This window comes from Streptomyces sp. NH27 (genome assembly GCF_056859195.1).
The window spans coordinates 1-56,201 of sequence record NZ_JACEGK010000003.1 but is presented as its reverse complement, the minus strand read 5'-3'; the positions used below and the strand labels follow the sequence as shown (position 1 = coordinate 56,201).

The window sequence follows — 56,201 nt, the reverse complement described above, 5'->3', positions numbered from 1 at the left end:
CCACGGGACCGGCGGTAACGATCTCGATGTTCAGGTCGAGGTCGACCACGTCGGTGGCCGGGCCGGCCGCCGTGGTCGCGATGGCCTGGATGTTCATGGCAAGTCCTCCATCGGGTAGGGATGTTGCTCATGTCGGTGGTGCTATGGTCCTGGGCCGCCGTGGTCGTCGGCTCGGCGCCGCTCTTGCGGCGTCGGGCCGGACCAGCGGCTTCGGTCCATCCCCGGCACGCGATAGCAATCGCCGCGTGCCGGGAGTCTCAAGGGCTGCCCGGGCCCGGTCGCGGGGGTCCTCCGGGCCCGGGCAGGCCGGCCCCGGCCGGCTCATCCGCCGCGGCGAACGGTTCGCTGGCGGAGGTGCCGGGAGCGCGGTGCAGTACGGCGCCCCGGGCCGTGGCCTCCAGACCGCCGCCCTCGCGGCGCAGCCAGACGGGACCGTCGGTGCGCTTGCCGGTCAACGGATCGCCGACGTGGGTGACGATGGCGACGATCTCTCCCTCGCCCTCGAAGGGGCGGTGCCCCTGCTCGTCCGGTTCCAGGTCGGCGGCATCGACCAGGACGCGAACGCCGCGGCGGATCCATTCCGGCGGATCCTGGTACGTCGGCGTCTTGATCACGGCGCACCGCCCGTGTCCGGGGCGAACCCGCCTGGCGGCATGGCCGCTTCATCGGGAGTGAGGCCGTCGTCCGCTTCCTCCGCGCAGGGGACGAGGTGGATGCGCAGTGCCGGCCATTCGTCCCCGCCGCCCGCCGGGCACAGGTGGTAGGACTTCGTGCCGGTGTCCTCCGGCACGGCCACCACGACGCCCGCGCGTCCGGCGGCCGAGTCGTTGACGAGGTCACCGCGCTGCGGAGTCCACACAGTGCTGTTGCCGACCAACGCCGGGTGGGGGGCCACCTGCTCGTCTGTGCGTTGTCCCGTCATGCAACCGACAGTAGGGGCGCGGTTACCGGTGAATATGAATCAGGGGAATACGGCCTGGTCATCGAGGTGGAAACGGTTGGACATGCTCCGCAGCTTCTCGCGTGTTGTCACCCGTTCGGCGTAGACGATCTTACGGAGGGTGGCACGGGCGATGGGGTGATTGCGCACGAGCTGAGGGGCAAGGCGCTCGGCTTTTTCAAGCTCCGTGAGCGCCTGGTCGCGGTTACCGTCCCACAGCCATGCCCGTGCCAGATCCATGTGGTGGTGGCCCTGGCGGGACTTGGGCAGCGGCTCGAGGTGGGCCGGGTCGGCGCGCCGATTGAGATCGAGTGCCTTGGTCTGGTCGCCCACTTCGAGGGCGATGCTGATCCGGTGGATCTGGACGTTGCCGCTGGAGAAGGTCAGGGAGTGGCGGTCGTAGACGGGCGGCCCGGTCACCGCGTCCATCCGGGCGCTCGCCGCTCGGGCGTGCCCGAGCCGGCTCTCGGCCTCGTCCGCGTTCCCGCCGCGTGCGCAGGAGACGGCGGCCCGCAGTTGAAGGCTGCCCCACACGCGCAGAGCCAGCGGGTCGCCGCGGTCGTAGTCACTCTGCACACTGCGCAGGGCCTTGTCGGACAGGGCAACGGAGTCGTCCCAGTCGGCCGTTGCCCACATGTCCCACACCCGCATCCAGTCGGCCACCGCGGGCATGAGCGGGTCGCCGGACAGATGTGCGGACCAGGCCGCCCGCTCACCCGCCATGGCAATGAGTTCCGGATGCCCGAGCGAGTGGGCTGCGGTGTGGGCGAACTTGCAGCACACCGCGTAGACCGCGAAGGCTTCCTCCCGCTCGTGCCCCGTCGACGCCTCGGCCAGGGCCCGCGACTCGCGGAACAGGTCGGGCAAGGCTTTGAGGATCGCGATATTCGCCGCCGCGTCCCGCAGGCGGTGCAGGCGCTTCATGTCCCGCCACAGTGCGGCGGATGGGCGCGGGGTGCCGTCGAAGACCGGCGTGAGGTCGTAGCGGCGCAATTCCCGCATGATGGACGCGGCGGCGGCCTGCCACTGGTTCTCGCCGACGGCACCGACGTAGGGCCGCTCCAGCAGGACGTTCGGGTGGCAGTGGAGCGAGGCCGCGATCTGGTTGATCAGCCCTGCCCGGTCGAGCTCGATCTTGCCTGCCTCGACCTTGGACACCCAGCCCTGAGTCCTGCCGACCGCCGCTCCAAGATCAGCCTGCGGCATCCCAAGGCCCAGCCTCTGCCGCTTGATCCTGCGGCCGATCGCCTCCTGCTCCTCGATCTCGTGCGGCATTCTCGACCCCAACCCTGTCCCTGGAACTCAGCCTCTATCGGAACGGTACCCGGGACGGTACGCAGCATGGGCGCCAACGGTCATCGTCACGCTCTGCCCGGGGTCCGAACTCCTTCTGCCCGCCCACCTGAATCGATGCTTCCCATCGCGGGCTATGCGGCCGAGTTTTCTTCCTCGACGGCCGCATACAGGTGCTCGCCGTGCGCCCAGCGTTTGAGCTCGGCCCGGCCCACGAGCGTGATTCCGTGGCGCCGGGCAAATTCCGCACCGGGCCTGGTGAACCCGTTGAGAGCAACGATCACCGCCACGTCCGCGCGGTGCTCGGGAACTGCGGTGCCGTTGAACCTCTGGACCGCCTCGGACCCGACGGACCCGCTGTACTGCTTGCACTGCAAAACGATCTTGCGGCCATCGTCGTCCCAGGCCACGACGTCCACGCCGAGGTCTCCGGAGCCGCCGACCCGGCGGGCGCGCGCGAACCCGTCGCGCGCGAGCAGATCGGCGCACGCCTGCTCGAAGCCGTCCGCGGTCATCGCGGCAAGCTGCTTCATCCTGAAGGTCAGCGCCCTGGGCGCCGAGCTGGCCGGCTCGTCGTCGTACGTCTCATCCCCGGCGTCGACAGAGTCGACGTAGACGGTGCGGTCGGAGAAGACCACGAAGCACAACAGAACCAGAGTGCCCAGGATGATGAGCGAGCCCCACCAGGGGTGCCCGATCAGCCAGCCCCACACGTCCACGCTGAACCAGCCCCTTACGTCCACGCTCACCCAGTGCCAGGCGTCCTTGGTCAGCCACTGCCAGGCGACCTTGGCGATGGCCACGGCGAGGATGAGCCAGAGGATGAACTTCAGTACCGGGTCCAGCGACCCGTCCTCGTCGAACAACGTTCCCCCTCCTGTGACCTGGCAGCCTGACGAGGCTGCCTCCCGGAGATGGGTGTATCAGCGGCCACCGACAAAAACTGATGGATCATCACGATGATCGGCCCGCAGCGACGACAAACCGGCCAGAGGGGCACCACCACCCTCGCGCGCGGCGGGATCTTCTCCGTGCGGCACTGTGACCTTGAGGTTTCTCACCTCATGCGGCACCAGCCCCCGCCACTCGCACGGTGGGGCCGACGCCGACTCGCTGCCCACCAGAGGCGGACTACCTGCGTCAACGCCCTGGGGACTGCCGCGGGGAAGGGGCACGCAGTTGGCGAGAAAAGCGGCTCTGCGGATCGTCAGACCGCGAGGCGGCAGCAGCCGGACCAGACCGGTCCCTCGGACGGCGCCTCCTGCGCCCGGCTCGACCGCGAATGACAGCCGGCCGTTCCGGTCCCGGATGTTTCGTGAACTGCCCGCGCGTCATGGGCCCGACCGCTACCGTCCAGAACGGCATCCCCGAGACGGCAGGAGCACGGCGTTGGAGAACTTCTTCGTCCCCAGCAAGATATGGAAGGGCGGAGGCCCCTTCCCGCACGTCCTGGTCCTGCTGAGTGAGTACCCGGAGTTCCGCGAGTACGCTCGCGCCCACCGCGACCTGCTCGCCGAGTACAGCGAACAGCTCGGCGTGAACCCCGAGGAGTGGCTGCACTCCACGGTCCAGGGCATCCATCACGCGATCGACGACGGCCAACTGGAAAAGTTGCGGGGCACCCTGCGCGAAGAGGTGGCCAGCATGGAACCGTTCCAGGTTCAGCTCGGACCGGTCTGGCCCGGCATCACCGCGGTCACGGTCGCGGTCTACCCGGAGGACGGGATGGCTGAGCTCAACGGCCGTGTCCGTACGGCGATGGAGAAGGTCCCCGGCATCACTTTGAGGGCCCCTGAGCTGCGGTTTTGGGCACATTCGTCGCTAGCGTACGCGCGTGAAGACTTCCCTGACCGAAAGCTCAACCGGGCGCTGCGCGCGCTGCGGCCCCCACGGGTGGATATCACCATCGACCGCGTCCACCTCGTCAACCAGTACCAACGCCCCGACCTCGGCTATTACACGTGGGACGTGCTCGAAGAAGTCCAACTCGGCTAGATCTCGGGGGTCTTGTCGACATCCGGGCGGGCTCGGGTCGCGGATCGAGCGGCAACCGCGGCGGCGTACGTCATCCAGTCCCCGCCGCTCGCGCGCTGCCAGGCGACAGCCACCCCCACGTGCACGCCGAGCATCTTTGCCAACTGCCCCGCGGGAAGCTCCTGGGCGAGCGCGAATAGTGCCGTGCTGCGGCCTTGGCGCGACTTGACGCCCGCCCGGTGAAGCCGTCGCAGCAGTTGCGACTCGTGGATCGGTCGGCCTACCGAGCGGCCCGGGAAGAGCCAGTCGCCCTCGTGTCGGATCAGGGTGTCGGTGCCCCGTGAGGCGACCAGGTCGAGTATGAAGCGGTCCAGGGGCGCCGGTAGCTGGATGGGTTGGTCGCCCAGGTGGAGCAGGACGTGGTCGTCTTCCTGTGTGACGCGGTCGGTGGTCAGGCGGTGGATGCTGCTGGCGGTCTGCGCGTACAGCATTACGAGGAGACCGGCGACGCGGTCCGCCGTGGCGACGGACTCGTCGTTCAGCAGCTGGCGGGCGACGGCCCACCGCTCGTCCTGGTCGTGCGGGCCGGCGGGGCCCGTCCAGCGGATCGCCGGGGCCTTGATGCCCGCTGGCGCGTACCTGCGGCGCACCGCCCACCGGACGAAAGCAGAGCACTTCTTCGGGTGCAAGGGCTTGGTACCGAGGTAGCTCTCGATGTCCGCCTGCGTGCAGACGCTCAGCGACTTGCCCCGGCCTTCCAGCCAGCGCAGCAGGCCGTCGGCCCCGACCAGGTGCCCTCGGACATTCAAGATCTGCTGCTCGCTGGCGGGCTTGTCCTTGAGCCGCCCGCGCAGCCGCCGCATCAGATGCCACAGGATGAACCCGCGCAGCGCCCGCGGGTGCTCGCCCGGAGCGTATCCGTCGAGTGTCTCTTTCACCTCACGCTCGAGACGTGCCAAGCCTTCGTCGCGGAACTCCAGGGCGCCGACTGAGACCAGCATGGAGCGGAAGTGATCGAGCGTTTTGCTCGGCGGCATGGCGTCGAGCGCAGCGTGACTGATCTGGGGGTGCTCGCGCACCACCGCGGTGATGGTGGACTGCACGTTCGCCTTCCGCAACCAGGTGATCGCGTAGATCGGACGGTCGACCTGGACCAGGCGCTCACGAAGCCGGTCGAGCTCGGGCGCGATGGTGCCGTCATCGGCCGCGAAGACTTTGCGCAGACGGGCGTCGAGACTGCACCGGGTACAGGGCGCGGTCGTCAGCTGCCACGTCGTGTTGCAGATGCGGTATCGCTTCCAGAAGCCCGGGTCGGGGTTGACGCAGCGGGCGCACAGCGGCGCCTTGAGCGTCCCGCCGCGGACGAGACCGCCGTCACCGCACCCGGAGCAGACGATCCAGTGCCCCTTGCACAGGTCGCAGAGCGGCTTTCCGGTGGCGCGGGAGATGGTGCCCCGGCCGGTGCGTCCGCAGATGCCGCACACCCGCTCGGTCCGCGGGCGGCACTGCAAACAGACCGGGCCGGCCGCGGTCCGTCCGTACACACGGCGCCGATTGCCGCATCCGGCGCAGACCTCCAGGTTCCTCGGGTCACTGGCCCAGCAGGGCTGGCAGAAGGGGTCGCCGTTCTCATCGCGATGGCAGATCGGCTTCTGCTTGCCGCAGCGAGAGCAGAGCGCGGCCCTCGCCTGCGCGGCGCAGGAGTCGCATACCCGCACCGCTCCAAGCGGCGACTCCAGCGGCTTGGCGCGACCGCAGCCAGGACACGGCGGTGCGACCACCGACGTGGCACCGGCCGCGCGTAGCTCCTCGATGAACCGCAGGACGCCCGGAATCGGGGCCGAGGCACCTTCACCGGTGAGGAGCTCGGGACGTTCGAGAACAAGGGCAGCGATCTGGCGACGGCCGACGGGACGCTGGTGCGCATGCTCCAGGGCCCCGACTACCGCCGCAGCGGTCACCTCCGGGGCAATCCCGATCACCTCTTCGGCCAGCAGCGTCGTCACGTCGTCGACGACGAAGCACGCCCGGCAGAAGGGACGGCCGTCCCGGTCCCGCGCGTGCACACCCCTCTCCTGCCGGCACTTCGTGCAGGCCGCGAGACTCGGAGGGGACACGCAACGCGAACACCCCCACGTGCGCCTCGCGAAGGCCAGGGTGCGAGGCTCTCGCCCGCACACGCCACAGACTGGGGCGGCGAGTTGTTCCGCGCCGGCTTCCTTCAGGGCGAGCAGCAGCTTGCCGACCATGATGGCCGCAGGCGACCTCCCGGTGCGCAGCACGTCGGGGGTCTCGGCCAGTTCGGCTACAAGCCGGCGCTGTCGAGCGCGTTGCCGGACGACGTCGGCCGTCACCGCGCGGACGACTTCACGGCCGAGTGAGGTCTCCACCTGGCACAGCACATCCACGAGCGCGTCCAACGGCTCCGGCTCCGCTTCCGCGCCCCGATCGTGCGCGGCGGCTGTCGTCACTGATCACTCCTGATGATCCTGGCCCGCTTGGGCCGCAGCTTCCCCAGATCCGTCGACGACGCCTCGGCCGAACTTCCGCCCGCCGCCGCCTTCTTCGGACGGGCTCCGGCTCCCGCCGCCCTGACGGGCTCGATGAGGTCATCCATGCGGCAGTCCAAGATGTCCAGCAGGGCCATGAGGATCTTGAGGCTGAGGCGCTCCGGGCGTTCCACGACCAGGCGGTAGATCTGACTTGAGGAGAGCTGGATCCCGCGCTGCTCCAAGGGCTCCGTGAGGTCGGTCGTGGAGAACATCCCGCGGTCGGCCATGACCTTGCGCAGGTGCCACTGGTAGTCGAGCTTGGCGGTCATCGCGGTATCCCTCTTCTCGTCACACCCCGGCAAAGGCCGGAGCCAGGGCATTCTGCAGAGAAGTGTTCATGAAGTCGTTACTGACGTGCGTGTAGATGGCCAGGGAGCTGTCACACTCGTGGCCGACCTGCTGCTGAATGAACATCCGGTCCACCCCGTCCTCAGTCTGGTGTGTGACGTGGCTGTGCCTCAGCGAGTGCGGGGTCAGCGCTCTCGGCAGCCCCAGGGCATCGCGGTACTCCTCGAACCGGTCGTTGATCGAGTCCGGTCTGAGCCGGCCGCCGCGCTCGGTGACCCACAGTGCGGGGTGCTCCGGGAAGCCGAAGCGAGGTCGTACGTTCACGACGTAGTCCTCGACCGACTCGACGGCCCAGTCCATGACGGACAACACGTTCCGCCGGCGCGGGGGCTGCCCCTTCTTCGCCTTGCCGTAGCGGACGTTGAGCGTCCCGTACCGGCCGAACTGCGGCGCCTTCGGGTTCCTGCCGAAGACCACCAGGTCCAGCTTCGACGTCTCGGTCCGGCGAAGCCCCCACCCGTAGATGACCTTGAACAAGGTGGCGTCCCGGTAGGCGGCCAGCGAGCCCTTGCGCCCGCTGCGCTGCGCCCGTTCGACCTGGTCGTCCGCGAAGTCGAGGAACATCTGAAGTTCCTCGCGCGTGAACGGGCGGGCCTCGGGATCGCCTTCGTAGCTCTGAAGGTGCGGGATGGTGTTCCACTCGTGGGCGATCGCCACGGGGTACGTCCCGAACTGCTCCTCGCAGGCCAGCGCCCAGTCGTAGCGGGGATCGATGAGGTACTCGGAGAACAGCCGCACCGTGCCCTGGTAGCCGCGCACCGTCGATGGCGCGAGGCCCTTCTCCGAAGTCAGGTTGGCCGACCACTCGTCCATGTGGGCCGGTGTCCAGAGCCACGGGTATTCGTTCCTGTACGTCTGGAAGGCGCGGACCAATTTCTCGCGCGGCTCATACGTGCCCTTCTTGAGGTTGCGGGCCTGCTGCTGCGACCTCCAGCCGTTCAGCATCGCTTCCCACACCGTGTCCTCGGGCCGAAAGCGCAGCAGCCCGGAGACGAGCTCCAGATTGGCCGATCCGGCCAACTCCGTACCCGGTCGTCGCATCATGGCGCGATCCCTTCTGACGCGTAAATCATGCATCAGGAGGGATTGCTTTGCCAAACGTGCAGGTCGGGACGGGTAGTTGGGGTCGAGTATGAGTAGGATCGTAGGGATCGCCTATCAGGCGACCAGTGCGAACGCTCCCATCTGATGCAATTCCCGAGGCTTGCCGTACGCCAGGATCGCGTGCGGCCAGAACCGGGGGTCGGCCGGCCGCATCGGGATGCCGGCCTTGTCGCCCGCGGCGCGGATGCGCCGGTTGAGGTCGGCCATGCGGTCCTCGGGGTACATCGAGACGTGGACGGAGGAGCGCCCGACGTAGCTGGGTCCGAGCTGGACGGTGAAGGGCACGGCGTCCGCCAGCACCTCCCGGGCGGCCGCGGCGAGTTCCTCAACCTGGGCCTCGGTGGCCGGCTGGTGGAAACCCTGGACCGTGCTGTGCAGCCATTCCAGGGGGACGATCCCGAGGCGTTCGCGGTACCGGTCAAGGACGCCCTGGTGCGCGGCGGCGAACGCTCGGGCCTCGGGGTACTGCTCCAGCAAGATCAGTATGTGGGGGAAGGGTGCGCTGCCTGCCCAGATCCGCTCGCTGTGGAACCAACTCCGCATTGCGCCCCCTGCCTTGATGGAATACGCCGTGTAGCCGATCGCGTACGGCCGAGACTACTGTCGTCCCGTCAACTCGATGGGTGCTTTCGCACGATGGCAGGTCCGCGCAGGTGCCGGCCGGCACCGCGGGGGAGGGGTTCGTATGGCCGCGGTCATGGATCAGGTACGTCAGTGGCAGCACGAAGCCGGGCCTGGGCCCGCGACGTGGCAGGCGGCATGGGAGCGGGTGATCTCCTTGGTAGAACCGCTGTGGCGCGATTGGACCGGTGTCGGTTCCGGCGAGGAATACGGCGAGGCCGCCAGCGCACTGGCCGTGGCGATCTACATCACCGCCTCCGAGCAGGGCATCCCGGTCGGGGAGGTCACGCGCGCCGACGTCGAGCTGCTCGTCGACCGTCCTCCTGCTCAGAGCGAGTGGTCCGTGCGGTACCCCAAGGACCTGCCTGAGCGGTGGGGTGCCCGGCTGGCCGGGCTCGGCCATGACCTGGAGGCGCAGGACGACCCGGTCGCGGTCCAGTGGCGGCGGCTGTGCAAGGACTATCCCGAGCCTCCGATGTCGTTCATCGACGCCGGCGATGCCTCCGGGCACCGGGTCGGCCACGCCGTCATCCTCGGCATCCTCCAGATCCTCGCGCCGGCCTATGAGGACCGGCTCCGGTTCTGACCCCGGCCGAGGTGCCCGCGAGCAGTCACCCGCGGCTGGGGCGAAAGTCGCCGCCGGCCGGCGGATAGGTGGGGACGACGGCCCGGATGATCACGCCCAGGGTCGCCCAGTCGCATAGGGGGCTGGCCACGGACGAGAGCAGATCGGCGACCCGGTGGAACTCCGGGACTTCTGACCTGTCGGTGGCGCCGGCAGCGCAGTGGAGCGCCTTGAGGTCATCGAACTCGACCTGCGAGAGCTCTACGGCGACGGCGCTGTGCAGGGAGGCCACAGGCGCGGATTCTGCACGGTGGCCCAGTAGCAGCATCCGGTCCGTCCCCACCGCTATTCCGAGGCCGGCGGCAACCGCGGCGAGATCCTGCTGCCCTGCGTCCTGGTGCTCGACGGAGGTCTGAGGGACACGGTCGACGCCGGGTAGGTACTGGGGGAACCTCGTCGGGTGGGTGGACAGGTAGGCGGCGGGGGATTTCCGGTCGCGCAGCAGCAGCACCTCGCTGTCCGTCCACTGCGGCTGGCGGGCCCACACCACCAGGCTGACCCGACCGGTGCGGCCGTGCGGCCGGTGACCCTTTCGGTGGTGACGCGCTGATCGGGGTGCCGGATACGGGCCCGCAGCGACCACCAGTCAGCGTTTTGGGGATATTCCGGGTGCTGGGTGGTCCAGTCGACGGTGGCGCCGTCCACGACACTCCTGGCGTGGAAGAGGGCGTTGCTCCAGCGCTCGAAGCCGGAATTCTGGAACACGCTCAGGGGCACCTGCCGCATGCCGCCGGTGCGTTCGTGGGTGGGCGGGATGCGGCCCAGCGCCGTGGAGGAGGCCGCCCGCGCGGAGGGCACCAGCGGCACTGCGTGCCGCGCGGACCAGTCCAGCATGTGGGCGTCGGGGTTGACGGCGTGCAGGATGAGCCGTTCGGCGCCGGGGGGCGAAGCGTTGTCGGGCAGCCCGAACTTCGGGGGCAGGGCGGTGCCCGAGGGGCAGTCGGCGATGATCTCGTCGGCCCACCTGTACGCGTCGCGCAGCCACCCGGACTGCGGGTCGGCAGGCCGCCCGTCGGCGTGCTGCGTCACGAGGACGACGAGCCGCCCGACGACCTGCGTCCACCCCTCCTGCAGAGCGGACAGGACCTGTTGGTGCCATTCCGGGTCCGCGCTCGCACCGGCAACCAGCACGCAGGCGACCCACGAGGTGGGCACCCGCTGGCCCGCGTAGGCGACGACGAAGCGCGGGTCCCACTCCGGCAGCACCTCCACGTCACCGGACGCGACATCGACCACATCCCCCTTGCGGTCCTCGAACCGGACCGAGAACGACACGGGCGGTTCGGCGCAGGCGTGCCGCTCCTCGTCGACGCTCCAGACCACCGAGCACACCCAGCCGCTGCGGCCCTGGTGCACCCCGCTGGTCACCGCGACCGGCGCGCCAAGCCCCGGAGTGCCGCTGGCCGGCAGGAGAACCTGGCGGTCGACGACCTTCGCCAGGTTCTCGACGGCGTGCTCGAACGCCGTCTTGCCTGAGGCGACGTAACCGCGGTTCACGCCGGCCCGGTCGTAGGCGTCGAGTTCTTCGGACGTCAGCGTGTCCGCGTACAGCGTCCCGTGCGGCGCCTGGAGCGCCGCCCACAGCCGCCACAGCCGGCCCTCCAGGGGAGCGGGACCGGTGAACTCCCCGTGCTCATCGCCGGTGACCGACAGCGCGTACACCCGCTCGATCCGGCCGCCTTCGACGGTCGCGGGGCCGAATCCGTCCGGCCCCGGTAGCAGGGCCGCCAGCCGGCCGTGGAGGCGTTGAGGGTCCAGCAGCTGGTAGCAGACCTCCCACCAGGAGATCTTGTCCACCGCCTCACCGTAGTCGGCCGCGATGAGCGCGTAGATCAGCGCGAGTACGTCCTGATGATCGCTCGCCGACGGCAACTGCCTTGCCTTCTTCAAGGCTTGGCCCCAGTGCTGCGCGATGGCGTTCTCCCCCATCCCCGGATCGTATCCCCCCACGGAAGCCGGCTGAAGAAGGCCGAGGACCCGGCGGGCGGGATCAGCCGGCCGCCCCCGAGGGTTGCCCGCGGCCGCCGCGGGTACGATCGACTCCGCGGTAGACACGACTGTCGCTCACCGGGAGAGGCCCCGCACGCCCACGCCAGAGTCCTCGTTGCTGTTGTCCCGGCCAGGCTGTCCTTCGACGCATCGTGAGTTGAGCAAGCGCATTGTCGTGTCCGCATCCACAGTGGGCGCGTGCTCGTGGGGCACGCCGCCGCCATGGGATCAGCGTTGACCGACGAGAAGAACAACGAGAAGAAGCGAGTGCCCCGCAAGCGCAGGCGGGAGATCAACGAGTTGCGCGACACCACCGGGTCCTCCTACCACGCCGCGCTGCGGGCGAACGACGCCGCACGCGCCGCCGGAGGAGGGTCCGGGGAGCAGATGTCGCTCGGAACCATCCCGCGGTGGCTGGCCGGCGAGGGCGGCCCTCCGCGATGGGAGGAAGCCTGCGACCGGGCCTCGGCGGAGACGCGGTCCACCGCCGTCCAGTGGACCAGGTGGGAGTATCCGGAGCAATGGTCGGAGGGCTCGGCAGGACTGGCGCTGGTGTACTACCTCCTGGCAGTCTCGGGGTCCGTCGCAGTGAGCGAGGTGACGCTCGACGACATACGCGAAATGACCGCCCCGGCGAAATGGGATCCGGAATCGGTCGTCAAATCGCTCGACCGCCTGATCGCCGAAGCCGGACACCAGCTCTCCGATCCAGATGACCCGGTTTCCCGTTGCTGGGCGCATTTGCGGACGGACCTGACGCCCCAGGAACCGGTCGACGAGCTGTACGAGAACCTGTTCCGGCGAGGCCGGGACCGGGTGAATTCGCTCCGCCTCCTGCTCGTGCGGATGGAGAAGCTGGCCGCATGACCGACGCCCTGCACGCGGATGGCAGCGCGCCCGGCAACGCCGACGCCTTGCGCATCGTCTCCTTCAACACCCTGTTCGGCGGCTACGATAACAAGGGACTCGGCGCCCCGAAGCACTGGTCCCAGCAGATGGAATTCCTGCGCTCACTCAAGCCGGACATTCTTTGTCTGCAGGAGTGCAATTTCTGGGAACTCCTCGGCTACGAACGCTTTTACCGAGCCATCCAAGACACAGGGATGGCCAAGGGTGTATTCGCGTTCGCGAACAAGACAACGAAGGGCCACCGCTTCCACTCGGTGATGCTCTTCAGCGACCGGGTCGGCATCGAAGCTGCCGACGCGGACCGCAACGGCTTCCACCACGTGATGGGCTGGGCCACGCTCCGGCTCCCGGGCGTGAAGAAGCGGCTGGAGATGCGCAACCTGCAACTCAGCCCGTTCGACCCGCGGCTGCGCACCAGAGAAGTCGGACCGCTGGAGGTGCTGGCCGACCCGGACGTCCTCGCGGTGGCCGTGGGGGATGCCAACACCCTCGGGCAGAACTTCCCTGAGCCGCCCTGGCGGCAGTTGCCGCAGCATATGCGCAACGGGCACCTGCGCCTTCCCCGCGAGCGCCCGGAGCGCCCCGAGGAGTGGGTAGCGGACCGCGACGCGCTGGAGCTCCTGGACGTCGCCGGGTTCGTGGACCTCGCCGTCCTGGCTGGCCGGGCGGACGTGCCCACCGGCGGCTTCGCCGAAGGCGACGTCGAGCGTCGGCAGGACGTCATGCTCGGCACTCCCGGCGTCGCGCACGCGATGTCCGGCTACACCGTGCACATGGAGCCCATCGAGCTCGGCATGACCGACCACGCCGCCGTCAGCGGGTGGCTCGACCTGTCCGCCCTGCGCTGAGCCGACCACCTCCGACGCCCGGCCCCGCTGCCTTTAGCTCCATCGCGGCGCCGGGCACGGAGCGGTCCACCCAGTCCTGGTCAATCCGCAGGAACCGCCTCCGGCAGGAGGCCGCCAACGCTAAGGTTTCGGCCCATGCGCGCCTTCAACTTCAAGGCGGGAACGGCGTCATGGGACTCCGGGACCCTCCTGCACTGGTACGCCGAGGTCGACTGGAACGACCCGCGCCACGCCGCTCTGGCGAACCTGGTTGCGAACTCGAACCAGACCCTGCTGGACGCGGGATTCCCGATTTCGCCGGTCGAGCCGGCCTGGCTCCACATCACGGTCGTTATCAATAGGTGCCGCGAAGAATCCCAGGTGAGACGGCTCACATCGTCTCTGGCATGTTAGGGACAGAGATTAGGGACAGAGATGTCGAGTGGTGAGGCGCCGGGAGCTGACAGGCCAGAGGCCGTCGGTTCGGCGCGGATAACGGCGGACGTGTCCGAGGAGGAGAAGCCGGTGACACCGCCCGTGCCCGAGTACCTCTCGCCTCTGCGGTGGCGGTGGATTCTGTTCGTCACGCGGCGCCAAGATGTGCGGTTCCTCTACTGGGCGCCCCGGCATCCGGCCGGGCACCGCCGCATCCGGATGTTCGACCAAGACGGATACGACATCGGAACACTGGTCTGGAAGGTCTGCGACGCCTGCCGCATCGGGAGCATCAATAAGATCTCCATCACCATCGAGCACCAGCGCCAGGGCCTCGGCCGCCGCCTCATCCGCCGAGCACTCGCCGACGGCCCCGGCTACACCTGGCAGACCACTGGCCAGTCCCCGGAGGCGAAGCACTTCTTCCCTGTGCTGGAGAAGGAGATGGGCACCGCGTTCCTCCAGTACGGCGGGGTGTGCGAGCATCTCGCTTCGCCGCCCGGCTACCTGCCGCCTCCGACGGACCGCCGTCCCCGGCCGGTACTTGAGCGCGGCATCTGACACCACCGCTTTGTGGCTGCGCTCCGATGTCCGCGGTGGGGGCGACGGGGGTAGTGCCGCTGTCCGTCGGTGTGCAGGGCCTGGCGGACCTGGCCCGGCTTGGCAGTGAATCGCCGCCGCCCGCGCGGTGTTCGTCAGGCGGCGACTGCGCCGGTGCGCACCGCGAACGCCCGCAGGCCGGGCAGGCTTCCCGGGGTGTAGAGGAGATCAGCGGTGAGCGTGCGGATTGCGGGGCGTTGGACCTCTTCGGGCGCGGCGTGCTCGATGGCTCGCAGCGCGCTGAAGGTGCGGCGTCCGTCACCGAGTTGGTGCCACATGCGGGCCGTGTCGGTGAGGTAGCGTGCGACCCTTTCGGTGTTGGCCAACTGTGTGGGGTCGACACGGCGGACGTACGGAACGGCGTCGTCGGGGGTGCCGAGGACTGTGAGGCTGCTGATCCGGTACATCGAGACCTCGGCGGGACTCGCCGAGATCGTGAAGAGACCTGCGGGCTTTGCGCTCTGATCGACGGGGATGCGGCCGGCTGTTTCCTCCGCCTCCTGGAGCAGGTCGAGCGCGGTATTGCGGCGGCCCCCGGACGCGGCCGTGTAGGCGGCGGTCATGAGCAGGCATACGCGGGCGGCAAGGGTGTCAGCCTGTGGGCCGCCCTTCTCCGCGACCAGCGAGGTCGCGGTACGGGCCAGGAAGTCCACGGCGGCCGAGTTGCGGCCAGCACGGCGCATGGTGATGGCCAGCACCCGGGCGGCGTCGCTGATGGGCCGTGGATCGCCGCTGGCCCGTGCGGCGATGAGTGCACGGTCCGCGGTGGCCCACGCAGCCTCGGAGTGCTGCTTGACGGCGAGTTCGGTGGCCAGGACGTAGGCGCGGGCAACGGCGGCCTGGGCCCGCTCGCGCGTGCGGCCGGTGGCGGCGTCCCGGGTCGCCTCCGCCGTGGCGATCAGCGCGGGAAGGGCACTGCCGAGGGCGGCGTAGCGGGCGCCCGAGAACAGCCCGCGGGCTGTCGCGAGCCCGTCGGCGAGATCGTTCAGGCTCGTCGGTCTTCCGGTCACCGGCTCGAACAGGGCCCGTTCCATGGCGGCGGCCGGGTTGTGGGCGGCCGGTTCTGCCGCAGCAGCATCGGAGCCGGTCCCGGCGATCAGACTGGCGCCGAGTCCCAGCGCTCCAGTCATCAGTTCCCGACGTCGCACATCGTCCTCCAGCTCGGCTTTGGTCACCTTAGCGGCCGTCAGCTGCGGGACGGGCGCTTTGCGGCGAGCCGGGTGATCAGCGCTGCCTGTCTCGTCGGCAAGGCCCAGCAGGGAGAGCGGGATGGCGAGGCCCTCGGCGATCCGCGTCAGGACATCGACGCTCTGGACCTGGCGTATGCCCCGCTCGATCGCGCTGACGTCGGACTGGGCGAGCCCGGCGAGGGAGCCCACGGTGGTCTGACTGGCGCCCGTGTACTGCCGGAAGTGTTTGATCACGGCGGCAAGATCGCGTGCTTCGAGGGCGCGTCGTGCCTTCTCGTGGTCCCACAGATCAACGGGAACGACTAACGGGGAATGGCTGCGCACGGTGATCTCCCCCTCCGGGGCAGCGGCGTGACCTTGCCTCAGAGTAGAGGCACCGTGACCCCCTGTCAGGGCTTTGGTCGGGACGCCAGAGGGCCGTCCTATAGGGCCGTCGAATGGGTTTCCCCCTCGTTTCTTCCCAGGCTGTGAGTGCACAGAGAACCTCCCGCGCAGCGGCCGGTAGCGGTCCGGTTCCCGCACCTCTGCGCTGGGCTCATCCCCTGGTCGAAGGAGTGTTCCGATATGCCGCAGCCGCCTTCTCCGCCCCCGCCCCCGCCCCCGCCGGGTCCGATCCCGACTCCGCCTCCGCCGGGTGGCGGTTCGTAAGTGCCCGGCACCAGGCCGTGCGTCCCGTCTCCGGCGGGGCGCATGGCCGCTGTCTCTCAGGCGCTGGCATCGACAAGGAGAACCTCGTGCAGGGAATCATCGCGCTCAACCCCGACGAGCTGGGGCAGGACCCCGCTGTCGGCATGGATTTGGCCCTCGCGCTGGGCGTGGGCCACCTGGAGATCCGTACGGCCTACGGCTCGAATGCCTTGATACTGGACGACGCGCAGCTTCGCGAGGTCCGGCGGCTGGCCGACGAACGGGGTCTGCGCGTGGCGGCGCTGGCGTCCCCGCTGTGGAAGTGGTGCCGCCCCGAGGCCGTTCCCGGCAAGGTCGACAGCTTCGGTTTCCCCACGCAGGTGCCGGCCGAGGACCGGGAACGCTGGGTGGACCGCGCGCTCGCCGTCGCCGACATCCTGGGCACCGACCGGGTCCGCGTCTTCTCCCACTTGTCCGTGGTCGAGCAGACGGAGACGTTCCTGGGCGACCCTCTGCTGACGTACGCCCTCAAGGCCGCGGAGCGGGCCGGGGTGCGGCTGCTGCTGGAGAACGAGCCGGTGTGCACGGTCGCCGAGCCGACACCGCTCCTGGACGTGCTCCGCGAGCACGGCGGCCTGGGGCTGTGGCTCGACATGGGGAACCTGTACGAGGTCGGCTAGGGCACGGCGGAAGCCGTCGAGGCTCTCGCCCCGTACGTCGAGTACGTCCACATCAAGGACTACGTGCCGCGCGGCGACGGCATGAAGCAGTTCGTGGCGGCGGGTGCCGGCGATGTGCCGTATGCGGACCTGCTTCCCGTCCTGCACCGGGTGCGGCCGGTGCTGCCGTACGCGCTGGAGACGCACGTGCGCGAGAGTCCGGGCGATGCGCTGACGCGTGGCGCGGCGTTTCTGCGCGGTGCTGTCCCGGGGGGCCTGGCGTGAGGCGGGTCTTGCTCATCGGCTCGGGGGAGGTCGGAGCCAAGCACGCTGAGGCCGTGACCGGCACCGACGGAATGGGCCTGGTGGGTGTCGCCGACCCTTCGCCGGTCGTTGCCCCGCCTGCTGGGGTGCCGCTGCTCGCCCGGTGGGAGACGGGGCTGGAGACCCTCGCGCCGGACGTCGTCGTGGTGGCGACGCCGCCCGGCACTGCCCTGGTGGCCGCCCGCGCCGCCGCGCGGGGTGGCGCGGCCGTCCTGGTGGAGAAGCCCGTCACGCTCGATCCCGCCGAGCTGACTCCGGCACCGGAGGACCGGCGCATCTTCGTCGCCTTCCAGCCGCATTTCGCCCCCGGACTCGCCGGGCTGCTCGCCCAGGCACCGACGGTCCGCCGCGCCGCGGTGACGCTGGTGTGCCGCCGGGACCGCGCCTACTACCGGAGTTGGCGCACCCGGTACGCCACCGCCGGGGGCGTCCTGCACCAGCAGGCTATTCACGGCCTGGCCCTCGCCCTGCGCCTCTTGCCGCCCGGCCCCATCGCCTCCTGTACCGCTGAGGTGCACCGGATGCGGCGGTGGGCGGAATCGGAGGACCGCATCACCGCGACGGTGGCGTTCGCGGACGGCGCGCTCCTGACGGTGGACGCCCGGGTCGACAGCGTCGACCAACCGCGGCGCCACGAGGTCACGTTGCACCTGGACGACGGACAGCACGTGCATGTGCGCGGCCGGAACCTCGAAGCCGGCCTCGGCGATCCGCTGTCCGCGCCCTGCGACCTGGAGCTGCGCCAGGCCATGTACCGGGCCCTGCCCGCCGGTGACGCCGGTCCGCGCCACCCGTCCTTGTTCCCGCTTCCCCAGCTCTGCCGCACCCTGGAGGTCATCGACCATGCCTACCGCACGGCACGCAACGTTTCTGAGGCCGGTACTGCCGCATGACCTCGGTGTCGAGGTCGTCGAGCGCAAGGGCGTCGGGCACCCGGACACCCTCTCCGACTCCATCGCCGAGCTGGCCTCGATCCGCTACAGCGAATACTGTCTGCGCGAGTTCGGCGCCGGCCTGCACCACAACCTCGACAAGGTCGCCGTCCTCGGGGGCCGCGCCCGCTTCGGGGACACCGACGGCACGTACGACCGGCCCGTGCGCGTGATCTTCGGCGGCCGGATCTCGACATCCTTCGCCGGCCGCGCGATCCCCGTGCGGGAGATCCTCGAAGCCGCTGCCGCCGAGCAACTGCGCACCGCCCTGCCGGGGTTCGAGCACATCACGTGGCAGGCCCAGCACGAGACGACCGACTCCTCCAAGTTCGAGCGCTGGTTCGCCCCCCGCGGTCTGGAGGACTTGCCGGAGCGCCCCACCGCATTTTCGAACGACACCGCGTTCCTCGTCGGCACCGCGCCGCGCACCACGGCCGAGACCGTCGCGCTGCTCACCGAAGCCTGGTTCCGCCGCCAGCCGTGGGCGGGCAGCGACATCAAGGCCCTGGTCATCCGCGACGAGCACGCGCTGAACGTCACCGTGTGTGTCCCGGCCGTGGCCGGACACCTGGCCAGCAGCGCGGAGTTCGAGGACGCCGTCAGCGCCGCCGCTCAGGAACTCACCACCCAGCTCCTGGGACGCCTGCCCGGCCCGGTCACGGTCGTGTGCAATACGCGCAACAGCCGCACGGGCCCCCTGTCAGGCCAGTACTTCACCGTCTCCGGATCGGCGATCGACTACGGAGAAGACGGTCTGGTCGGCCGGGGCAACGCCCGTTCCGGGCTGATCACCCCCGGCCAGCAGGCCGGCAACGAAGCGCTGTTCGGGAAGAATCCCGCCTACCACGTGGGCAAGGTCGGCGGGTGGCTCGTCGACGAGGCGAGCCGCACGCTCGCCGAGAAGACCGGTGGGCCGTGCCGCATCGCGGTGATGTGGCGCAACGGGAGCGCCTATCCGGAGCCCGCCTCGCTCGACATCGCCGCCACACACCCCGACCCGGCGAACGCCGAGCTGGTGCGCGAGGTGCTGCGCCGTACGGACTGGGTGCCCGATCTCGTGGACAACCAGCGCTACCTGCCCCGCGTTCTGCCGGTGCCCGAGCTGCTGGCCGAACTCGACCCGCCCACGCTGTCGTGAACCCGGCCGCCGTGGCGACCGGCCACCTCACTGCTGCCCTGGAGCTTCCTCCGGGGCTGGACACGGGTCCGGCCACCGCGGCGGCCAACCGGCTGCCCGGCGGCTGGCACCTGTCCGCCACGGGCCCCGAGGGCCGGGACTGCCCGGTCGTGACGGTGGCCTACGCTGACGCGGAGCCCACCGTCACCGTGGACGGGCGGACGGTTCGCATGGGCCTTCCCCGCGGTGCCGCCTGGTCTTCGACGCTCGCCTACACGACGTACACCGCGCTGGAGCGGGCCCGCCAGGAGCGGCAGATGCTCACAGTCCACGCCAACGCCGCCGTCACGCCGAGCGGACGCGGCGTCCTGCTGTTGGGCAACAAGGGCGCGGGCAAGACCAGCGTGACCCTTGCCCTCGGCGAATGCGGCTGGACCCACGCAGGCGACGATCTCACCGTCCTTGCCGAGCACGACGCGGAGCTGCTGATCCTTCCGGGCAAGGCGACGGCCGCCGTCCGCCCGCAGGACCCGGAGCTGTGGCAGGCCCCGAAGCCCGTCATCGACCTCGCCCCGTTCCTCCGCGTCCCCGTCCCCTTGGCCGGGGTCATCCGCCTCACCGTCCACCCGGCGGTTCCCCGCCCGGTGCTGGTGCCGGCCACACCGTTCTCCGCGAACGAGCAGCTCCGTCTCCACGAGGGTCTCGCCCGGTACATCAGCGGACTCCCCACCCCGCTGACCGGCCCCACCGGTGCGCCGTACGGACCGGTATGGCCGTTGGACACCCTTCCGCTCGCCCGCTGGCGGACCCACCTGATCACACGGCTCGAACAGTACCCGTACAGCTACCTGTACGCGCCCGACCCGCAGACCGCCGCCGACCTCATCACCGGGGAGTACCTGTGACGCCGGAGCCCGCCGCCGCGATCCTGCCCAGCCGCGACGAACCCGCCACCATTGCAGCCGTCACCGCGGCCGTCGACACCGCGCTGAACGACCCGCGCGCGGTCATCATCCACGCGGACTCCTCCGACCGCCCCACGACCAGCGACCACTTCGCCGCCACTCCCACCCGCGCCCGCAAGATCAGCCTCACCGGCCTTTCCCGGGGCAAGGGCGCGCAGATCCTTCAGGCGCTCGCACACCTGCCGGACACGGGCGGCCCCGTCCTGATCGCTGACACGGACACCCGCAACCCCGACCCCGACGTGTACCGCGAACTCCTCGTACACGGACAACACGGGTTCGCCATCGCCGACTACCCGCGCTACTGGGACGAGGGCAACCTGACCTCACACCTGGCTCGCCCGCTGATCGCAGCCACCACCGGCCACGACGTCCCCCAGCCGCTCGCCGGCGACCTCGCACTCTCCGTCCGGGCCATTCGCGCCGTACGGGCCGCCGTCAACACGGTGGACGCCCAACTCCGTCCGGCTGTCAACGGATACGGCATTGACGCGTTCCTCCTGCTGACGGCCGCCCCCGCCGGCCGCCTCAGCTCCGTCACCGTGCAGGCTCCGAAGACGCACGCCGCGTCGTTTCCACACCTGCGACAGATCTACGACCAGGCCGTGCCGGTCCTTCTGGCTCTCACCGCCGACTGGCCCCACCGGCTCGTACGGGGAGCGAGTGCTCCGCCCTACCGTCCCGCACACCGCATCCTGGAACCCGGCCGTCGCGCCGCCATGCTGGCCACGCTCCATGCATTCGCACCCCCGGACCCCCGATACGATGCCTGTCCGTGGCCGGTGGCTGTAGCCGATGCCTGGCACTCCGTCAGGAACGGTGTCGCCCCTCACGAGGCAGCCCACGGTCTGTGGCCGCACTACGTCCACCACGTCCGCACCTGGCTCACCGCCGCGACACCGCCGAACGACAGGGCGGCGCAGCTCGCCGCCGCCCACACCCGGCTGTTCGGTGTCCTGACCGCCCACTCCACCCGGAGCCGCATCTCATGAGCACCACCACCGGCGCCTTCCGCGCGTTCGCCCTGGAGCCTTTCCCCACCATTACCCCCGGCGATGATCTTTCTGGCGTGATCACGGATGTCCTGTCCGCTCAGGCCACGGATTTGCAGGACGGCGATGTGATCGTTGTCGCCTCGAAGGTCGTCTCGATCGCCGAGGGGCGGTTCGTCGATCTCCCGGGTGTGACGCCCAGCCCGGCTGCCCTCGACCTGTCCGCGCGCACCGGCAAACCGGCCGAGATCGTGGAACTGATCCTCGGAGAATCCAGCGACCACTTCGTGGCCGGCGAGCGCGGGCCGATCATCGCCCGGCACCACCTCGGATACCAGCTGACGTCGGCCGGTATCGACCGCGCCGGGCCCGACGGCGCGTGGCTGCTGCCCAAGGACCCAGACGCATCCGCCCGCGCGCTGCGCGACGCAATCACCGCGTTCAGCGGCGCCACCGTCGCCGTGGTGATCGCCGACTCCGACGGACGTGCAGACCGGCGGGGCGCCACCGTCATCAGCATCGGGGCCGCGGGCATCGCACCGCTGCGTGTCACCGAGCACGCCGAGCCCGGCGGGAAGACGAAGCGGCAGGAGGAGACCCTCACTGACCTGGTGGCTGCGGCAGCCGGCCTGATCCTCGGACAGCGCGGACGTGGCGCGCCCGTCGCCGTGCTGCGGGGCATCGCCTACGAGGTCAGCGACGAGGGAGTGGCCGCGATGCTCCACCACGCGCCGTGACACGGCTCGCCCTGCTCGGGTCCCCCGTCGACGGCGCGCTGTCGCCTGTTCTGCACCGGGCGGCCTACGCGGCGATGGGCTTGCCCTGGACGTACCACGCGATCGAATGCCAACCACAGGATCTGCCGCACTTCCTGGACACCCTCGACGGCAGCTGGCGCGGCTTCTCGCTGACCATGCCGCTCAAGCAGACCGTTGTCCCGCTCCTGGACGAAGTGTCGGAGACGGTCACGCGGATCGGCGCGGCGAACACCATCGTCGTGACACCCAGCGGCCGACTCCTCGGGGAGAACACCGACCTCTACGGCATGATGCAGGCCCTGCGCGAGGCAGACGTGACCACTGCCACTACCGTCACCCTGCTCGGTGCGGGGGCGACGGCCTGCACAGCGCTCGCCGCCGGACGCGAACTGGGCTGCGATCAGGCAGTCGTGATCGCCCGCGACACAGGCAGGGCCGGTTCCTTGCTCGGACCGGCGGCCGAACGAATCGGCATCGAGATCAGCATCAAGCCGTGGACAGCCGCCGACCATCACCTGGCCGTCGGCCTCGTCGTATCCGCTGTTCCACCCCATGCTGCGGACGTCCTCGCCCCGTTGTGGACACGAGGCGCCGGCACCCTCATGGATGTCGTCTACCGACCCTGGCCCAGCCGTTTCGCGCGCGCCGCCCAAGAAGCCGGGCGGCGCGTAGTGGGAGGGCTGCCGATGCTCGTACACCAAGCCGCACGACAAGTCGTCCTCCAGACGGGACGCTCCCCAGCGCCGGTCACCGAGATGCTGCTGGCTGGTCAACGCGAGACCCACTGGTTCGAGTGACGCTGACCAAGCCATCCCCGGAGGCCGAACTCCCGGATACACCGGCCAACGTCGCCTTCAGCCGCTACCGTGGCGCGTCATGAAGCCCTTCGTCTTCAAGCACGCCGACGCCCGCTGGCCGGAGGGCGCCACCCTCTTACACGTATATCTGACCGTATCTGACCAGGATCGCGCCCTCCTTGACCTCATCACCAGCGCGAACGAGGCCCTGAAGGACTTCCCACTCATCCCGGTACCTCGTCAGTGGCTGCATGTCACGCTCGACCAGATCACTGACCGCCATGCTGCTCTCATCCCCCAGCATGAACGCGACGAGCTGGTCGGCGAACTCACCAAGCAGCTTGCAGACTTCCCGCCCTTCGAGGTTCAGGTCGGGTCAATTCTGACATATCACTCGGAAGTCGCTGCTTAGTCGTCGTGTCGCACTCCCCTCCTGACCCGCTCGGAGTGATCCAAGGAGGCTGTTGCAGAAGGTCGTGTCGGATATCTAAGGTCCGACGCCATGCACTTGATCAACTACTCGCGGGTGGGCTGGGAGTCCTGGGACGTCGAGCGGCAGCCCCTCATCCCCGAGCGGATGCCGATCCTCCTCGACGACGACCTCCGCTTCGAAGACGCGCCCGGTGCCCTTCGCCCCGCTACGGTGGGAAACCGCTGGCTGCGTGAGCTCCCTCTCAACGGGGCGCCGGCGGCACGGACATGGCGCAACAACGCGAGCTCGCTGTGCGAGTGGATGACCTTCCTGCAGGACCGAGGGGTCCATCCGCTGGGCGACCGTCAGGAGTTGCGGGCGGCGCTCAGCATGTACGCCGAGTTCCGCTTCGCCGGACCGCTGGAGAAGCGGTGGGACGGCACGACGTGGAACCTGCACATGGGCATCCTGTCCGCGTTCTACCGGTGGGCGCGGGACGAGCACTTCGCCGACGCGGTGCCCTTCACCTACCGGATGGGCAAGCGGATGGCCGACGGCGTCCTGGTCGACGTCGAGCGGAACCTCGCCCGCGTCCGGTCACCCCGGCCGCACACCTCGATCAAGTACATGGAGCAGGACTTCTGCCGGCTGTTCGTCTGCGGCCTCGCGGGTCTCGGGCCGGAGGGCATGCCGGACCGGAGTTATCGCGGCCGGGAGTGCGCGCGGAACTCGGCGATGGGCGACTTCGTGCTGGCCAGCGGACTGCGTCGGCAGGAGTTCACGCACCTGACGATCTACGAGGTGCCGCCGCTGCCGCGCCGCAGGTCCGAAGTGCCGGTCTTGTTCCCGCTGTCCCGGGCGATCACCAAGGGCAAGAAGGCGCGGACGACCTGGGTCACGTACGGCCCGCTGGCCCGGATGCACCAGTACATCGACTTGGACCGGGCGGCGTCGGCCGAGGGGTACCGGTGGCGGCCACCGTGGCGGCTCGGTGAGCCGATCCTCGTGGAGGACCCGGACTGGGAGGGTGCCACCCTCAACGGGCAGCGGCGGCCCTGGCGGAACCTGACTCTCGACGAACGGCTGTGCCTGGTCACGCCGGAGGGGCATTCGCCCCTGGTGGGCCTGCAGTCGTCGGGGAAGCCGTTCACTGACTGGGCGACGGTGTTCCGGCGTACCTCGGTGCGGATCCGTGAGCGGTTCGAACCGCGGTTCCCCACGGTCTCCCCCCACCGGTGCAGGCACAGCTTCGCCATGGCCACTTTGGAGGGCCTGGTCAAGGGCCACTATCAGCGGGCGGCCGAGCTGACGCTGGCGGCCGGTGAGGACGCGGCGCTGGCCCTGTACCTGATGAAGAACGACCAGATGCTCGTCCTGCGCGACCTGCTCGGACATACGAGCGTGCTGTCGACGGAGCTCTACATCGCGCGCCTGGATGTGACCCGGATCTACCGCGACGCCTACCGGGAGTCCGCTGCACGGATGGCCGGCCCCGTCCCGGAGGTCACGGCCGCCGAGGTTGAGGCCGAGTTCACCGACACGGACGAGGAGGACTGCTGATGCCCGCGTTCCTGACCGAGGAGCCGCTGGCCGTTCGGTTCGTACTCCGCAACGGCAAGGAGTGGACGGCACGCCTGGCTGGATTGCCCAACCCCCGTCTGGCTCGCGACTTGGCCGAGGGCCTGGCCGCCTGCGCGCACCCGCACGGCGGGATCGGCGCGAAGAACCCGGCCGAGAGGTACGCGGTCTCGGTGCGGCAGATGGTGAAGAAGCTGTCGGAGACCGGGTTCTCCGGCTCAGCGGCGGAGTTGACCAAGTCGATGCTGCTGCGCTTCTGGCTGGCCGGCACCCACCAGCGCGAGTGCGACACCCGCATCCTGCTCAAGGGCCTTGACGAGCTGACCGGATGCCTGCATCCGGAGGTGCGGGCCATGCTGAAGGGCCGGGCTGTCCAGCCGCATCCCCCCGTGGGGACCTACGTGGCGTACACCGACGGCGAGTGGGAGCGACTGGAGAACGCCTGCCGTTCGGTCATCGACGAGAGCCGTCAACGGCAGCGCGAGCTACTGAACCTCGCGGCGAGCGGTCAGGATCCCCGGGAGAGCCGCCGGCATAGCGAAGCCGACATCGCCTGGCTCATGCTCCGGGACGGTCCCCTGGCCGGGCACGCGTACTGCACTTACGTCCAGGGCTACGTGAGCAAACGCCCGGAAGCCTCCTACGCCGCGGTGCGATCGGTGCGCGAGGGCTTGTTCCCCACGCCGCGTGTCCAGATCGCCTACCGCCTGCTGTTCGGCATCTACAGCGGCGTGGTCCCGGACGGCATCGACGACCTGGAGCTCGGCGACATCGAATGGGCCGGCGACTCCACAATTCTCCTGGGCTACTACAAGGGGCGAACCGGCCCGGAGGGAGCCACTCCGCCCCGACTGGCCGTACGGCTGCTGGAGCAGTGGCTCGCGCACGCCGCCCAGCTACGGACGTTCGCCCCGCCCCAGTTGCGGGAATCGCTGTGGATCGCGGCCGAGCCGCACGGCACCAACGGCGTCCTGGGACACCAGCGGACCAACAAGCCGCAGCGTGACTTCATCCGAGACCTGAAGCTCGCGGACGATGCCGGCGAGCGGCTGCAGGTCCACCGGGGCCGGATACGTGCCACCTACGAGGAGCGACTGGCCCGCCGGGGATGGACCGGACGCACCACCATCGACCCCAACCACACGGGCCGGACCGAAGGCGACCACTATGTCACCCCCACGACGCCGGCCCAGCTGGAAGCCGTGGAGTCCATCATCGAGGACGGGCAGGCGGACATCCTGCGCAAGGCCCTGCCTCCGGTAGTGCTGACCAGCGAGGCCGCCTTGGAGCTGGCCGTCGCCTTCCCCGAGGCGGTACGACGCCTGGAGCTGGACGCCGGGGCGATGGCCGAGCTGGTGGGCGGCGAGCGCGATGTGTTCACCGCGGCCTGCGCTGACCAGCTGGCCGGCGTGCACGGCCCGAAGGGCAAGCCGTGCCCCGCCCGGCCGTGGGTGTGCCTGCTGTGCCCGCTGGCGCTCTTCCTGCCCCGGCACACGACGAACCTGCTGCGGCTGAAGGCGTTCTTCGCCCGGCAGTTCCGGCAGATGCCCGTCGTCCAGTTCGTGCGGGTCTTCGGCCCGTACGCCGAGCGGCTCGACAACGAGATCCTCCCCAAGCTCTCCGCGCAGGTGAAGGCTGACGCCCAGCTCCTGGTCGCGGACGACGACCGTGAACTTCCCCTGCGCCCCGAGGAGTACAGCGCATGACGCCGCGACTGATACCCGCGCCCCGTCCGCGCCGGGCACGATCCGCCTTCGCCGGGGCCGACGTGTGCGAGGTGGCCGGCCTGCGCCTGCCCCCGGGAGCGCGGCGCGTGGCCTTCGAGGACAGCCGGTGGGTGCTGTCCGAACTCATCGACGCCCACCGGATGATCGCCCCCGGCGAGCTCATCTGGGACTTCGACCAGATCCTCAATCCGGCCTGGCGGGTCGTCGCCAAGGAGATCCTCCTGGCCATGCTGGCGCCGCAGCACGAGGCGGTGATCGAGTGCCCGTACGCCAGCCGCACGCTGCGCAGCCCACGGACCTGCTACCGCTACCTGATGCGGCTGACCACCTGGTTCAACTGGCTGACCGCGCACGGAATCCACGAACTGGAGCACCTCGACCAGAACATGTGCGAACGCCACCTGGAGGAACAGTCGTGGTCGCACCCCTCGCTCGGCCTGCCGCGGTGGAAGCTCGACCCGGACTCGGTGGTGGAGGTGCCCCGGTCAATGCAAGCACTCGTGACGTACAAGGAACTGTTGTCGGCCGACGCCTACCGTGACGGCTTCCTCCCGTGGAACGGCCGCAACCCGTGGCAGATCGTCGGGGGGAAGAAGCGAGGCGAGAACGCGACTCAGCCTGTCGGCGACGATCTGTTGCAGCCGCTGCTGGCGACGTGCCTGTACCTGGTCGAGGTGGTCGGCCCGCACCTTGCCGGCGTTGAGGAGGTCCGTCGCCAGGACCGCCTGGACCGGGAGGCCATGCCCGAGGCCCGGTACACCGACCTCCCCGCGCTGCAGGCGCTGTGCGAGGAGTTCCGGCGGCGCGGCGAGCCCCTGCCGATGATCTCGGAGAGAGCGAGTAAGCGATGGGCCCACCATGAGGGCGACCCGCTGCAACGGCTCTCCTGGGCGCACCTGGTCACGAAGGGCGGCTTCGGCGGCATCACGGACCACGCGAAGCCGCTGCTGCGGCCGACGCTGCTCGACGTCGCAGGTGAGGTCGGCCTGTCCGGCACGTGGGCACGCGACGCGGAGACCGTTGCCCGCTACGGCAGCGGTGAATTCATCACCTGGACTTGGCCGTTGGGGTCCGACGAGGCCCGCTTCATGGCGGGCCATGTGCTGACCGCATGTCTGGTCGTCACGGCGGCCCTGTCAGGAATGCGCTCGTCCGAGCTGCTGGAGTTGTCGACGGGATGCCGCAACCCGGCACACGCCACACCCAGCGGCGGTCGCCGGTTCCGGCTGTCCGGCAGGCTCATCAAGGGCCAGAAGTTCGGCGGAGTCCCCGACGAATGGGTCGTCATCGAAGAGGTCGACCGTGCCGCCGCGCTCGCCGAGCGGATCCTCGGCACCCACGAGGGCACCCCGCTCTTCAACAACGTCGGCATCACCCAGCGTGTCAAAGCGCTGAGGGGCTGGCTCAAGAGCAGCGGACTCGGTGCCCACTGGGGCCTTCCCGAAATCCCCGCGGGACCGTGCTCAGCGCGCATGCTGCGACGTACGCTCGCCCTGTCGATCGCGCACCGCCCTGGCGGGCTCCTGGCGGCGAAGGTGGGGCTCAAGCACATCAGCGTCGCCACAACCGAAGGCTACGCCGCCCGACCCGGCGGCTCGCAGCGCCTCTTCCTCGCCGAGGTCGAGGAAGCCGAGGAAGAGCACCAACTCCAACTCACGGTGCAAGCCTTCCGCGATGCGCAAGCCGGACGGATGCCCGCCGGCCCCGGTGCGAGGAGCCTCATCGAGGCATTCACCCTCGTCGACGCCGAGCTCCAAGAAGCGGCCCGTACGGCCCCGAAGGTCCTGGCGGACGACGCCCACCTGGAGAGCCTCCTACGCAAGGTGGCATCGAGCCTGCACATCGGGCCTGCGAACTTCTGCTGGTTCCGCGACCCGTCCAAGGCCCTCTGCCTGAAGCTGGCGGGCACCCCGGAGGCGAAGAAGCCACTGATCGGCATGTGCGACTCTGCGCGCTGCCCGCAGGCCACCCACCACCCCTGTCATCGACCTGTGTGGCTCGGGCAGGTCGCCGCCCTCGACACCTTCATCAACAACCGCCGCGTCGCCAGAGGCGAGAAGAAGCGCCTCGAACCCGAGCGCGACCGCGCCCTACGTGTCGTGGCCGACATCGACACCGCGACCGGTGCGGTCGCTGCGGAAGCGAGCTGACATGGCCAGAATCACCGATGCCGACCGGACACGGAACGAAGCCGCGGTCCGCGCCGCCATGGAACGGCTTCTGCGCGGCGACCTGCCGCCCGGCGGAAAGTGCGACCTCAAGACCCTCGCCACCCTCGCGGGCGTCACCCGCACCAGCTTTTATCCGAAAAAGCACCGTGACGGCACGCCCAGGCACGGGCCCTACCAGCACCTCGCTGAAGAGTTCGAACAGCGGATGCAGGAACTACAAGACGCCGGGGAGATCATCGACCCTCGGGACGCCCAGGTCGACCGGCTGAAGAAGCAGGTCGACGAACTGAAGGAGCGGATCTCTACCCGAGATGAACGGCTGGCCGAACTGACCGAGTTCAGGACCCTGGCGATCTCCCGCCTGGCGGCCCAGCACGACGAGATCGAGCGGCTGCGCGCGCAGGTCGCGGAGAGCGGGACCCTGCGTGCCCTGCCGAAGCGATAGGCGAGCACCGGCAAGTCCCGTCCGACGTCACCGCGACGATCGAGGCTACGGGGCGGCTATGGGAGGGCGCCGGCTCGTGCGGCAAGGGCACGGAGTTCGGGTGTGGCGCGGCCGGACAGCAGCAGCCCGGAGATCAAGGACCTCACCGCGGGGCGGGAGTGCGTCTCCTGGGGTGCCTGGTCCTCGGCGGCCAGCAGCGCACGGACGCATTCGTCCCGGCGCCCGCGCTGTGCCAGGGCAGCGGCGACGTCGGTGTAGTACCGGGCCCGGCGTTCCACGCTGGGCAGGCTCTGCGGCGGCAGTGCACGGGCCGCGGCCAGGGCCGCGACGGGGTCGCCGGTGGAGAACTCGGCCGAGATGCGGTGGAGTTGCACGGTGGCGGGGCTGAAACCGCCGCCGTGGTCACGCAAGGCGGTGGTGCCACCGAGGCCGGCGGCGATGGCAGCGGCCTCGTCCGTCAGCTCCCGCATCCCCGCCTTGTCCCCTTGTCGGGCGGCGCTGTACGCGGCGGACTGGATCAACAGGCCACGTTCAGCGGCACCGCTTCGGGATGCCCGCAGGCCCGGATCGTCGGCGGCGTTGAGTGCGATCGACAGAGCCTGTTCCTCCCAGCCGGCACGGCGGGCCAGCACGGCGAGGTTACGGGCGGCTTCCGCCACGGTGAGAGGGTGTCCGGCGGCTTCGGCCACCTGGCGTGCGCGGTCAGCCGCCATCCAGCCGAGCTGCTGCTCGTCCAGCTTGATGAGCATGCGGGTCGCGAGCAGGTAGCTCTGCCCGAGCAGGTCAAGTCGATCGCCATCGGTGCCGAGGGCGTGTCCGGCCCGGATCAAGCGCGGCAGGCGGAGGGCGAGACCGGCGTAGTGGCAGGTGTGGAAGTCGGCGTGCACGCGGGCGAGTTCGACGGGTAACTGCTCGGGACCTGGCAGCTCGTTGTCCTGACCGATGCCGAGCATCGCATCCCGCAGACGGCCGACGAGGAGCTCTCCCACGGGCGCGTCCTGGCCCGCCACGGATGACGGGAGCGAGACGCCGGCGGTGGCCGCGGCCGAGATGGCCAGGAACTTCCGTCGCCGCACTGGGTCGTCACCGTCCTCCCACTGAGTTCCTCCCACCCTAGGGCCGGGAAGGCGCGGGTAAGGGAGACCTGGGGAGACAGGGTGTCCGTGTCGGAGCTGCGCAGGGGGTGAAGCGACAGCGAGCCCGAACTCCCTGGGCGGGATGTCGAGCGCGGCGGCGAAGCGTCGCAGGACATCGACGTCGGTCAGCGGCGAAAGACCCCGCTCGTACCGGGAGACCTGGGAGGCGGAGTAACCGGTTCGGGCACCGAGATCAGCGAGTGTCCAGCCACGCGCCAGCCGACTGCTGCGGATCAAATCGCCGGGCGTTCCTGGCCGTTCGGATCGAGCATGCGCCGCGCTGACTGGCATCCACGCCCCCGTCGATCGCCGAGGTAGCCCCCGCCCACCGTAGACCGAGCCATCGGGTAGCAACAGCGCTTTTGCACCAGATGCAAACGGCATTGCAGCCCATGGCAGCGCCCCTGCCGCGGCCGGAGCGGGTGCGGTGCTCTGGAGCATGCCACGGTCCGCAGCAGGCGGGCCGACGTGCTTTCACCAAGGGGCGTAAACGCGATGAGCGTACGCAAGAAAGCAGCCGTCATCGGGCTCGGCCATCAGGCCCTGGAGGACCACGTGCCGGGGCTGGCCGACTCCCAGTTCGCCCAACTCGCCGCGGTCTGCGACACCGACCCCGGCAAGGCCGCCGCCGAGGCCCAGCGGCACAACGTGCCTGGCTTCACCGACATCCGCTCCCTGCTCAAGGACGTGCGACCGGACTTCGCCATCGTCGCCGTGCCCCACCACGCCGGCCGTGAGGTCATCGAGACCTGCGCGGCGGCCGGGGTGCATGTGATGAAGGAGAAGCCCTTCGCGACCAGCCCGGCCGAGGCCGCCGAGCTGGTCGCCATGTGCGGCAAGGCCGGCATCGAGCTGATGGTCACTGTCCAGCGCCGCTTCCACCCGGTCTACACCGCCGCGGTGCAAATGCTGGAACAGATCGGACAGCCGTACCTGGTCGAGGGCCGCTACACCTTCCACAGCCCCGACCCCGCAGCCGGCTGGCGTGGCCGGGCCTCCCTGGCCGGCGGTGGAGCCCTGATGGACATGGGCTACCACCTCATCGACCTGCTCATCTGGTACCTCGGCCTGCCCGACCGGATCCTGGCCGACACCTCCACCGCCGCACATCCCGACGCCGACTACGACGCCGAGGACACCGCGCTGGTCCACCTCGCCTACGACTCCGGGCTGTACGGCTCCCTGCTCATCTCCCGCTCCGCCGGACCGAAGACCGAGCAGCTGATGATGACCGGCCCGCGCGGCGCAGTCGTCATCGAACGAGGACGGGTGCGACGCCTCGCCCCGGACGGACAGCTGATCGAGTCCCTGACCCGGGAACCCGCCTGGCCCTCCGCCGCTGCGGCGCAGATCGACTGCTTCTGCCGCGTCCTCGACGGTGAGCGGACCAACCCCTCCGGACCCGCCGTTCACGTGGCGCACGCCGCGTTCCTGGCCGCCGCCTACACCTCCCAGACCTCCCGCAAGCCCGCCGACCCGAAGGAGTACCTGCTGTGACCGCCACGTCGCCCCTCGCCCTCCTCGGCGGCCCGTCCATCATCGAGGTTCCCGGCCCGCACTTCTCCTGGCCCCCGATCGAGAACACCGATGTCGAGGCGGTCACCGGACAGCTGATGTCCGCGGTGTCCATCCCGGACCGCGCCGGCGTCATCGCCGAGCTGGAGGACGCTCTGGCGTCCTTCCTCGGCGTCCGCCATGCCGTCACCACCTGCACGGGAACGGCCGCGCTGCACTCGATGTACGCCGCGGCCGGCGTCGCCCCGGGCGACGAGGTGATCGTGCCGGCGCTGACGTTCCACGCCACGGCAACCCCGCTCTTCCACCTCGGCGCCCGTCCCGTGCTCGCCGACGTCGACGAGCACGGGCAACTCGACCTCGACGATGCCGCTCGCCGCATCACACCGCGGACGAAGGCCGTCATCGCCGTGCACCTGTGGGGCCTGCCCGAGAACATGGACGCCCTGACTGATTTCAGTACCCGGCACGGGCTGATGCTGCTGGAGGACGGCTCCCACGCCCACGGCGCCACCTGGCGCGGCCGGCCGGTCGGTTCTTTCGGCCGCGCCGCGGCCTTCAGCCTGAACGGGCCCAAGCCTCTCTCCGCGGGGGAAGGCGGATTCGTCGCCACTGACGACACCGAGTTGTACTACCGCGTGCTGCTGCACGGCCAGTACAACAAGCGGTGCCGCCGCGAAATCCCCGCCGACCATCCCCTTGCCCCCTACGCGGTCACCGGCATGGGCCTCAAGCTGCGCATCCACCCCCTGGCAGCGGCGCTGGCCAACGCCCAACTTCCCCGCCTGGAGAGCTATCTGGCCGGCCGAGACGCTGTCGCCGCCCGGATGTGCAGCGCTCTTCGCGACGTGCCAGGCATCCACTTGCCACACCCGCAGTCCCATGCCCGACCGGCCTGGTACGCGCTGCCCCTGCGCTACGACCCGGACCAGCTCGCCGGCCTACCCGTCGAACGGTTCATCGAGGCCGTCCACGCTGAGGGCGCCGCCGAGATCGACCTGCCCGGCTCCACCCGCGCTCTCGGCGATCACCCGCTGTTCCACACCCCCGGGGCGCTCCTGCCCGGCTACGCTGACCACAAGGGCCCCGCCGCCAACAGCTTCGCCAACGCCCGACGTGTGCACGCCAGCACGGTGAAGCTCCCGGTGTGGCACCGCGACCAGGACCTCCATCTCGCCGAGGCGTACACCGCGGCCATCATCAAGGTCGCCGACCACCACAAGGAACTCGTGAAGTGAACGCACCCGTCGACGCCGCTCTGCTGGGCGACCTCATCCACGCGGCCGACACCGACCGCATCGCCAAGCGCGTGGTCGGAGCCGTCATCTCCAACGCTGAAGGCAAGGTGCTTCTGCTACATCGCGCCGCCGACGACTACCTCGGCGGTCTGTGGGAGCTCCCTTCTGGCGGCGTCGACGCGGGCGAGAGCCTGACCGAGGCCCTGCACCGGGAAGTCGCCGAGGAGACCGGCCTCGCCGTCACCGCGATCGGGTGCTACCTCGGGCACTTCGACTACCTCTCCAAGAGCGGCAAGAAGACCCGCCAGTTCAACTTCACCGTCACCACCACCCACGAGAGTGACACGGTCAACCTCACCGAACACGATGCACACCTGTGGGCCGACCGTACGGAGCAGGAGCAGGTCTCCAGCTCCGTACGGTCCGTCCTGGCCACCTGGCGCAAGGAAGCCAGGTGATGGACCCCACAACCCGCACGAGTGCTCGCCGATCGACCGGAACTCGGCCTTGCCCGCCTCGCCACGCACCCGACGAGGCGTCGGCCCTTGGATCACTACGGCCGGTTCGGGCCCGCGTCACCGGACCGGGCAGCGGCATCGACCCCGAGCTGATGGAACGGCTCACCCAGCAGGTTCTTGAAGACGTCGAGGACGAAGCGCGAGTGCCGCCACGCCCCGGGCGAGGGATGCCGAGCCCGACGAGTGACCGTACCGGGCGAGGGTGACCTGAGCCGGTCTGGCCAACTTCCCTGTTCTCACGCGGTGCTGCTCCACGCGTCTGTACGTTTGATGACCATGAAGCCGTTCGTCTTCCAGCACGGTCAGGGCCCGTGGCCTCAAGGGCTCACCCTGCTGCACGCTTACGCCGTCGCCGATCTCAGCCGCAACCCGGAACTCGCCGAGCTCATCGCCTGTAGGTTCGCACTTCGCGTGTCCCTTTCTCATTGACGATGGCCCCTGTCCGGCCCAAGGGACAACACGGTGAGACGTACTCCTGTCTGATCCTTCACTCGTCGTAGTGCTGTTCCCGGTCTCGTTCTATGCAGCGACGCTCTCCCGCTTGATCGTGGAAATGTCGCAGCTGGTCGAGATCGGGAGCTCCGCGCCCCCTCCAGCCGCTCGGGGGTGAGGCATGTCGCGTGTGATCGGCGAAGTCTCGATGAGTCTCCGTCGTACGGACGGAAAGATCGACGAAGACCTGGCCTGGTCGACAACGGGCATCGATGTCTTCGAGCCCTCGATCCCTTGGCGTACGTTCCGCTGGCGGGAGGGCCAGAAGCACTATTTCGGGCTGCATTGGTCGTCCACCATGCGCGACCACGTCGCCTACGAGTCCCGGCTTGAGCTGACTCGACTGCTCTACGCCGACTTCGACCAGGACGTGACGGCCGTCTTCGCCCAGCCGTTCTTGCTGTCCACCACCGTTGATGGCCATCTGCGCCGCCACGTACCCGACTTACTGGTGCTGCGCGAGAAGGACGTTCCGCTGGTCGTGGACGTCAAACCACGGCACCGGCTCACCCGACCGAAGGTGAACTTCGCGCTCGGCTGGGCCCGTGATGTGGTGTTGTCACGCGGCTGGGATTTCCAGGTGTGGTCCGAGCCGCCCGAAGCTGAGCTGGCGAACCTGCGGTTCCTCGCGGGGTATCGCCGCGACTGGCTCTTCGACGAGGTCCTGCTCGCGGAGATCCGGGCGACAGATCTGTACGGGGCGACGCTGGGCGAGGCGTTCCATGCCTTCCCTCGGCATCCGGACTGGCGGGTGAGGGCCGCGGTGCTGCGGCTGTTGTGGTGCCAGTACTTCGTGACGGACCTGACTGAACCGTTGTCCGAGCAGCACATCCTGCGCCAGGGCCTGGCCACGGTGATGGGCGCGGGCAGACGCGACCTGCCCCGCCCCATCGAGGAGCCCGAGGACGAATCCGCACTCGACGAGGAGCAGATCGAGCAGATCTGTCGGATCACGAGGTCGGGGACTCGTGGAGGAGGACATGTGACCGGAGCCGCGGTACGGGTCGGGGTGGGCACGAGGCTGAAGTACGACGGTGAAGTCGTCGTGGTGGAGGAGATGTTCGGCTCGGCGGCCGGCAACGAGGTGCTGGTCCGTGATGGGCTGGGTCGTAGGGTCCGTCTGTCGCTGCGCGAGGTGCTCGCCTCTGGCCGTGCCCAGGTCATCGCGACCGGGCCGGGGCCGGAATCGGACGACGACCGCGAGATGGCCTCGGTGCTGTTCGCGCTGCTCAGCGAAGAGGAACTTGCCGATGTCCGGGAGCGGGCCGCCCATATCAACGAGGTCCTGACCGGCTTCCGCTCGGGCAGCGACGAACTCGCAGAGCCGGGCGAGCCACGGTCGCAGTACGCGGCCACGGTGCCGAAGCTGCAGCGATACGAGGCGAAGGCCACCGAGTTGGGGGTGAGCGTACGCACCATCAAGAGGTGGGTGCGCGCCTTTCTCACCGACCGGGAAGCCGGCCTCGTACGCGGCGGCCCGGATCGTGGGAGCGGCGACATGGGAGGGCTGGGCCGGGCGGATCCTCGGTGGGTGGAGATGGCCCTGGAGATCATGGCCGAGCACGGGAAGGACTCGAAGCCCACCCGCGGGCTCGTGATCCGAACCGTCGGCCCGCGCCTCGTTGCCCGCTACGGCGAGGGCGAGGTGAAGCTGCCCGGTCGGGCGACGGCCTACCGGTGGCTCGAGGAGCTGGAGCGGCGGCTGCCGACCTTCCGGCTGAGTGCGAAGCGCAACCGGGACATCGCCGCCCGACCACCAGGCGCGTACGGGAAGCTGCGGCCTACGAGGCCGGGCGAGTACCTGCTGATGGACACGACCCGTCTGGACGTCTTCGCCATGGACCCGATCACGATGAAGTGGGTCCAGGCCGAACTGACCGTTGCGATGGACTGGTACGACCGGTGCGTGTGCGGGATCAGGGTTACCCCCGTGTCCACGTCGTCGATCGACGTCGCGGCCGTGATGTTCCAGACGTTCCGCCCCCGCCCGGCCGGCAAGGACTGGCCGGCGCATGCTGTGTGGCCCGACCACGGCATTCCCCGCACGGTGTTCGTCGAGCGGAAGGCACTCGATCCGGACGAGGAGGAGCCGGAGGAGGTCAAGAAGGACGGTGTCGCGTCTCCGGCTCTGGTGCCGGAGACGATCGTCGTCGACCACGGCAAGCCCTTCATCTCGGAGCACATCACCTCCGTCTGCCAGCGGCTGGGCCTGTCCATCCAGCCGGCCCGTCTGCGAACGGGCAGGGATAAGGGGCCGATTGAAAGATTTTTTAAGACTGTGCGCGAGGGGCTGCTGGAGTCGTTGCCCGGCTACAAGGGCCCGGACCTGTTCTCGCGGGGTGAGGCGCCGGAGGACCAGGCGTTCTTCTTCCTCCACGAGTTGGAAGCGATCATCCGGGAATGGGTGGCCTGCACGTATCACGTCAGGCCACATAGGGGACTCGTCGACGCCCACGTGCCGGGGCTGAAGCTGTCGCCAGCGGCCATGTTCGAGCACGGCATCGCCCGGTCCGGCTACATCGAGGTGCCCCGCAATCCGGCGCTCGGCTTCGAATTCCTGAAGACCGAGTGGAAGCCGACCCACCACTACGGCGTCGAGATCCGCAAGTGCCGCTACAACGGCGACGGGCTGGACGGCTACCGGGGCGAGACCAGTCCGTACACCGGGCCGAAGGCCAAGGGGCTGTGGCCTGTGCAGGTCGACCCCGACAACATCAACTACGTCTACTTCCGGCGCCCGGACACCCGCCGCTGGCACACCCTGGAGTGGGAGCACGCCCCGGCGCAGAAGTTCCCGATCAGCCGGGGAGCCATCGAGATCGCCCGGAAGATCGCGGCCGAGAAGTACCCGTTCCCCGACGACGAGACGGCGGTCGCCGAACTCCTCGACCGCTGGCACCTGGGCCTTGGGCTGACGATGACCGAGCGCCGGCTGGCGCTGCGCCAGGCACGCGAGGAGTCCGCCTTCGACATCCCAGGACCCGCCGCGGACGACGTGCACGTGCTGCCGACCGCCGCCCGGATCCTCACCGCCACCGACGACCCGGACGAGGACGGGGCGGAAGAGACGGAGGCCGAACCGTATGAGGGCCTGTTGCCCGGTGATGACGACGAGGACGACGAACTCGAAGGTCCCGAAGACGACGGGGACTTCTACGCCGACGCGATGGAGGACGCCTGATGACGCCCGAGAAGCCCGAAGTCCCGCGCCTGGACAACCTCACCCTCTCGCGGAAGGAAGGACTGGGAGCGATGGCCGCGGCACCGCCCCGGAAGCGGCCGGAACTGCTCACCGTCAAGGAGAAGGCCGCCCTGGGCGAGGCGGCGCTGCTGGAGTACGAGCAGGAGCGGTCCGTCTGGCACGCCAACATCGGCCCGCTCGGCACGCCGCAACTCAAAGCTCTACAGGAGGACTTGTGGGACATCGTCACGAGTAACCAGCAGGACGGTGACAAGGCCAAGGGGGCCGTGGCCGTCGATGCTCATCCCGGTCTGGGCAAGACCACCGCAGTCCTGAACTTCGCGCTGAAGTACCACCGGCAGGTGATCGCGCGGGAAGGGGCGTTCACCGCCGCCGGGCACGAGCGGTGGCCGGTCTGCCGGGTCGGTCTGACCAGCAACATCGGCATGAAGGAGTTCAACCGGTCCTTGCTGGAGTACTACGCCCACCCCGGCCGTACGACCGGCACGGCCACGCTCTTTGCCCGGCGCGCACTGGACTGCGTGTTGGACTGCGAGACGAGGGTCTTGATCATCGACCTGCACTTCCTCAAATGGCAGGACAAAACCGGCACCGAGGTGAGCAACCACTTCAAGTACATCGCGAACGAGTTCCCGGTCACTCTGATCTTCATCGGCGTCGATCTGGCCAACCGCGGCCTGTACTCCGAGGCCCACGACAGCGGCAACATCACCCTGGCCCAGACGGCACGCCGTACGACGCCACTGACGATGGAGCCCTTCACCGTCACCAACAACAAGCACCGCACGCAGTGGCGCACCCTGCTGCTGGGGCTGGAGAAGCGCATCGTGCTGTGCCGGGCGTTCCCCGGAATGCTGGCCGACGAGCTGTCCGACTATCTCTACATCCGCAGCAGCGGACACATCGGCTCCCTGATGACGCTGATCAACCGCGGTTGCCAGCGCGCCGCCCGCCTCAACACCGAAGTCCTCGACCAAAAGCTCCTCGACCACGTGAAACTGGACGTGGCGGCGGAGCGGGCGCGCAAGGCGCTCGCGGAGAAGTTCGCCCGCGGGACGATGACGACCAAGCCGAGCCCCCGCGCTCCGAAGAAGGCGGCGTGACGGAACCCCGGACGCCGGGGATGCAGGGCCTCGCTGTGCACGGAGTGGGGACTACGGTGCGGTCGTTGCCGCTGCGGATCACTCCGGTGCCCGGCGAGGCCCTGGATTCCTGGCTGGAGGCGCTCGCCGCGAAGCTGCGTACGCCGATGGGGGAAGTACTGACCGAGGTGGGGCTGATCGAGGGCCACAGGCCACCTGGCAAGGCCCTGCCCGCTCGTGCTCCGTGGCTGGTTCTCCTGCACCGGCACGAAGCCGAGCGCCTGCGCGTCACGACCGGTCTCGCACCGGAGGCACTGCGCGAAATGACGCTGGAGCACTACGACCAGCGTGCCCTGGTCATCGACCACAACAAGCGCGCCCTGCACCGCACCCGGAGCTGGCGGCGCAGCGCCGGGACCGGCTCGCGGTTCTGCCCCGACTGCCTTGCCGAGAGCGGCGGCCGATGGCAACTGACCTGGAGATTCGGCTGGTTGTACGCCTGCCTTGTGCACCGACGTCTGCTGGCCGACACCTGCCCGCAGTGCGCGGGACCGCAGCGACGTCGCCGGCACATCGACACCGTCATCCCCGCCCCCGGACTGTGCGACCGCGCCGGTCCCCGGCCGGACAGCGGCACGCGTCCTCGCTGTCAGCACCCGTTGCACACCACCGAGACCCTCCGCTTCGAGGCAGATCATCCAGCTCTGCGCGCGCAACAGGACCTCGTGGACGCCGTCACCACCGGCATCGGTGACTTCGGCGTCTACCGGCACGCGCCCCAGCCTGCCCTCGATGTCCTGGCCGACGTGAAGGGCCTCGGCCGGCGGGCGCTGTTCGTCATGTCCGGCGACCGGCTCGCCCAGCTCGTCCCCTCCGATCTGCTGACCTACGCGTCCACGTCAGCGGGCCTCGACCCTGTGGGGCGTGCGGTGCCAGGGAGCGCCGGTGCCACGGCCGCGACCGTCACCGCCGCCTGGAGCATCCTGGGACGGGCGGATGTGGAGCGGGCGGCGCCGCCGATGCGGCTCTTGCTGGACGCCGCAGTGGAACGCGGCAACTTCATCAGCCCCACGGTCTCCCGCGTCTGGGCCCGGCACGCCAGCCCGTGGCTGCAGACCGTGCATGTGGCAGCGGTCGGTCCGACGCTGCGTTCGGTGGACCAACTGCGATACCGCTCGGCCGCCGCCCGGCCCGGCAGCCCGTCGGCCGATGCGCAGACCTTGGCCCGCCGGGGAGCCAAGATCCCGACGGTGCTGTGGCCGCGCTGGGCAGCCCGCCTTGATCCACCCGCTCAGCTCCGCAAGCACCTGGGCACCGCACTCTCCGCGGCGCTGATGCTGGTGGACAGCCGGGCCGAACTCGCACCGATGATCTCCCGGCACCTGGGCGGACTGATCGACCAGCCCATCGCCACCCACGCGCTGCAGGCCCTGCGCGACGCCCCGCAATGGCACGACATCCAGGTCGCCCTGATCCGCCTGGCCGAGTACCTCGACGGCCACGACGTACCGATCGACTACGCACGCCGCCGGCGTCTCGACTACACCGCACTCCTTCCCCAGGAAGCATGGCTGAGCGCGTGCGAGAAGGCCGTCCAGTCGCCGGGGAACGGCGGACGCTATCCCACCGCCCGGTGCCTGCTGTTCGAGCGGATCAGCGGACTGCCCGACACCTGTCTGCCTCAACTCCCGCCTCAGACCGCGTCCCTTCGCAACGCCCGCAACCAGTTCCCCTACTTCCTCACCCCCGAGCTCCTTGCCGAACTCGACCAAGCCGGACGGGACTTCCTCGTCCACCAGGGCATCGACGAGGAGCCGCTGATCTGGGAGCCGCCCACCGAGCTGCTGGACGGCCTCGACCTTCCACGCACCGACCCGGAACGCCTCGACCTCGACGACCTGCACGACCGCGTCCGCGCCGGACAGAGTCCGATGCATATCGCCCGACACCTCGGCGCCGATCCGCGGACCCTGCGCTTCGCACTCACCGAGCATCCGGCTCCCGGACCGCGCACCCCGAAACCACGGCGCAACCGCCCGCGGCCACCCAAACCGCAAAGAGCCACGTCGAGTCGCGGACTACCCACCCGACTACAGATCGCCCGCACGAAGCTGCCCCGGAACGTTCTCGAGGAGCTCTACGTACACCAGAACGGGACCTTCCTGGAGATCGCCGAGCAACGCGGACTCGACCGCAAGCACGTGGCCCAGCTCGTTGACGAGTACGGACTGCCTCGCCACCCCCACCTGCCCCGCCAAAGCGACGGCACCCGCGGTCCCAAGGAACTGCTCGACCGCGCCTGGCTTCACCAGCAGTACGTCGAGCAGAACCGGTCCTTCGCGGACATCGCCGCAGAGCTGGGCGTCTCCTCACCGACCGTGTCGCGCTGGGCCCGGCATCACAAGATCCCCCGGCAGAACAACCGGCACCTCAGCCGCCCTGATCTCGATGTCGAGACGATCCCCGATGTCGTGCGCCCCGTGCTCGGCAACAACTACCAGGTGCGCCGGCTGAGAACCTTCGTCCAGGTTGCCGGGTACCGCTCCTTCGCTGAGGCGTGCACAGCGCTCGGTCTGTCCCGCCACAATGTCACCACCCACCTCCGACGTCTTGAAGAGGAGATCGGCGGCCCGTTCCTGGTGCGGACGTTGAAGAACCGGCCGATGGAGCCCACCGAGTTCGGCCAGCACGTCCTCGCCGCTGTTATGCCCCTGGCTGAGCAGCTCGCACTTCCAGCGGCCACGGTCCGTGCCGTCCTGCCCCGTCCTCGCCCGAATCGCAGCCGAAGGCCCCGGCCAACGACCGCGGCAACAGCCGCGAGACTGGCTCAACTTCCTGCGCTGCTGCGGCCGGCGGCAGGAACCAAGGGCGGACAGCGGCGCCTGCGCCGCTTCCTGGAAGCCGTCCACTATCCCAACCTGAAGGCGTTCGCCCGCGCCGCGGACCTCGATCCGGGCACGGTGACCCTGCAGATCCGCAAGCTGGAACAAGACTTCGACGGCCGACTCCTGGTCCGAGGCGGTAGCGCCCGCACGATGCAGCTCACCGGCCTTGGCCAGCGGGTCGTGGCGGCCGCGCAGCCGTACGCCGACCAACTCGGCGACCTCCATGGCCCCCGGCACAAGCCCCGAGAGCGACAGGCGGCGATGCCACCACCCTGGGTCCCGCGGGCAACGCCCGCAAAAGACGCCGAAAGTAGCTGCGGACCCCGCGTCCGGTCTGGATCATGAGAGACGTGGATGACTGGTCCCTTTGCGACGATCCGGCCGAGCTGCGGATCCGGCTCGACGTGGCGCTCGAGGAGAGCGCCGAGCTGCACAGCAGACTCGCCGAGCTCCAAGCCGAGAACACGGCCCTGCGTGCGCGACTGGGTATGCCCGCCGGTGACAGTCTGGCTGAGTTGCCGCCCGTTCCCGAGACCCCCGCGCCGGTGCTCCAGCGCGACGGCAGCCTGCCGTACGCGGATGCGTCCTCCAGCACGGAGGCGAAGATCGCGCTCTTCAGGACGCTGTTCGCCGGCCGCGAGGACGTCTACGCCACCCGGTGGACCAGCAAGAGGACTGGCAGGACCGGCTGGAGTCCGGCCGAGGACAACCCGTTCGCCAAGAACAAGAAGGACACCGAGCGGGTGTTCTGGCCGCTGAGCGAACAGGCCGTCTACAACCACCTCGCCCGCCCCGAGTCAGGGCACGAGGAGGTGCACCTCGGTCTGTACCCGCTGCTGGCCGACGACACCTGCCGTCTGCTTGCGGTCGACTTCGACGGTAAGGACGGCAGTGACTGGCGCGCAGATGCCGCCGCCTACGCCGCAGCCTGCCAGGAAGCGGACGTACCGGCCCTCACGGAGATCTCGCGGTCCGGGGCCGGCGCTCACGTGTGGATCTTCTTCACCGCTCCCGTCGCCGCGGTGACCGCCCGCGCGCTCGGCATGGCGCTGCTGCGCCGCGCGATCGACGCCCGCGGGCAGATGACGCTGGCCAGCTACGACCGGCTCTTCCCCGCCCAGGACCTGATGCCGACGAACGCGAAGGGCAACGCCCGGTTCGGCAACCTGATCGCGTTGCCCTTGCAGGGCATCTCCCGTCTCAAGGGCACCACGCTCTTCTGCGACCCGCAGACGTGGACGCCCCACCCCGACCAGTTCGCTCACCTCTCCCGCGCCGAACGGCTCACCCCCGGCCAGGTCGAGGCGCTCGTCGACAAGCTCGGCCAGGTCCAGGCCGGTCCCGCGGCGATGGCGACACAAGTCCTGCCGCCCAAGCCCCGGCGCAGAGCCCTGGGCAAGGCCCCCGCGACCGTTGCGGCGCGGATGTCGTCGATGCTCGCGATCGCTACCGAGGGCCTGCCGTCTCCGCTGCTCGCCGCGCTCAAGCACGCGGCATCGTTCCACAACCCGGAGTTCTACCGCCGCCAGAGCCAGCGGTACTCCACCTGGGACACCCCGCGCCTGGTCTGCTCGTTCGACGCCACCGACCCGGACTGGCTGAAGCTGCCGCGCGGCCTTGCGGATGAGGCCGCCCAGCTCATCGCCGCCGCCGGCGGTGCGCTCACCGTCACCAGCGACCTGCCCGACCTCGCGCCCATCGCCGTCCGGTTCACCGGAGAGCTAGCCGACGTACAGCAGCGGGCCGTCGACGCGATGAAGGACCATCCCGCCGGGGTGCTCGTGGCACCCCCGGGCTCGGGTAAGACGGTCATGGCCTGCGCGCTGCTCGCCGCCGCGCAGACGCCTACAGCGATCATCGTCAACCGGGCGGAGCTGCTGGCCCAGTGGCAGGACCGCCTGGACACGTTCCTCGATCTGGGCGAGGCCCGGGTCGGCTCGCTGGGCGGGGGCAAGGACCGCCGCGGCCACGTGGTCGATCTGATCATGCTGCAGACTCTCAGCCACCGCGACGCCGCCGATGACCTGCTGGACGGGTACGGGCTGGTCATCGTCGACGAGTGCCACGCTGTGGGCGCACAAGGAGCCGAGGCCGCGATCCGCCGGACGCGCGTCGAGCGATGGATCGGGCTGTCCGCCACTCCCTACCGCGCCGATCAGATGGACCCGCTGATCACGATGCAGTGCGGGCCAATCCGGCACGAGATCGAGGACACCAGCGCCTTCGACAAACACCTCGTGGTGCACTCCACCTCGTTCGCCACCGCCGAGACGGGCAAGGACGGCGCCTCCCTCCAGGCCATCTACACCGAACTTGCCGCGAACCAGGACCGCAACACCCAGATCGCTGCGGACATCGCCGACGCCACCCGTCGCGGTCGGTGCAGTATTGCTCTGACCAACCGCGTTGAGCACCTCCACCAGCTCGCCACCGCCCTCTCCGCGCACAGCATCCAACCTCTGCTGCTGCACGGCGGCATGCCGTCGGCCGAACGCGCTCGCGTCCGTGCGGCCCTGGCGGACGAGACCGCCGGACCGCTGGTGCTCCTGGCGATCGACAAGCTGGCGGGGGAAGGCTTCGACGCCCCTCGGCTCGACACTCTGTTCCTTCCGAGCCCGATCGCTTTCAAGGGCCGGGTGATCCAGCAGGTGGGACGCATCATGCGGAATACCGAGATGCAGAAGTCCCACGTCGAAGCGCACGACTACCTCGACGCCGATGTCCCCTGGCTGGAGGGGATGCACCACAGGCGCCGCCGCATTCTCGAGCGCCGCGGCTTCATGACGACTCCGCTCGAAAGACTGCCCACAGCAGCTCGGCACGTCGCACCGGCCGCCACGGCGACGATCACGGATCCCGTGCCGGCCGTCTCCGAGGTGCGGGCCTGGGCCCGCGACCAGGGAATGGACGTACCGGCCCGGGGCAAGCTCCGCCAGGAGATCCGGGACGCCTGGCACACCGCTCACACAGAGCATGGGCAAGGCGTGACGCCTCCTTCCTGACCCCGGGGATTTCCGGGCAACCTGCTACAACCACCACCGCCTGGAGGCATCAGCGACTACGTTTCCGATCTATGCGAGCCTTCAACTTCAAGCAGGGAAAGGCGGCTTGGGACTCCGGAACCCTGCTCCACTGGTACGTCGAGGTGGACTGGGACGACCCGCGCCACAATGCCCTCGCCCAACTGGTCACGGACTCGAACCAGACCCTCCTGGACGCCGGATTCCCCATCACCCCAGTCGAACATCGCTGGCTGCACATCACGACCAGATCAGCAGACCTGCCCACCTGATCGACCAAGCCGAGCGAGACAGACTTGTCGCCGAGGTCACCCACCGCGTTGCCACCATCGCGCCGTTCACCATCATGATCGGATCCGTACTCAGCTACGCAAGCGAAGTCGCCATCGCCGACACCCATCCCGATCACGAGCTCGGGGCCCTGCACGCCGCTGCCCGGGCTGGCACCCGTGCCGCCCTCGGCGACGACGCCTGTCAGTACGAGTTCGGAGTTCAACACCTGACCACGGCCTACGCCTACGCCAAGGCGGACTCCGACGCCGCACAACGCCTCCTCCGACGAGTGCGGCCGAGCCACGCCCCGCTCCACATCGAGGAGATCAGCCTCGTCGACGTGACCGCCACGAGCGGCGAGCACGGCAAAACCATCACCTGGGAACACCTGCGGACCGTACCGCTGGGCGCACAGGGCCCAGCCGCGTAAACACAAGAGAACCGCGGCCGGAGTGCACCTGTCGGTTGTATCCCGTCACTCCCGTCGAACGGCGGGGGATAGCTACGTCGCGGGCATGCGGCCGGGCAACTACGGACGGTCGCGGTCGCCTGGCCGCTGCAGGTGGCGAGCCGTCAGCGGCGCCACGGCCGCGGGTCGTCGGGGCTCGTTCGGCCGACCGGCTCGCCGGGACTTTCACCAGCCGGTCGCTGAGCACCAAGCAGCACGACGGCGCGGTGACCGTGTTCGCCGACGTCAGCCAGCCACCGGAGTCGGAACCAGAACGCCGCACTCCTCTCCATGAATAAGCGGCGGGGATCAGGTCATCCGCTGGTGGGCGGCGTGGAGGCGCGGCGCCCTCGTTGGGAGGTTTCACGCCAGCCTGAGCAAAGATCCAGTGGGCTGGCTCGGAAGTCGCGATACTCGAAGCCGCGCGCCCGCTGGCGGAGGGGCGGGGCTGGGGAAGTCTGCGACGGGGAGCCGATGGCCGAGACGGAACACGACCTGCACGAGCTGCACAAGGACCTCACTCGTGCTCTGGCCAACCAGCATGCGCGCGTCGTCGCCCTCTCTCCTGACGACACGGTGGCGGACGAGGCGTTCGAGGCGCTGGTGGAGAGCGCGCAGACGCTGCTGGCCTTTGAGCAGCAGTTACCCGCCCGGCTCGCCGAGCCGCAGCGCGTGCGCAGCCAGAGAGCCATCTTCTGGTCTTGGCGGGCTCAGAGCGGCGTTGCCGCTGCGCTCATTGCCGCGGTGTTCCTCTCCGGGCACACCGCCTGGTGGCTGGTGCTGGTCATTCCGCACCTGCTGGCCACTTTCGCCGGCTGGTCGCTGAAGGCGATCCCGAAGGAGCACCGGGCCCGGCGTAAAGCGGCCATCGGTCTGCACTTCCTGGGCGCGCTGCTCGTCCTGGTCGTCTTGGGGGTGTTGTCGGCCTGGTTCATCATCGCTGTCCTGGTCGGCTGGGCTGCGGTGGGCACCGCCTCCATGGACGAGCAGGGGGCCGCGAAGTGACGGAGAACTTCGACTACCGGCTGCAGGACACCGACCGGCGCGTCCGCGACCTGGACAGCCGCCTGGACGATCTGGACAGCGAACACCAGAGCCTCAAGACGCGGTTCGGCTACACCGACGACCTGGACTCCGAACTGCGCAGTATCCGCAGCGACGTCTCCGAATGCGAAAGCGAGATCGCACGAGTCGACGGCAGGGTCGACGAGATCGAAGGAGATTTGGGCGGCCGCGTTGACGCCGCATGGCAAGCGGTCAAGCGCCTCACCCAGCACGTGCGGTTGCTGGAGGGCCAGGTCATGGCAGCCGGCGGAGCACCCGCCGCGGACTTGGACACCTTCACCAAGGACCAGCACGCCCTGGCCCGCACCATGCAGTCCGGCTGGAACGCCGCCGGCGCCCTCCTCAGCGACCACTCCCGCAACCTCCACAGGGCCCGCGTGGAACGATTCCACGACACGCAGGGCAAACACCAAGCAACCAGGAAGGAAGTCATCGAACTGGCCGGCGCGCTGGCCGCCAACCGCTACGGCACGGATGGCCACACCGAAGCCGCTGGCCAACTGCGCAGCGCCATCACGAGCGAGGCCACGCTGCGCCAAGGAGTAGCCAAGCAGACCGCCGGCGCCCAAGAGGCCGCTGACGCCTTGGCCGCCGACACCGCGGCCCGCGCCGACAAGCAGCCGACGATAGCAGCAGGCACACGGGCGGAAAAACGCCTCACCATAGCCCTTCGCAGCCGACTGGCCGACGCCATCAGCAACCGCTCGCTCCTGCCCGCCTGGTTCGCCACCGCTCTCGGCTCCGCGCCGCCCGCCCAGGAAACCGACTGCTGGCTGGAGTGCGCCACCCGCGTGCTGCTGTACCGCCTCACCTACGGCATCGACGACCAGGTCGTCGCGCTCGGGCCCGCACCCACCGCCGCGAGCCCCCAACGACACCAGTGGTACGAAGAACTCCGCAAGGACCTGCGCCGCTGGTGACAGGCACTGGATCTCGTCCATGGGCCCACGCCGTCAGCGCACGGCAGCGTTCTCGCCGGGTTGAACGACATCCTCGCCGGGGCTGCTTCTCCGTCCGGCTTTCGCCGGCACGTCTCCGGCCGCGACCTGCCATCTCAGCCCGGAGCCTGCCGCCGCGTAACCATCGCGGGGGCGTGCTCGTTGAACCTCGCAGCCCCCACGATGAAGTCCCGGTGCCGCTCGCCCCCCACGGCGGCCCGGGGCTTCGTCCTGTCAGCGGCGGACCAACTGCGCGGGGTCGACATCGAACGGAAACGGTGCGTCGACCCGGGTGAGGACGCCGGCCAGGGCGGTGGCGCGCTCGATGTACGGGCCGTCACGCAGTTCGGAGAGCACCAGCATCGGAGCAGGGCCGCTCTCCAGCCGCCCGTAGAAGGGCACGCCGGCTTCGGCGTACAGGACGGGCTTGAACGCGCGGTCCATGGTCCCACTGCCGGGGGACACCAGCTCGATCACCAGCAGCACAGCCTGCGCGTCGATCGAGACGTCGGCTTCGGCGGTCGCGTCCGCGTCGGCGACCACGATGTCCGGCACGACCAGGCCGTACGGCAGCGTGACGTTGATGCCCTGCAGGACCTCGACCCGGGCGCCTGCCGTGCGGGCGGCTGTCTCCAGGAGGTTGGCGAGCCGATGGCTGGCCCGTTGGTGCCCCACGCCTGGGGCCGAGGAGATGACCAGCGATCCTTCGAGCAGCTCGTACCGGTACCTGCGGTCCTCCTCCAGAGCGAGGACGTCGGCGACCGTCCAAGGCCCGCTGTGCTCGATGTTGATAGCGCCCACGCCCTCGACCTCCTTACGACCTCACCGTCCGCCTCCAGTGTGCCCGGGCCGCCGAGGGCAAGACGCGGTCAACGGGGGCTACAGCAGTCCGGACAGCGGCAGGATGCGCTCGGTGAGCTGCCCGCGCAGTCTTCCCGCGGCGACCTCGGTTTCGGCGAGCCAGTCGGCGGCGGCCAGAAGTTCGGCGTGTTCGGCGATCTGGCCGGGTGGCAGGGCGCAGAACGCTGCGGCCTGCTCCAAGGGCAGTCCGCCGCCGTCGTCGTGGGGGTGTCCGAGGCGGCCGTGAGGGGCGGAGTGGGCGGCGGTGTACAGGGCCAGGAGCCGCGTGGCAGGGGCCGCCTTCTTCTTGCGGAGCTTGCGGTCACCCGCGGCTTTCTGCGCCCAGCCGGAGATCCTGGAGCGGGTGGTCTTGCCGAAGTCGAATGGCTGCGGGCGGTCGGGCAGCAGCGCGGGGACCGTGATCTGGGTGGGGTCCTCGGGCCGGGAGGCGAGGGCTTGATCGACTGTGCCGGGCAGGCGCAGCCAGTCGGCGGCGAGCAACTGCTCCAGCACGCGCTCGGCATCATCCTGTAGCCAGCCGGTGAGGTCCTGTCCGGTGATGTTCCCTGTGCCAGCGCGCGCGGCCCGCAGCGTGAGCATGAGCACCGCCAGGTGCACGGCGGCGTCCGGGCGCGGGGCACTGGCCTGCACGTAGTCCAGCACGGTGCGGGCGTGCGCCGCCTGATTGCGGGTCAGGAGCCGTTCCACCAGCGGCCCTTCCTGCCCGCTGGTGCCGTCGGCGGGCTCGCCGGAGCGGTGGTGGTGTATCTCGCGTGTGGTCTTCGCGGCGGCGCCGGCCCGCAGGGCTTCGTGGCGCAGGTTCTCATCGCCGGTGACGTCGGCCCACAGGGTGAACGCGCGGGACTTGCGGTCGTGGAGTTCGGCCAGGAGCACCAGGTCAGGTTCGGGACGCTGCTGGTAGGCGCGGAAGGAGTCACCGAGCTCGATGAGTTCCAGGCGCAGGACATCGGGCTGCAGGGTGTGCGGCACGATCCGCTGCGCGATCTTTCCCGGCCGCCTCGGCGGCCGGGATGCTCCACCTGGTGCCGTGCTCCGGGCACGGGGCACAGCGGAAGATCCGGCTGGTGGAGGAGCCTCGGCCGCAGGAGAAGCAGAGGCGGTGCCGTGGTCGGAGAACATGGCCACCGCCGCGCCCGCCGGCTTCTGGCCGGCAGCCGGCGTACCGGCTGCGTCCGGTCCCGACAGGCTGGCAGTCGGCCGGGACGGGGGTGGGGCGGTGTCCAGGACGCGGCAGCCGGGAGTGGCGGCTGCGCAGCGCGCGCACATTTCTGCGATCCGCCACAGCCGCCCGGCGCGGTCGGCGTACACGGTCAGGACGACGGGGCCTGCGCACCGCACCGCTCCAGCCGCTGGCCGTGTCGGCGTCCGCGGCGAATCTGCCCTTCCGGCCGGTGCCTCGGGAATGTGCCAGGCGCAGTCGGTGGCGCGGCAACTGCACCACGCCTGGTCGCGCGGGCCGCCGCCGGTCCGGATGCCGGCGAGGTGCCCGTTGACATGGTCGACGGCGGCCTTGCGCGCGGCAGTTGTACTGGAAAAGCGCTGGTCGGTGCAGCTCGGTCGGGAGCAAGAGAGCCGGACCGTTCCAGCCGACGGGCGGCCGTACGGGTCTAGGCGCACCATCCACACCCGCCCGACAACACGCTCGCTTGGCGTGTCGGCCTCCACCGTCATATGCGCTCCCTTGTGCTCCATTGCTGCCCGGCAGTTCCATCATCGGGGATACCGGCAGATCAGCCCTGAGCTACGGCAGATTCAGCCCGGCGTGTCCTGCCTGCTGGGATGGGGGCCTGACAGATGGTCGGAGAGCGGGGAGGATCAGACACTATGAGTACCGCACCGCAATCTGATCATCCACCGATCTACGGCCAGCTGGTCCGGGAGCTAGGCGACGTGGTGGCCGAGTCCAGGAGAGTGGCCGAACAGACGCAGGCGAAGGCGCGGGAAGCGCTCGATTTCCACGACGTGCGGCGCGCTCACAAGAACAGGAAAGAGCGCGCCTTCTCCGCCTTCGGCTGACACGCCCGGCTGGTCACACCCAGAAGGGGCCGCCCCGCCGGGACAGCACAGTAGGCGTGGGGGCCGCAGCGAGGATGGCCTGCCGCCACTGGACACCCTTTTCGAACTGCTTCTTATCCAGGCCGTCCGGGTTGTCCTGCCACTGGCAGAGGTGATCAGCCACGGCGGCCAGGAGGACACCATCGGCTGCCGGCAGGGGCGGTGCACAGATTGCAGGAGGACTCCGCGGGGGACTGCTTGGTGTGGACCGGCGTGGGCAGGCCGCCGCCAGGTTCGACGGCCTGCGGGGTCACGTAGGCGTAGTAGGCGTCCGGGTCCGCCAGCCACGCCGCGGGCGGGACGCACGTCGACCCGGACGCGCCTCGGGTCATCGAGGAGTGGAATGGTACGGAATGGGCGACAATGTGCGTCGTTGGCGACCTGACTGCTGCAAAAACCCTGCTGTACCCACCGCAGCCGGTCGAGGAGAAGCCTGGTGAGTGGAACCGTCCGGCCCTGGGCAAGGGCCACGGTCGGCACCGCAAGCCGTCCCCCGCGAAGGAGCAGGACCGCTAGCGACGCGTTGGCCCAAAGCGCTGTTCACGCGGCCTCAGCATGATTCCTGGGATGTTGTCCATCGCAGCGCGGACACGGTCATTGAGTGCTGCCATCCCTTCCTCGGGATAGACGGCGACCGTGACCGCCGTGTCGGCCAGCCCGATGTGCTTAGGGCTGGCCGACTGTCAGGGACGCTGCACAAGTTAGCCGCGGCGGAGTTCGCCGCGGAGGATGCCTCCGATGAACGCGTCGTATTCGGCGTCGGTGAACAGGTGCGGAGGGACCGTGCCGATGTTCTTCGAGTCGCGCAGGGCCACGATGCCGTCGTCGAGGAAGGCAATCTCGACGCAGGTCTGGCCGCCGCTGCTGCTGGTCTGCCATTGGGCGTCACGCAGCTGGGACTCGCCCCAGGAGGGGTCGAGGTCGTTCTTGTTCATGCAAGATCCTTGGCGATGGTGGTGAGCAGTGGAACCGACGCCTTCTGGGAGAGTGCGTCGCCTTTGAGCAGGTCACTGGTGGTGCGGTAGACCTCAACCGTCTCCGGCTCGTTCAGGTGGAGGAGGGCTCGCATGGACTCGATACACACGAGGTCCCGCCCGGTGGGGAAGGACATGAGCATGAACGGCCCGTCCATCCCGGCGTGGGCGCCGGCGCGGAACGGCAGCACCTGGACGGTGATGCTGGGGTTGGTGTTGGCGAGGCCGATGAGGTGCTCGATCTGGGCACGCATCACGACGCGTCCGCCGACTTCCTGACGCAGGAGCCCTTCCGGCAGGACAGCCCAGATGTTGAGCTCCGGGTCGCGCTCCAGCATGTTGGTCTGGTGTTCCTGGCGCATGGTCACGGGGTCTTCCAGGCCCGGCTGCCTTCGGTGACGGCCTTGGCATACGCGGGGGCTGGTCGGACAGTGTCCGGACATGTCCTTTTGGCGCAGTTGCCTTCGCCCACAAGGTGAGCAGCCGGACGTACTCCTCGGTGCGTTCGGCACTGGCGGGGAGGTCCATGAGGGTCCGGATCTGTTCGTTGATCCCGGCCTCCGGCGGGCGTGGGGTATCCACGGCGAGCAAGGTCGGGGGCACCGGCACAGGCTACGCGTTCCCGGATAAACAGCCGATATACGGCCGGGGGGTGGGCGCGGGTGACGGCCTGTGGCAGGCTGACGTGATCACGGCGGCGGCGTCCGGAGGTGCAGTGAGCGAGTGGACGGTCCACGGGGCCCGCACGATCTACACGAGCCCCTGGGTGGGCCTGGACCTTGTCGATGTCGAGCCGCCGGGGCGTGAGCGGTACGAGCACCACCTCGTGAAGTTCGCGCCAGTGGCCGCCACCGTCCTCCTCAACAGCGATGACGAGGTGCTGCTGATGTGGCGGCACCGGTTCGCCACGGGCTCTTGGTCGTGGGAGATCCCGAGCGGCATCGTCGAGGACGGTGAGGGGCTGCCGGATGCCGCGGCCCGGGAGGTTCTGGAGGAGACCGGGTATCGAGTCGATCCGGGCCTGCTGGGGCCGCTGGCGTACAACGAGCCCATCGGCGGCATGAGCGACGCCCGGCATCACGTCTTCCTCGCACGGGACGGCGTGCGGGTGACGGACCCGGTCGATACGCACGAGGCGGATCGGATCGAGTGGCGGCCGTTGGACGCGATTGCGGACATGATCGACCGGCGGGAGATCGTTGCGGGTGTCGCGGTGACGGGACTTCTGCGGTTGCTGGCGATGCGTTAGCCGGCGGTGATCGCGGCCCGGCTCGACTCCCGGACGAGTTCGCGGAGGTCTCGGGCGGGGGCCGACATCGTTGCACGGGCCGGCACGGCGTTGAGGACGTCGCGGGCCCGGGCCACGACGATGCCCGTCAGGTGCTCCGGCGGCAGGCCCAGGAGGTGCTGTTCCGTCCCTCGGCAGGCCACGGAGATCTCGCCGACCCGAAGCAGGCACAGCGCGGTGTCCATCGCGATGAGGGCCCGGTCGAGGTGTTCGTCAGGTGTGTAGAGCGTCAGGGCCCGGTCGAGTGCTGCCTGTGCGCGGCGGGTGTCGCCGAGCGTGGTCCACATGCTGCCTTCGTGCCAGGCGAGCTGCCGTTCGGTGTAGCCGTAGGCGGTGTCGGCGGTGTCGCCGTCCCCGAGTCGGTCGAACGCGCTCTTCGCGAGACGGAGTGCGTCCTGCGCCTCGCGGGCGCGTCCCATCCGGGCAAGCCCTCGCGCCTCCAAGGCGGGTGCCCACGCCGCGGTGGAGCACACGGCGGACCCGGCCAGGAGGCGGGCCCGCTCGGCAAGGGACGCGGATGCGGTCGGCGCACCGAAGTAGAACGGGATGACCGCCTCGCGCGCTACGAGCCAGGCGCGCAGTGCGCGGTCTCCGGTTTCGTCGGCTGCCAGTTGCGCGACGTGGTACCAGGCGCGGGCCTCGCGATGCTCGCCGAGCGCGACCAGGGCAATGCCGGCGGTGGCGGCGAGTTGGGCAGTGATGCGGCACAGGCGCGCCCGGGTGTCGGCGGACTGGCGACGCTGGAGAAGGGTTTGGATCTCGGCGAAGTCGCTGACGCTGGCCGTGAGCAGCTCACTCGGCGGGCGGATCTGGTAGTCGTGCCCGTACTCCTCGGCCCCGCGCTCCCATTGCTCGATGGACAGCTCGGACAGGGAGGACTCCAGCACGGATGTCATGCGGGTACGGATCTGCCGCAGGGCGGTGAGTATCTGTGGGGCGAGCGGGCCCGCGCCGACCGGTTCGAGGGTTGCGGTCGCATCCGCCGGCGCGCCCTCGATCCGCGGTAACGGGGCGGGCGTGGTTCTGCTGTCGTCCTCGGCCGGGGTGTAGTCGCGGCCATAGCCGAGACGGTCGGGGCGTGTCTCGTACAGGCGGCACAGCACATCCAGGTTGCCCTCGCTCGGCCTGCCGCGGGCGGTCTCCCACGTCGAGATCTGTTGCACCGTCACGCGGGCGCCCAGCTCAGCGAGTCGGAAGCGCACGTCGTCGAGAGTCCAGCCCCGAGCGAGCCAGTGCGCCTGGAGGAGCGTGCACTCGCACTCAGCGGCGACGGCCGACGCCAGCACCCATGGATGCCATCCCTCGGCCGTGGCGCGCGCGGCCAGCGTCTGTGCCGCCGCCTTGCGGTGATCCGTACGTGGCACGACTGGCCTCCTGTCTCCCGCTGTCACCCACGGTAGGCGTCTGTTCAGCATCTGCGGTCGGTTTTCATAGAGCTGCTGTGACCCAGCGCGGTGTTATCACCGCCGCTCGATGAAAACCGCCGGGTTTCATGGAGTTGCCGGAGTGAGTCCGGCGCGCGACGGGAGCAATCTTGGGGCACGCCGATTCCAGGGGGTCTCATGACGACCGTAGGAAGCGGCCCGCTCCGACGTCGGGCCGTTCAGCACGACGCGCGCCGCGGATGCCGGGCCGCCGCGGAGCGGTGGCTGCTGACCGCTGCGACGAATCCCGCGCACGCGCGGACTGAATGGGCTGTTCACGGTGTCGCGCTGTTGCGCTGCGGCAGGGTGTTCACCGCGGTCCGTATCCCTGCCAGGTGCGTCCATGCTGCTGCTGGCACGGACTCGCCGGCCGAGGTGGCCGAGTTCCTCGCTCGCATGCTCGGGGGCGCCGTGTTCGTCGACCCGCGGTACTCGCTGTACTACGCGATCACCTCGGCCAGCACCGCGCGGTACTGGAGGTGCCCCGACGCTGAGTGCTTCGGACCGGACACGTACCTCGGGGTGCCGGCCGTCGCACGCACCGAGCCCGCACCCGGCCCCTACTGGGCGGTGCCGCTGGACAGCCCGGGAGCCCTGTGCGGAGGAATCGCCGTGGAGCGGCTGGTCATCGACGGCCGCGAAACATCCGATGAGAGAGGTGAGCAAGGTGCATAAGTCGCCCAACCGTGTCCCTGCCCGCGGTGGCGCGCAGGTGCTCAGGAAGTGCGGGATAGTCATCCTGCTCGGCTGGACCGGGATTGCCGTGGCGCTCGCGTTGGCAGTGGCGTGTGGGCTGGAGATCGGCCTCGCCATCGCGAGCAACCCGTACGGCCCCTGACCGTTCAGCTCCACAGTCGGCCCGCTCTGGCCGCACAGAGTCCACTGCGAGGCCCCGTTTTTCGGCTCGTCCCCGGCGGGGAGGACTCAGGTTTGGTCGCCTCGGCCGGAGCGGGCCTCCCATCACCAGCACGAACACCAGAAGGACAGACGCATGCCCGTCAAGCGCGCACAGCGGTTCATATGCGGCCGGCGAACTCTGATGCCGGCCGCGCTGGAGCGCACCGTGCTGGAGATGGCGAATGCTCTTGATGCTGACACGTACACCCGTGACGACGTGAGCGCCAGCTTGATGTGCACTATCGAGACCCACACGGGGCCGCGGCACTACGGTGCCGTGCTCAACCTGCGCGGGCCCGAGGCGGGGACGCTGTGGGTGCTGTGGCGAGACCGCGGTGAGCCGGCCGCCGTGGTCGAGCGCGCCGACTGCCCGGCCGGACGCGAAGTGGACCACCCGTGCAGTGAGTTCGAGGGGCACCCGGGCGGTCACAGCTGGGAGTTGGAAGACCCGCCCCCGATCGCGGCCGCTTTCCCCCTCCACCGCCGACCACTGCCGTAGACGCCGGTCGTGCTTCTATCCGAACAACAAGGACCTCAATGATGAACACTGCCCTTCCCGTCCCGGCCGGGCCCCCTGCTGAATTATCCAGCCCTGGGGCGCACTGGACGATCACCACGACGACCGGGCTCAAGGTCAGCGGCTACCTCCCCGCGTGGGCGGCGGACGACCCCAGCGAGACCGGAGTGCCCGTCGAACACCTCGGCACCCGGCTCAGCGACATCAGCCACCACGCCACGTTCAGTGGGCAGGTCATCGACGCTAACAACGGGACCCTTCAGCAGATGCTTTCCAGCAGCATCGACTGCAACCCGTACGCCGAAGACCCCGACCCCCGCATCCCCACCGCCACCATCGACGTCACCGTGGCTTGCCGCATCGCTGACCTCGACCCGGATGGCCTCGCGGAGTTTGCGGCCAAACTCCGCGTCCAGGCCGACCGCCTCGACCAGGAGGTACGGCCCGCTCTTCTCGCGGCACGGCGCGACTGTGCCTCCCACCACCCCGTCGAGCGGGAAGCCACGCAGTGAGCAGCGCTGGAGCCGCCAAGGCACCCCGCACCCGGCGCCGTCCACGCCAGCTCTTCCATGAGCCCGAGGCCGTCACCTGGGCGCGGGAGAGAGCTGGGTTGACCAAGCGGGCGCTCGCGGCTCAGGTAGGAATCTCTGAGCAGTTAATGTGCGATATTGAGGCGGGTCGACGCAGCGCCACGCCGCCGAATCTCTCGATAATCGCCGAGGTCCTGGACTATCCCCTCGCTTCTCTGAAGCGAGAGCAGTGGGGAAGCCACATTTTGGGTTCGGGATTGAGGGAGCTGCGCCTTCTTCGCAAACTTGATCCCCTATCCATGGCGCGCCGAACTGGGATCGACTCTCGGGAAATCGTCAGAATGGAGTCCGGCCTCCCATGCGCCAGCGATGAGACGGTCATGCGCCTGGCTGACGTACTCGAAGTGCCCGTTGCCGCCATCACGGTCTCCGGAAAGATTCTACCCGGACAGATCGACAGCCCCCATGCCCTGATCCCCAATGGGCCGACCATACGAGCTATACGCCAGTGCCAAGGAATTGGCCTGCGCCGCATCTCCGAATTGACCGCGCAAGATGGCGGGGGGCTCGGGATTGATCGCGGCCATCTCTCACGGTTGGAACGCGGCCTCAGCAGCGCTAGCAACGACAAGATTTTGCGCCTGGCCATAGCGCTAGATGTGCCAATTATCGCCATCTCGTGTCATCCTCGAAAGGCGCCGGCCGAAGTCCGCGCATCAGTAGCACGCAAATCCGAATCCTCCCCATAGCCGCCGCGGCCGATCTGAGTCATCACGATATGGAGGAGACCTGTCAACTAGCGGATGTGACTGCTCAGGTGCTTGATTACGCGTGTGTGGGCGGTAGCCAGACGTTTCCGGCGAAGAGGTCGCGGAGGACGGTCATGGGGTTGAGGCCGTGTTTGCGGGCGGTGGAGAGGTAGGAGCGCACGA

The 56,201-nt window shown here is 69.4% G+C and carries 58 protein-coding genes and 1 pseudogene; 39 read left to right on the top strand and 20 right to left on the bottom strand.

Annotated elements, in window-relative coordinates:
- Positions 1-257: 257 nt before the first annotated feature.
- From AC13HU_RS01025 to AC13HU_RS01010, 4 genes are all read right to left on the bottom strand, one after another.
- Positions 258-614, bottom strand: coding sequence for a hypothetical protein (locus tag AC13HU_RS01025; RefSeq protein WP_483039750.1), 357 nt, complete (start codon positions 612-614; stop codon positions 258-260).
- Positions 611-922 carry a hypothetical protein gene (locus tag AC13HU_RS01020; protein WP_483039749.1) on the bottom strand — a complete coding sequence of 104 codons (312 nt, stop codon included), beginning with the start codon at positions 920-922 and terminating at the stop codon, positions 611-613. The genes AC13HU_RS01025 and AC13HU_RS01020 overlap by 4 nt, the downstream gene beginning before the upstream one ends.
- Before the next feature lie 39 nt (positions 923-961).
- Positions 962-2,215, bottom strand: coding sequence for a helix-turn-helix domain-containing protein (locus tag AC13HU_RS01015; protein WP_483039748.1), 1,254 nt, complete (start codon positions 2,213-2,215; stop codon positions 962-964).
- 152 nt (positions 2,216-2,367) lie between these two features.
- On the bottom strand, positions 2,368-3,099 hold the full coding sequence (locus tag AC13HU_RS01010; protein WP_483039747.1) for a restriction endonuclease: 732 nt from the start codon (positions 3,097-3,099) through the stop codon (positions 2,368-2,370).
- A gap of 523 nt (positions 3,100-3,622) precedes the next feature.
- On the opposite strand from AC13HU_RS01010, the gene AC13HU_RS01005 reads away from it, so the two are divergent.
- Positions 3,623-4,228 carry a 2'-5' RNA ligase family protein gene (locus AC13HU_RS01005; protein ID WP_483039746.1) on the top strand — a complete coding sequence of 202 codons (606 nt, stop codon included), beginning with the start codon at positions 3,623-3,625 and terminating at the stop codon, positions 4,226-4,228.
- Here the strand turns inward: AC13HU_RS01005 and AC13HU_RS01000 are convergent.
- The 4 genes from AC13HU_RS01000 to AC13HU_RS00985 all read right to left on the bottom strand — a co-directional run bounded on the left by AC13HU_RS01000 (position 4,225) and on the right by AC13HU_RS00985 (position 8,754).
- A complete protein-coding gene (locus AC13HU_RS01000; RefSeq protein ID WP_483039745.1) occupies positions 4,225-6,678 on the bottom strand; it encodes a site-specific integrase in 2,454 nt (817 codons plus the stop codon). The genes AC13HU_RS01005 and AC13HU_RS01000 overlap by 4 nt on opposite strands.
- Positions 6,675-7,028, bottom strand: a complete 354-nt coding sequence (locus tag AC13HU_RS00995; RefSeq protein ID WP_483039744.1) for a helix-turn-helix domain-containing protein — start codon at positions 7,026-7,028, stop codon at positions 6,675-6,677. The genes AC13HU_RS01000 and AC13HU_RS00995 overlap by 4 nt, the downstream gene beginning before the upstream one ends.
- Positions 7,029-7,047: 19 nt before the next feature.
- Entirely contained in the window at positions 7,048-8,151 is a 1,104-nt protein-coding gene (locus AC13HU_RS00990; RefSeq protein WP_483039743.1) for a tyrosine-type recombinase/integrase, read from the bottom strand.
- A gap of 114 nt (positions 8,152-8,265) precedes the next feature.
- A complete protein-coding gene (locus AC13HU_RS00985; protein WP_483039742.1) occupies positions 8,266-8,754 on the bottom strand; it encodes a 2'-5' RNA ligase family protein in 489 nt (162 codons plus the stop codon).
- 154 nt (positions 8,755-8,908) lie between these two features.
- Here AC13HU_RS00985 and AC13HU_RS00980 point away from each other — a divergent pair, with 154 nt between their 5' ends.
- Positions 8,909-9,418 (top strand): hypothetical protein, encoded by a 510-nt coding sequence (locus AC13HU_RS00980; protein ID WP_483039741.1) that lies wholly within the window; start codon positions 8,909-8,911, stop codon positions 9,416-9,418.
- Positions 9,419-9,443: 25 nt separating this feature from the next.
- Here the strand turns inward: AC13HU_RS00980 and AC13HU_RS00975 are convergent, their stop codons facing one another.
- Positions 9,444-9,689, bottom strand: a complete 246-nt coding sequence (locus AC13HU_RS00975) for a hypothetical protein (RefSeq protein ID WP_483039740.1) — start codon at positions 9,687-9,689, stop codon at positions 9,444-9,446.
- Between the two features lie 53 nt (positions 9,690-9,742).
- Positions 9,743-11,386, bottom strand: coding sequence for a hypothetical protein (locus AC13HU_RS00970; protein WP_483039739.1), 1,644 nt, complete (start codon positions 11,384-11,386; stop codon positions 9,743-9,745).
- A gap of 282 nt (positions 11,387-11,668) precedes the next feature.
- Here AC13HU_RS00970 and AC13HU_RS00965 point away from each other — a divergent pair, with 282 nt between their 5' ends.
- The 4 genes from AC13HU_RS00965 to AC13HU_RS00950 all read left to right on the top strand — a co-directional run bounded on the left by AC13HU_RS00965 (position 11,669) and on the right by AC13HU_RS00950 (position 14,178).
- Positions 11,669-12,313, top strand: coding sequence for a hypothetical protein (locus tag AC13HU_RS00965; RefSeq protein ID WP_483039738.1), 645 nt, complete (start codon positions 11,669-11,671; stop codon positions 12,311-12,313).
- Complete coding sequence (locus AC13HU_RS00960) at positions 12,310-13,203, top strand: endonuclease/exonuclease/phosphatase family protein (protein WP_483039737.1); 894 nt, start codon at positions 12,310-12,312, stop codon at positions 13,201-13,203. The genes AC13HU_RS00965 and AC13HU_RS00960 overlap by 4 nt, the downstream gene beginning before the upstream one ends.
- Before the next feature lie 135 nt (positions 13,204-13,338).
- Positions 13,339-13,596 (top strand): hypothetical protein, encoded by a 258-nt coding sequence (locus AC13HU_RS00955; RefSeq protein ID WP_483039736.1) that lies wholly within the window; start codon positions 13,339-13,341, stop codon positions 13,594-13,596.
- A 90-nt stretch (positions 13,597-13,686) separates the two neighbouring features.
- On the top strand, positions 13,687-14,178 hold the full coding sequence (locus AC13HU_RS00950) for a GNAT family N-acetyltransferase (RefSeq protein WP_483039735.1): 492 nt from the start codon (positions 13,687-13,689) through the stop codon (positions 14,176-14,178).
- Between the two features lie 134 nt (positions 14,179-14,312).
- Here the strand turns inward: AC13HU_RS00950 and AC13HU_RS00945 are convergent, their stop codons facing one another.
- Positions 14,313-15,641, bottom strand: coding sequence for a helix-turn-helix domain-containing protein (locus AC13HU_RS00945; RefSeq protein ID WP_483039734.1), 1,329 nt, complete (start codon positions 15,639-15,641; stop codon positions 14,313-14,315).
- A 500-nt stretch (positions 15,642-16,141) separates the two neighbouring features.
- Here AC13HU_RS00945 and AC13HU_RS00940 point away from each other — a divergent pair, with 500 nt between their 5' ends.
- From AC13HU_RS00940 to AC13HU_RS00880, 13 genes are all read left to right on the top strand, one after another.
- Positions 16,142-16,714, top strand: coding sequence for a sugar phosphate isomerase/epimerase family protein (locus AC13HU_RS00940; RefSeq protein ID WP_483039733.1), 573 nt, complete (start codon positions 16,142-16,144; stop codon positions 16,712-16,714).
- A gap of 63 nt (positions 16,715-16,777) precedes the next feature.
- On the top strand, positions 16,778-16,978 hold the full coding sequence (locus AC13HU_RS00935; RefSeq protein ID WP_483039732.1) for a hypothetical protein: 201 nt from the start codon (positions 16,778-16,780) through the stop codon (positions 16,976-16,978).
- Positions 16,975-17,910 (top strand): Gfo/Idh/MocA family oxidoreductase, encoded by a 936-nt coding sequence (locus tag AC13HU_RS00930; RefSeq protein ID WP_483039731.1) that lies wholly within the window; start codon positions 16,975-16,977, stop codon positions 17,908-17,910. The genes AC13HU_RS00935 and AC13HU_RS00930 overlap by 4 nt, the downstream gene beginning before the upstream one ends.
- Positions 17,861-19,087, top strand: a complete 1,227-nt coding sequence (locus AC13HU_RS00925; RefSeq protein WP_483039730.1) for a methionine adenosyltransferase — start codon at positions 17,861-17,863, stop codon at positions 19,085-19,087. Before AC13HU_RS00930 ends, AC13HU_RS00925 begins: the two co-directional genes overlap by 50 nt.
- Positions 19,084-19,971 (top strand): hypothetical protein, encoded by an 888-nt coding sequence (locus tag AC13HU_RS00920; protein ID WP_483039729.1) that lies wholly within the window; start codon positions 19,084-19,086, stop codon positions 19,969-19,971. Before AC13HU_RS00925 ends, AC13HU_RS00920 begins: the two co-directional genes overlap by 4 nt.
- Positions 19,968-21,023 (top strand): hypothetical protein, encoded by a 1,056-nt coding sequence (locus AC13HU_RS00915; RefSeq protein ID WP_483039728.1) that lies wholly within the window; start codon positions 19,968-19,970, stop codon positions 21,021-21,023. The genes AC13HU_RS00920 and AC13HU_RS00915 overlap by 4 nt, the downstream gene beginning before the upstream one ends.
- Positions 21,020-21,760, top strand: a complete 741-nt coding sequence (locus AC13HU_RS00910) for a coenzyme F420-0:L-glutamate ligase (protein WP_483039727.1) — start codon at positions 21,020-21,022, stop codon at positions 21,758-21,760. Before AC13HU_RS00915 ends, AC13HU_RS00910 begins: the two co-directional genes overlap by 4 nt.
- The gene (locus tag AC13HU_RS00905; protein WP_483039726.1) at positions 21,757-22,578 is read left to right on the top strand and encodes a shikimate dehydrogenase; all 822 of its coding nucleotides are present in this window, start codon (positions 21,757-21,759) and stop codon (positions 22,576-22,578) included. Before AC13HU_RS00910 ends, AC13HU_RS00905 begins: the two co-directional genes overlap by 4 nt.
- A gap of 79 nt (positions 22,579-22,657) precedes the next feature.
- Positions 22,658-22,990 carry a hypothetical protein gene (locus tag AC13HU_RS00900; RefSeq protein ID WP_483039725.1) on the top strand — a complete coding sequence of 111 codons (333 nt, stop codon included), beginning with the start codon at positions 22,658-22,660 and terminating at the stop codon, positions 22,988-22,990.
- Between the two features lie 90 nt (positions 22,991-23,080).
- Positions 23,081-24,550, top strand: coding sequence for a site-specific integrase (locus tag AC13HU_RS00895; RefSeq protein WP_483039724.1), 1,470 nt, complete (start codon positions 23,081-23,083; stop codon positions 24,548-24,550).
- Positions 24,550-26,274, top strand: a complete 1,725-nt coding sequence (locus tag AC13HU_RS00890) for a hypothetical protein (RefSeq protein ID WP_483039723.1) — start codon at positions 24,550-24,552, stop codon at positions 26,272-26,274. Before AC13HU_RS00895 ends, AC13HU_RS00890 begins: the two co-directional genes overlap by 1 nt.
- Positions 26,271-28,445: a hypothetical protein gene (locus tag AC13HU_RS00885; protein ID WP_483039722.1), complete on the top strand. Its 2,175-nt coding sequence runs from the start codon at positions 26,271-26,273 to the stop codon at positions 28,443-28,445. Before AC13HU_RS00890 ends, AC13HU_RS00885 begins: the two co-directional genes overlap by 4 nt.
- Position 28,446: 1 nt before the next feature.
- On the top strand, positions 28,447-28,911 hold the full coding sequence (locus AC13HU_RS00880) for a hypothetical protein (RefSeq protein WP_483039721.1): 465 nt from the start codon (positions 28,447-28,449) through the stop codon (positions 28,909-28,911).
- A gap of 56 nt (positions 28,912-28,967) precedes the next feature.
- On the opposite strand, the gene AC13HU_RS00875 is transcribed toward AC13HU_RS00880, so the two are convergent.
- Both AC13HU_RS00875 and AC13HU_RS00870 read right to left on the bottom strand, forming a co-directional pair.
- On the bottom strand, positions 28,968-29,987 hold the full coding sequence (locus AC13HU_RS00875; RefSeq protein WP_483039752.1) for an XRE family transcriptional regulator: 1,020 nt from the start codon (positions 29,985-29,987) through the stop codon (positions 28,968-28,970).
- Between the two features lie 138 nt (positions 29,988-30,125).
- Positions 30,126-30,338 (bottom strand): annotated as a pseudogene (locus AC13HU_RS00870) (helix-turn-helix domain-containing protein); the annotation flags it as partial.
- A 204-nt stretch (positions 30,339-30,542) separates the two neighbouring features.
- Between AC13HU_RS00870 and AC13HU_RS00865 the strand changes: the two are divergent.
- The 12 genes from AC13HU_RS00865 to AC13HU_RS00810 all read left to right on the top strand — a co-directional run bounded on the left by AC13HU_RS00865 (position 30,543) and on the right by AC13HU_RS00810 (position 46,705).
- Positions 30,543-31,544 (top strand): Gfo/Idh/MocA family protein, encoded by a 1,002-nt coding sequence (locus AC13HU_RS00865; RefSeq protein WP_483039720.1) that lies wholly within the window; start codon positions 30,543-30,545, stop codon positions 31,542-31,544.
- The gene (locus AC13HU_RS00860) at positions 31,541-32,800 is read left to right on the top strand and encodes a DegT/DnrJ/EryC1/StrS family aminotransferase (protein WP_483039719.1); all 1,260 of its coding nucleotides are present in this window, start codon (positions 31,541-31,543) and stop codon (positions 32,798-32,800) included. The genes AC13HU_RS00865 and AC13HU_RS00860 overlap by 4 nt, the downstream gene beginning before the upstream one ends.
- Positions 32,797-33,258: an NUDIX hydrolase gene (locus AC13HU_RS00855; protein ID WP_483039718.1), complete on the top strand. Its 462-nt coding sequence runs from the start codon at positions 32,797-32,799 to the stop codon at positions 33,256-33,258. The genes AC13HU_RS00860 and AC13HU_RS00855 overlap by 4 nt, the downstream gene beginning before the upstream one ends.
- 336 nt (positions 33,259-33,594) lie before the next feature.
- Entirely contained in the window at positions 33,595-33,747 is a 153-nt protein-coding gene (locus AC13HU_RS00850; protein WP_483039717.1) for a hypothetical protein, read from the top strand.
- Between the two features lie 211 nt (positions 33,748-33,958).
- Positions 33,959-36,991 carry a TnsA-like heteromeric transposase endonuclease subunit gene (locus AC13HU_RS00845; RefSeq protein WP_483039716.1) on the top strand — a complete coding sequence of 1,011 codons (3,033 nt, stop codon included), beginning with the start codon at positions 33,959-33,961 and terminating at the stop codon, positions 36,989-36,991.
- A complete protein-coding gene (locus AC13HU_RS00840) occupies positions 36,991-38,115 on the top strand; it encodes a TniB family NTP-binding protein (protein WP_483039715.1) in 1,125 nt (374 codons plus the stop codon). The genes AC13HU_RS00845 and AC13HU_RS00840 overlap by 1 nt, the downstream gene beginning before the upstream one ends.
- Positions 38,116-38,180: 65 nt before the next feature.
- Positions 38,181-41,324, top strand: a complete 3,144-nt coding sequence (locus tag AC13HU_RS00835) for a TniQ family protein (protein ID WP_483039714.1) — start codon at positions 38,181-38,183, stop codon at positions 41,322-41,324.
- On the top strand, positions 41,321-43,981 hold the full coding sequence (locus AC13HU_RS00830) for a TOTE conflict system archaeo-eukaryotic primase domain-containing protein (RefSeq protein ID WP_483039713.1): 2,661 nt from the start codon (positions 41,321-41,323) through the stop codon (positions 43,979-43,981). The genes AC13HU_RS00835 and AC13HU_RS00830 overlap by 4 nt, the downstream gene beginning before the upstream one ends.
- A gap of 71 nt (positions 43,982-44,052) precedes the next feature.
- A complete protein-coding gene (locus AC13HU_RS00825; RefSeq protein WP_483039712.1) occupies positions 44,053-44,271 on the top strand; it encodes a hypothetical protein in 219 nt (72 codons plus the stop codon).
- A 74-nt stretch (positions 44,272-44,345) separates the two neighbouring features.
- Positions 44,346-44,702 (top strand): hypothetical protein, encoded by a 357-nt coding sequence (locus AC13HU_RS00820; RefSeq protein WP_483039711.1) that lies wholly within the window; start codon positions 44,346-44,348, stop codon positions 44,700-44,702.
- Positions 44,703-45,194: 492 nt separating this feature from the next.
- Complete coding sequence (locus AC13HU_RS00815) at positions 45,195-45,725, top strand: hypothetical protein (RefSeq protein WP_483039710.1); 531 nt, start codon at positions 45,195-45,197, stop codon at positions 45,723-45,725.
- Positions 45,722-46,705: a hypothetical protein gene (locus tag AC13HU_RS00810; protein WP_483039709.1), complete on the top strand. Its 984-nt coding sequence runs from the start codon at positions 45,722-45,724 to the stop codon at positions 46,703-46,705. The genes AC13HU_RS00815 and AC13HU_RS00810 overlap by 4 nt, the downstream gene beginning before the upstream one ends.
- Positions 46,706-46,957: 252 nt before the next feature.
- Here AC13HU_RS00810 and AC13HU_RS00805 read toward each other — a convergent pair whose 3' ends face one another.
- Positions 46,958-47,524 (bottom strand): Uma2 family endonuclease, encoded by a 567-nt coding sequence (locus tag AC13HU_RS00805; RefSeq protein WP_483039708.1) that lies wholly within the window; start codon positions 47,522-47,524, stop codon positions 46,958-46,960.
- 78 nt (positions 47,525-47,602) lie between these two features.
- Positions 47,603-48,553 carry a hypothetical protein gene (locus tag AC13HU_RS00800; RefSeq protein ID WP_483039707.1) on the bottom strand — a complete coding sequence of 317 codons (951 nt, stop codon included), beginning with the start codon at positions 48,551-48,553 and terminating at the stop codon, positions 47,603-47,605.
- Between the two features lie 855 nt (positions 48,554-49,408).
- On the opposite strand from AC13HU_RS00800, the gene AC13HU_RS00795 reads away from it, so the two are divergent.
- A complete protein-coding gene (locus tag AC13HU_RS00795; RefSeq protein ID WP_483039706.1) occupies positions 49,409-49,600 on the top strand; it encodes a hypothetical protein in 192 nt (63 codons plus the stop codon).
- Between the two features lie 13 nt (positions 49,601-49,613).
- On the opposite strand, the gene AC13HU_RS00790 is transcribed toward AC13HU_RS00795, so the two are convergent.
- Positions 49,614-49,763, bottom strand: a complete 150-nt coding sequence (locus AC13HU_RS00790; protein WP_483039705.1) for a hypothetical protein — start codon at positions 49,761-49,763, stop codon at positions 49,614-49,616.
- Positions 49,756-49,971: a hypothetical protein gene (locus AC13HU_RS00785; RefSeq protein ID WP_483039704.1), complete on the bottom strand. Its 216-nt coding sequence runs from the start codon at positions 49,969-49,971 to the stop codon at positions 49,756-49,758. Before AC13HU_RS00785 ends, AC13HU_RS00790 begins: the two co-directional genes overlap by 8 nt.
- On the opposite strand from AC13HU_RS00785, the gene AC13HU_RS00780 reads away from it, so the two are divergent.
- Positions 49,970-50,155: a DUF6087 family protein gene (locus AC13HU_RS00780; protein ID WP_483039751.1), complete on the top strand. Its 186-nt coding sequence runs from the start codon at positions 49,970-49,972 to the stop codon at positions 50,153-50,155. The genes AC13HU_RS00785 and AC13HU_RS00780 overlap by 2 nt on opposite strands.
- 185 nt (positions 50,156-50,340) lie before the next feature.
- Here AC13HU_RS00780 and AC13HU_RS00775 read toward each other — a convergent pair whose 3' ends face one another.
- Together AC13HU_RS00775 and AC13HU_RS00770 are read right to left on the bottom strand one after the other, a co-directional pair.
- Entirely contained in the window at positions 50,341-50,574 is a 234-nt protein-coding gene (locus tag AC13HU_RS00775; protein ID WP_483039703.1) for a DUF397 domain-containing protein, read from the bottom strand.
- Positions 50,571-51,056 (bottom strand): DUF5753 domain-containing protein, encoded by a 486-nt coding sequence (locus tag AC13HU_RS00770; protein ID WP_483039702.1) that lies wholly within the window; start codon positions 51,054-51,056, stop codon positions 50,571-50,573. The genes AC13HU_RS00775 and AC13HU_RS00770 overlap by 4 nt, the downstream gene beginning before the upstream one ends.
- Positions 51,057-51,160: 104 nt before the next feature.
- On the opposite strand from AC13HU_RS00770, the gene AC13HU_RS00765 reads away from it, so the two are divergent.
- Positions 51,161-51,862, top strand: coding sequence for an NUDIX hydrolase (locus AC13HU_RS00765; RefSeq protein ID WP_483039701.1), 702 nt, complete (start codon positions 51,161-51,163; stop codon positions 51,860-51,862).
- Here AC13HU_RS00765 and AC13HU_RS00760 read toward each other — a convergent pair.
- Entirely contained in the window at positions 51,859-53,265 is a 1,407-nt protein-coding gene (locus tag AC13HU_RS00760; protein WP_483039700.1) for a helix-turn-helix domain-containing protein, read from the bottom strand. The genes AC13HU_RS00765 and AC13HU_RS00760 overlap by 4 nt on opposite strands.
- Positions 53,266-53,463: 198 nt before the next feature.
- Between AC13HU_RS00760 and AC13HU_RS00755 the strand changes: the two genes are divergently transcribed.
- From AC13HU_RS00755 to AC13HU_RS00735, 5 genes are all read left to right on the top strand, one after another.
- Positions 53,464-54,000 carry a hypothetical protein gene (locus tag AC13HU_RS00755; protein ID WP_483039699.1) on the top strand — a complete coding sequence of 179 codons (537 nt, stop codon included), beginning with the start codon at positions 53,464-53,466 and terminating at the stop codon, positions 53,998-54,000.
- The gene (locus AC13HU_RS00750) at positions 53,984-54,163 is read left to right on the top strand and encodes a hypothetical protein (protein WP_483039698.1); all 180 of its coding nucleotides are present in this window, start codon (positions 53,984-53,986) and stop codon (positions 54,161-54,163) included. Before AC13HU_RS00755 ends, AC13HU_RS00750 begins: the two co-directional genes overlap by 17 nt.
- 153 nt (positions 54,164-54,316) lie before the next feature.
- Positions 54,317-54,721: a hypothetical protein gene (locus tag AC13HU_RS00745; protein ID WP_483039697.1), complete on the top strand. Its 405-nt coding sequence runs from the start codon at positions 54,317-54,319 to the stop codon at positions 54,719-54,721.
- 41 nt (positions 54,722-54,762) lie between these two features.
- Positions 54,763-55,251, top strand: coding sequence for a DUF6907 domain-containing protein (locus AC13HU_RS00740; RefSeq protein ID WP_483039696.1), 489 nt, complete (start codon positions 54,763-54,765; stop codon positions 55,249-55,251).
- Complete coding sequence (locus AC13HU_RS00735; RefSeq protein WP_483039695.1) at positions 55,248-56,018, top strand: helix-turn-helix domain-containing protein; 771 nt, start codon at positions 55,248-55,250, stop codon at positions 56,016-56,018. The genes AC13HU_RS00740 and AC13HU_RS00735 overlap by 4 nt, the downstream gene beginning before the upstream one ends.
- Positions 56,019-56,201 lie beyond the last annotated feature (183 nt).

What these genes read in the sequence shown, in the direction of transcription:
- AC13HU_RS01020 (WP_483039749.1), bottom strand. Translation starts at nt 922, where the DNA reads ATGACGGGACAACGCACAGACGAGCAGGTGGCCCCCCACCCGGCGTTG.
- AC13HU_RS01015 (WP_483039748.1), bottom strand. Translation starts at nt 2,215, where the DNA reads ATGCCGCACGAGATCGAGGAGCAGGAGGCGATCGGCCGCAGGATCAAG.
- AC13HU_RS00995 (WP_483039744.1), bottom strand. Translation starts at nt 7,028, where the DNA reads ATGACCGCCAAGCTCGACTACCAGTGGCACCTGCGCAAGGTCATGGCC.
- AC13HU_RS00990 (WP_483039743.1), bottom strand. Translation starts at nt 8,151, where the DNA reads ATGATGCGACGACCGGGTACGGAGTTGGCCGGATCGGCCAATCTGGAG.
- AC13HU_RS00985 (WP_483039742.1), bottom strand. Translation starts at nt 8,754, where the DNA reads ATGCGGAGTTGGTTCCACAGCGAGCGGATCTGGGCAGGCAGCGCACCC.
- AC13HU_RS00980 (WP_483039741.1), top strand. Translation starts at nt 8,909, where the DNA reads ATGGATCAGGTACGTCAGTGGCAGCACGAAGCCGGGCCTGGGCCCGCG.
- AC13HU_RS00970 (WP_483039739.1), bottom strand. Translation starts at nt 11,386, where the DNA reads ATGGGGGAGAACGCCATCGCGCAGCACTGGGGCCAAGCCTTGAAGAAG.
- AC13HU_RS00965 (WP_483039738.1), top strand. Translation starts at nt 11,669, where the DNA reads ATGGGATCAGCGTTGACCGACGAGAAGAACAACGAGAAGAAGCGAGTG.
- AC13HU_RS00960 (WP_483039737.1), top strand. Translation starts at nt 12,310, where the DNA reads ATGACCGACGCCCTGCACGCGGATGGCAGCGCGCCCGGCAACGCCGAC.
- AC13HU_RS00955 (WP_483039736.1), top strand. Translation starts at nt 13,339, where the DNA reads ATGCGCGCCTTCAACTTCAAGGCGGGAACGGCGTCATGGGACTCCGGG.
- AC13HU_RS00925 (WP_483039730.1), top strand. Translation starts at nt 17,861, where the DNA reads ATGCCTACCGCACGGCACGCAACGTTTCTGAGGCCGGTACTGCCGCAT.
- AC13HU_RS00910 (WP_483039727.1), top strand. Translation starts at nt 21,020, where the DNA reads ATGAGCACCACCACCGGCGCCTTCCGCGCGTTCGCCCTGGAGCCTTTC.
- AC13HU_RS00900 (WP_483039725.1), top strand. Translation starts at nt 22,658, where the DNA reads ATGAAGCCCTTCGTCTTCAAGCACGCCGACGCCCGCTGGCCGGAGGGC.
- AC13HU_RS00895 (WP_483039724.1), top strand. Translation starts at nt 23,081, where the DNA reads ATGCACTTGATCAACTACTCGCGGGTGGGCTGGGAGTCCTGGGACGTC.
- AC13HU_RS00890 (WP_483039723.1), top strand. Translation starts at nt 24,550, where the DNA reads ATGCCCGCGTTCCTGACCGAGGAGCCGCTGGCCGTTCGGTTCGTACTC.
- AC13HU_RS00885 (WP_483039722.1), top strand. Translation starts at nt 26,271, where the DNA reads ATGACGCCGCGACTGATACCCGCGCCCCGTCCGCGCCGGGCACGATCC.
- AC13HU_RS00880 (WP_483039721.1), top strand. Translation starts at nt 28,447, where the DNA reads ATGGCCAGAATCACCGATGCCGACCGGACACGGAACGAAGCCGCGGTC.
- AC13HU_RS00865 (WP_483039720.1), top strand. Translation starts at nt 30,543, where the DNA reads ATGAGCGTACGCAAGAAAGCAGCCGTCATCGGGCTCGGCCATCAGGCC.
- AC13HU_RS00850 (WP_483039717.1), top strand. Translation starts at nt 33,595, where the DNA reads ATGAAGCCGTTCGTCTTCCAGCACGGTCAGGGCCCGTGGCCTCAAGGG.
- AC13HU_RS00845 (WP_483039716.1), top strand. Translation starts at nt 33,959, where the DNA reads ATGAGTCTCCGTCGTACGGACGGAAAGATCGACGAAGACCTGGCCTGG.
- AC13HU_RS00840 (WP_483039715.1), top strand. Translation starts at nt 36,991, where the DNA reads ATGACGCCCGAGAAGCCCGAAGTCCCGCGCCTGGACAACCTCACCCTC.
- AC13HU_RS00830 (WP_483039713.1), top strand. Translation starts at nt 41,321, where the DNA reads ATGAGAGACGTGGATGACTGGTCCCTTTGCGACGATCCGGCCGAGCTG.
- AC13HU_RS00825 (WP_483039712.1), top strand. Translation starts at nt 44,053, where the DNA reads ATGCGAGCCTTCAACTTCAAGCAGGGAAAGGCGGCTTGGGACTCCGGA.
- AC13HU_RS00820 (WP_483039711.1), top strand. Translation starts at nt 44,346, where the DNA reads ATGATCGGATCCGTACTCAGCTACGCAAGCGAAGTCGCCATCGCCGAC.
- AC13HU_RS00815 (WP_483039710.1), top strand. Translation starts at nt 45,195, where the DNA reads ATGGCCGAGACGGAACACGACCTGCACGAGCTGCACAAGGACCTCACT.
- AC13HU_RS00795 (WP_483039706.1), top strand. Translation starts at nt 49,409, where the DNA reads ATGAGTACCGCACCGCAATCTGATCATCCACCGATCTACGGCCAGCTG.
- AC13HU_RS00785 (WP_483039704.1), bottom strand. Translation starts at nt 49,971, where the DNA reads ATGACCCGAGGCGCGTCCGGGTCGACGTGCGTCCCGCCCGCGGCGTGG.
- AC13HU_RS00775 (WP_483039703.1), bottom strand. Translation starts at nt 50,574, where the DNA reads ATGAACAAGAACGACCTCGACCCCTCCTGGGGCGAGTCCCAGCTGCGT.
- AC13HU_RS00770 (WP_483039702.1), bottom strand. Translation starts at nt 51,056, where the DNA reads ATGTCCGGACACTGTCCGACCAGCCCCCGCGTATGCCAAGGCCGTCAC.
- AC13HU_RS00755 (WP_483039699.1), top strand. Translation starts at nt 53,464, where the DNA reads ATGACGACCGTAGGAAGCGGCCCGCTCCGACGTCGGGCCGTTCAGCAC.
- AC13HU_RS00745 (WP_483039697.1), top strand. Translation starts at nt 54,317, where the DNA reads ATGCCCGTCAAGCGCGCACAGCGGTTCATATGCGGCCGGCGAACTCTG.
- AC13HU_RS00740 (WP_483039696.1), top strand. Translation starts at nt 54,763, where the DNA reads ATGAACACTGCCCTTCCCGTCCCGGCCGGGCCCCCTGCTGAATTATCC.